This is a genomic window from Candidatus Omnitrophota bacterium (genome assembly GCA_030650275.1).
Lineage (GTDB): Bacteria > Omnitrophota > Gorgyraeia > Zapsychrales > Fredricksoniimonadaceae > JACPXN01.
This window is the reverse complement of sequence record JAUSEK010000005.1, coordinates 57,672-112,971: the sequence shown is the minus strand read 5'-3', so window position 1 is coordinate 112,971 and position 55,300 is coordinate 57,672. Positions and strand designations below refer to the sequence as shown.

The window sequence follows — 55,300 nt, the reverse complement described above, 5'->3', positions numbered from 1 at the left end:
CTGCTGGACAGGACACCGTTATTGGTGGAGATGGGGATATTTTTGGATATTTTTGTGGCCGTTCTGGTGATGGGGATCGTGATCAACCACATCAATGAAGAGTACGACGATACCAATACATTGCATTTGACAACCCTTAGGGATTAAAACAATGCTGCTTTTTTTAATTCTTTTACCGATCCTTGGAGCGGCCGTCGCTTTTCTTCTATCAAATGGCCGGCCAAGAAAGATCGTGCTCGCGGGGACATCTTTCATTCATCTGATCGGCGTGGTCAGTATTTGGAAATTTTCACCGGCGGCCTGGTTCCATGGATTCCTGGGGATGGACGTTTTAGGCCGGCTGATCTTAACGGTTGTCAGCATCCTGTTCGCGGCAGTGTCTTTTTATTTGTGGGGCTATCTCAAAGAGGAGGAAGAGCGTTCCAACAGGGTTTTTGTGACCAGTTTGCTGCTGTTCCTCTCGGCCATGACCCTGGTGACCATGGCCCGGCATATGGGCCTGTTGTGGATCGCCATTGAAGCCACAACGCTTTTCAGCGCCCCGCTCATCAATTTCACCCGCAGTCCCCAAAGTGTCGAGGCCATGTGGAAATATTTATTGATCTGCTCCGTGGGGATCGCCATGGCCCTTCTGGGAACATTGTTTTTGGCGGTTTCCGCCGCGGGTACCGGAACTGTTTTATTGGACGTGCTTTTGGACCATGCCACCTTGTTTTCGGTCCCCTGGTTAAAGTTGAGCGTTATTTTTCTTTTTGTGGGGTATGGCACCAAGATGGGGCTGGCACCGATGCACACATGGCTTCCTGACGCGCATAGCGAAGCGCCGTCTCCCGTTTCGGCGCTGTTATCGGGGGTCTTGTTGAATTGCGCTTTCCTGGGCATTTTGAGGGTCTTTCAAATTTGCGCGGCCGCCGGTCAAACCGCTTTTGCCCAGGATCTATTGCTGGTCATGGGTTTGTTGTCGCTGGCTGTCGCGTCCATTTTTGTCATCGGGCAGACGGATTACAAACGGATGTTCGCTTATTCGAGCGTTGAGAACATGGGCATTTTAGCCATCGGGATCGGGTTGGGGGGCGTTGGCTTATACGGCAGTTTGTTCCACGCGGTCAATAATGCTTTTGCCAAAGGCATGGTTTTTTTGGTGACCGGGAACCTTTACCGGATCTATCAAAGCAAAAAAGTCAATGATGTTAAAGGACTGCTGGCCGGTCATCCGGTCACAGGAATATTTTTGGCGATGGGATTTCTGGCCGTCACAGGGATCCCGCCATTCGGGACATTTTACAGTGAATTGATGATCCTCAACGCGGCCATCCGGTCCGGACATTTTTGGGTGGCTTTCTTCTATGTATTATTTCTGGCCCTGATCTTCATCGGGATCGCGGGCAGTGTCCTGAAAATGTTGCGCGGGGATACCGGAGAACAGGCAGGGGGTCCCCAAGCGAAAAAAGAAGATATCGGATCGATCATACCGATCCTGCTCTTAGGGTTGATCGTTTTGATGTTAGGTTTGTATATGCCTTCTTTTTTAGACAACGCTTTAAAAGGATCCAGCACGCTTTTGGGAGGCGGGTAAGGTGGAACAACAGGAATTTTACGTGCGCAACGGACAAAGCTGGGGATCGGATTCGGTCCCCGTGCTGGAGGAAGGCCCATTCCGCCAAAGAATTTTAGAGGGCTGTTCCCGCGGGGCCCGGCTCGTTGACCTGTTCGGCCGCCTGGAAAACGGGAATATCAGGGTCTTTGCGATGTTAGGCATGGACCAGGACGGAAAAATATCGGTCTTTTCCATGCGGGTCCCGTCCGCCAAGTCCTGTTTCAGGTCCCTGACCCCTGAACTTCCCCAGGCGCATTTGTTTGAGCGGGAAATGGCGGAGCAGTTTGCTTTAACGCCGCTGGGGCATCCCTGGCTTAAACCGGTGCGGTATCATGCCGATCATCGCGACGGGGACTATCCTTTTTATCAGGCACAGGGAGAAGAAGCCCACGAGGTCGCTGTCGGTCCTGTCCACGCGGGTATCATTGAGCCGGGGCATTTTCGTTTCCAATGTCATGGGGAAGAGATCTTGAATCTGGAGATCCGGCTGGGATATCAATACCGCGGCATCGAGACCTTGATGGAGGGGGCTTCGCCGGAAAAGGCAGTGCTTTTGGCGGAGTCCATCGCGGGGGACACGGTGATAGGGCACGCGACGGCTTATTGCAATGCCATTGAATCATTGATCGATCGCGAGATATCCCCCAGGGCCGGGGCCATCAGGGCCGTCGCCCTTGAATTGGAGCGGCTTTCCAACCATGTGGGGGACCTGGGCGCTTTAAGCACGGACATAGGATTTTTACCGGCCGCGGCGTATTTCGGCCGGCTGCGGGGGGAATTTTTGAATTTATTGATGGAATTGAGCGGCAACCGTTACGGGAGAAGTTTATGCCGGCCCGGCGGGGTTTTGTTTGACCTGGACCGCAAAATGGCGGCCGGTTTTCGCAGGCGCCTGCTCGTCGCCCGTAGAGATCTCAAAGAGATCAGCGATCTCTTTTTTACCCGTTCGTCCGTTCTCTCGCGTTTGGAAGGGACAGGGGTGATCTCAAACCGGACGGCCAAAGAACTGGGCCTTGTCGGCCCGACGGTCCGCGCCTGCGGATGCGGTTTGGATGTGCGCACGGATTATGCGTTCGGCATGTACCGGTTCCTGAACATCCCGATCTCCACCGTATTGTCCGGAGATGTTTATGCCAGGGCGTTCATCCGCTGGCTTGAATCACAAAGGTCCATTGATTTTCTTTTAGAGGTGCTAAACCAGGTCCCCGAGGGAGAGTTATACCTGAAAGCACCGTCCTTGAAACCGGACCAGATGGCCTTGTCCATGGTTGAGGGCTGGCGGGGAGAGATCGTGCATGTGGCGATGACGGACTCCCATTCCCGGATCGCGCGTTATAAGATCAAAGACCCTTCTTTTAATAATTGGGCCGGTCTTGAGATGGCTGTGCGCGGGGCCCAGATCTCTGATTTCCCGCTTTGCAATAAAAGTTTTAACCTGTCTTATGCCGGCCATGATCTTTAAGAGGAAATTAAAATTATGTGGGGAGTGATCATCAATCGATTCAAGCAGGGTTTCAGGACATTGTCTTATCCTAAGGAAACCCCTGTTTTTCCTCCACGATTTAGAGGAAGGCCGGTGACCAAGGCCGCGGTGGATATGGGAAAACTGTTGTTCAATGAGGATGTTAAGGCGGATTTTTCGCCAGGGGCCTTTACGTATTCCTGTGATCACCGCATGGCTGTTTCAAGGAAGGAAGACCTCATTTTGCAAGGGGACGCCATTCAATTGGCCGCCGCGCTCAATGAAAAAATGAAACGGGTTTTCGGCCGTTCGTTAAAATTAAGGGCAGTGTGCGCGGGCAGCTGCGGCGGTTGTGACGCGGAAATTCAGGCGATGAACAATGTGGTGTTTGACCTGTCCCGTTTCGGCATCCAATTTGTCGCTTCCCCACGGCACGCGGACGGCCTGATGATCACGGGACCGGTGACCAAGAACATGGAATGGGCCCTAAAACAAACTTACGAAGCCGTGCCTCATCCGAAAATTGTCATCGCTGTCGGGGCATGCGCCTTGAGCGGCGGCCCCTTTCAAGGGGGAAGGGAAGTTCACAATGGCGTTGACGGCTTGGTTCCCGTGGATCTGTATATTCCCGGATGTCCGCCGCACCCGTTGACGATCCTGGACGGGTTGCTCCGATTGCTGGGCAGGTTGGAAGAAAGAAAAAATACGTAATTAAAGTGATCTTAGAAACGGTGATCATCATGAAGGGTAGAGAAAGCGGCATGCCGCCAAAAGAGATGTGGGAAGGGTTTTTCAATCTTACGGAAACACTCGCCGTTATGGGGCTGGACGATAAGGTTGTTGATGCGGTAGAGTTTGGATGCGGTTATGGTACGTTTACTATTCCTGCGGCGAAGATTATACAGGGAACAATTTATGCCCTTGATATTGAGGAGGGGATGATTTCTGCCACGAAAAAAGAAGCAGAAAAGGAAGGATTGAAGAACGTTAATACCGTTCTTTGCGATTTTGTTGCAGAAGGTATTGGGCTGGAGACCGAAAGCGTTGATTATGTCATGTTGTTTAATATCCTTCACATTGATGATCCTGAAATCATGCTCCGGGAGGCGTGGAGAATTCTCAAGCCTGCCGGAAAACTCGGCATCATCCACTGGAACTGTGATCCCTCTACACCCAGAGGGCCCTCAATGGACATAAGGCCAAAGCCCCAACAATGCATTCAGTGGGCGGAAAAGACTGGGTTTAACCGTCCGCAGCAGCACGATTTGAAACCATACCATTACGGAATTGTTATGAGAAAGGAACTTTTGAAATGAAAATAGGAGTGATCATTTCAAGTAACGACGCTGAAACGTGCTGGAATGCGCTTCGGTATGCGAATTTTTGTCTAGGGCAGAAAGACGTAGTGAAGGTGTTCTTCATGGGAAAAGGCGTCGAATATCAAAGGGTCAGCACGGATAAATTTAATACTGTTGAACAGGCGGATCAATTTCTCAAGGCAGGCGGCAAAGTTTATGCCTGCGGTACATGTATTAAATCCAGGGCACAGGAAGGGTCAGAGATGTGCCCTATATCGACGATGAAGGATATGTATGAGATCGTCAAGGAGAGCGATAAAGTTGTGACGTTTTAAAACACTCGCACAGGGAGGGGTTATATATGAATGATTTGGATAGATTGCGGACAATTTTGGCGAATGAACGAACATTACTCGCGTACATTCGTACAGCGCTGGCATTGCTGATTTTTGGCATGGCCGCAATCAAATTCTTTCCTGACACCCCGATCATTGCTTTTTTGGGCTGGATTTTTATGGCGTGGGGTCTCATTATTTTGATATGGGGAGTATTTCATTTTCGTAAAGTATCTAAGTTGATCCAAAAATAATAAAGGTACCGGCTTTTATCCCCAAATAAACGCCGGGCTTTAACAGAATTTGACAAGTAGTTAAAAAACAAACAGAAAGGGGTAGTATATGAAGAAAAGTATCGCGGTCATCACAACAGTTGTCATTTTAACAGTCACAGGGATGGCCTTTGCTCAAATGAATGACAAAGGTGAAGAAAAGACGGGGGACAAGGCCGCAATGATGGAGGGCAAGGACGGTATGAAGGGCAAAGGAATGATGAAGATGATGGGGATGATGCGTGAGATGCACAATAAAGTATCGGTAACGGCAACTTCCGATGGAGGCGCCCTTGTTGTGTCCGGCGGAAAACTGATCAAATACGACAATCAATTGAATGTGGTCAAAGAAGTTGATCTGCCCAAGTCTGAAATGGGCAGGATGGGGCAGGATACAAGCAAAGCTGAGACTGCCCCGGCCGCTGAAGTCGATCATGCGAGCCATCATTGATTTACACCTGCCCCATGCATCCGGAGATCAGACAGGACAAGCCCGGCGATTGTCCCAAGTGCGGCATGCATCTGGAACCGCTGGGTCCCGGCGAAAAAGAAAACGGGGAAGAAAAGCAGATCAGTTCCCTGTCCCGGAAATTCTGGATCGGCCTTGCCCTAACGATCCCGCTCGTGCTGTTGGTGTTAGGGGAGATGTTATTCACACCGCATCGTTTATCACCGTTCATACAATTGGCCTTAGCCACACCCGTGGTCTTATGGACGGGAGGGATGTTTTTTGTCAAAGGCTGGAAATCTCTGGTCAACAGAAGCCTCAACATGTTCACCCTCATCGCTCTGGGCGTCGGAGCGGCCTATGGCTATAGCATGGTGGCGACTTTATTTCCCCAGATCTTTCCTGGATCGTTAAAGAAGATGGGAAAGATCGATCTTTATTTTGAAGCCGCGGCGGTCATTACTGTTTTGATCATTTTAGGCCAATTGTTGGAAGCCAAAGCGCGCAGTCAAACCGGGTTGGCTATCAAGGCGCTCTTGGGGTTAGCCGCGAAGAATGCACATCGAATCCGAAATGGTATTGAAGAAGAGGTGGCTATTGATGCTGTTCAAAAAGGAGACATGTTGCGGGTCCGTCCCGGAGAAAAGATACCGTTGGACGGTGTTATTCTTGAAGGCAGAAGTTCTGTTGATGAATCCATGATCTCGGGTGAGCCGATGCCTGTTGAAAAGAATGCCGGCGATCGTGTCATCGGGGCAACCGTTAATCAAACAGGGACGTTTGTTATGAGAACGGAAAAAATAGGGGCAGAAACCCTACTTTCACAGATCGTCCATATGGTGGCCGAAGCCCAGCGAAGCCGGGCCCCCATTCAGAAATTGGCTGATACGATATCCGGTTACTTTGTTCCTGTTGTGGTGTTGATCTGTGTTGTGACGTTCATCATTTGGGCAAACTGGGGGCCGGAGCCGAAATTAGCGTACGCCATTGTGAATGCCATTGCAGTTTTAATTATTGCCTGCCCCTGCGCTTTGGGATTGGCCACACCCATGTCCATTATGGTGGGTGTCGGCCGCGGTGCCCAGGCAGGTGTTCTCATTAAAAACGCTGAAGCCATTGAAAAGGCCGAAAAGATCACGCATGTTCTGACGGATAAAACAGGGACGCTCACAGAAGGAAAACCAAAGGTCACGGCTTGTGTTCCAGGTCAGGGTTGGGATGAACAGCGGCTGATGGGTGTGGCCGCTTCTGTTGAACAGAGCAGTGAACACCCTCTGGCGAGGGCCATTATTGATCACGCGAAAGCAAAAAATGTCCGGATAGGATCTGTTGAGGATTTTGAATCGGTCACCGGAGGCGGGATCAAGGGCAAGCTCAATGGACAAGGGATTATTTTAGGAAAACAAAAATTCATTGAAGACCAAAAGATCGATATTCCCGAAGATCTAAAAAATAAGTCCGTAGAATTACAAGCCAAAGCACAGACCGTTGTTTGGGTGGCGGTGGAGCAAAAGGTCGCCGGTATCCTTGGAATATCCGATCCCATTAAGAAAACAACTCCCGAGGCCATTGAAGCCCTTCATAAGATGAGGATCAAGGTGGTCATGCTCACAGGGGACAATCAACAAACCGCTCAAGTGATCGCCAAAGAATTGAACATTGATGATGTCCGCTCCGAATTGGAACCAAAGAGCAAACAGGAAATCATCAAACAATTCAAAGCCCAGGGGGCTGTTGTCATGATGGCGGGGGACGGTATCAATGATGCGCCGGCTTTAGCGCAGGCGGATGTAGGAGTGGCCATGGGGACCGGAACGGATGTGGCTATTGAAAGCGCGGGGATCACCCTGGTCAAGGGGGACCTCACCGGCATTGTCAAAGCCCTGCGATTAAGCCGGGCGGTGATGAAAAATATCCGGCAGAACTTATTTTTCGCGTTCATTTATAATGTGCTGGGGATCCCGGTGGCCGCGGGGATCCTATACCCGGTGTTCGGGATCTTATTAAGCCCCATCATCGCCGGGGCGGCCATGAGTTTCAGTTCGGTCTCGGTCATAGGAAATGCTTTGAGATTGGGAAAAATCCGGTGTTGACCCAGCTCCCTTTATTGTCGTTCCTGGCCTTCGGTATCACATATCCCTTGTTCCTCTGGTTAAGCGTCCAGGATCCCATTAAGAATAATTTTCACCGTTTCCACCTCGGCTGTCCGACGGTCATCGCCGGATTTTCGGTCATCTGGCTTTTCTTTTTGCCTGTTGAACAGAGCTTGAAGAACATGGCCCTGCTTTGGCTGGCAGCGGCATTGGCCGTGAATGCTTTATTCTGGAACAAAGAAAAAGTGCATCTTTTGACCGTAACGCTTTTGTCTTTATGGGGGATGAAACTCTTCGCCGTTGTCTTTGCGGCGCTTGTCCGTCCGGACGCGGTGCAAACAGCGATCAGTATTTTTGCCGGGTCCATCGTGGCCGGCGCTTTTTATGCCATGAACCTCGGGCATTTTTATCTGAACGTCCACGGGTTAAAGACAGACCACCTTAAGAAAGCTGTCGCGGCCTTGGCAGTCCTTCTGGCATTGCGATTGGCAGGAAACGCGTATTATCTGGCCGTTGGAAAGGTGATGCACAGCGGGGAAATGAGGGCCGCGTGGACCTTTATCAATTCCATTGATGGTTTTTTATTATGGGTGGCGGTCTTTTTCGGGACGGTATTCCCGCTGGCGGGGTCTTATTTTGCTTTCGGCACGTTGAAATTAAAGAACACCCAGGCCACGACGGGGATCCTGTACGCGCTGTTAAGCGCCATTCTGCTGGGGGATTTGGCGTATAAATATTACCTGTTAAGATTCGGCATTCCTCTTTAGTTCTTATGCCCACCATTTCCAGATTCTGCGGCCATTGCAAAAAATACACCGTCAGCGAGGTCCATGTTGACAATACCCCTTTGACCTGCCTGCATTGCCAAAAAGAATGGGGGAGGGTGGAAAAAGTAGAGATAGTCTTTGAACGCTGTCCTGTGTGCGCCTGCCGGCAATTCTATACGGACAAGGATTTCAACCAGGTCATTGGTTTTATCATTATGGGTGTCGGCATCGTCCTGGTGCCCTGGACATACGGTTTGAGCCTGCCTGTTTTCGCCCTGGCGGACTGGCTGCTCTACCATAAAGTACCCCGATTGGCCGCTTGCTACCGCTGCGGGAGCGAATTCCGCGATTTTCCGATCCCCGATGGCCTTAAGCCGTTCATCCACGCCATCGGACTCAAATACGATAAATACCGGTAGTGGTTCAAATTTGCCACTCCCGTCTTGACAACCCAAAGCCGTTGATGTAATCTGAATCGTTTTTATCGTTTGCATTATAAATCTTATATAACAAAGGGGTTTCTATGGATCGTCAGTACAGGATTTTGTTGACCGTTTTAGGCCTGACCATCGGACTTTCGGGCTATGCCGCCGCCGGGTCTGTAACCGGGACCATCAAATATGACGGCGCTGTGCCTAATTTTAAAGAGATCAAAATGGACGCGGACCCCATGTGCATGGCCCTGCACAAGGAAGCGGTTTATCCGCAGACCCTGGTCTTAGGCGATGGCCAGACCATGGGCAATGTGTTTGTCTATGTTAAAAATGCTCCCGCGGGTAATTACACCGCCCCGGTCGATCCCGTGGTCATTGACCAGAAAGGGTGCAATTACGACCCCCATGTGGTGGGTGTCATGGTCAACCAGCCGGTCAAGATCCTCAATCCCGATGGTACGCTGCACAATGTCCATGCCATCACCAAGGTCAACCAGGAATTCAACATGGCCATGCCCAAATTCCGCACGGAAGTCATCAAAACATTTGACAAGCCGGAATTCATGTTCGTCATGAAATGCGACGTGCATCCCTGGATGATCGCGTGGGTTAGTGTCCTGCCAAACCCGTTTTTTGCCGTGACCAAGGCGGATGGCAAATTTGAGATCAAAGACCTGCCTGCCGGCACCTATGAGATCAATGCCTGGCACGAAAAATTGGGGACAAAAACAGCAACGGTCACTGTCACGGACGGGGCCACGGCCGCGTCTGATTTCACGTTCTCTTCGCCGACGAAAAGTTAAGGAGTATCATGCCGTTCTGGCGCAAATACATTTTTTCCACCGACCACAAGATCATCGGCCTGCAGTACGGCATCACCGGTTTCATATTCCTGCTCTTGGGATTCATGATGATACTCCTGATGCGCTGGCAGCTGGCCTATCCGGAACAGCCCCTGCCCGTCATTGGAACGTGGTTCGGGGAGGATTTCATGCCCGGCGGCATCATGACGCCCGATTTCTACAATCAGTTGGGCGCCATGCACGGGACCATTATGGTGTTTTTGGGTATTGTGCCGCTGGTCTTCGCCGCGTTCGGCAATTACCTCGTGCCCCTGCAGATAGGCGCACCGGACATGGCATTCCCGAAGTTGAACATGGTCAGTTATGATCTGTATTTCATCGGCGGGGTATTGATGCTCTGCGGTTTCTTTGTCCCCGGAGGCGCGGCCAGTTCCGGATGGACGTCGTATCCACCGCTGGCGGACATCGCGCCCATAGGCCAGACGGTGTGGCTGATCGGGATGGTTTTTCTTATCAACTCGTCTTTACTGGCTGCCATCAATTTTATCGCCACTATTTTTCAGTTACGCGCCCCGGGGATGACATGGATGCGCCTGCCGTTTTTTGTCTGGGCGCAATTGGTCACGGGCTTCCTGCTGTTGCTGGCGTTCCCACCGCTGGAAGGGGCCAGCATCCTGCAATTGCTTGACAGGGTGGCCGGTACCAGTTTCTTTTTGCCATCAGGCCTCTTCGTCAGCGGCCAGCCCATGAACGTGGCCGGAGGAGGCAGCGTGTTGTTGTGGCAGCATTTGTTTTGGTTCCTGGGCCATCCGGAAGTGTACGTGCTCATCCTGCCGGCCATGGGCATCGTCACCGAGATCATCGCCAACAATATCCGCAAGCCCATCTGGGGCTATAAGACCATGGTCTACTCGATCGTCGTGCTGGGCTTTTTGTCGTTCATCGTCTGGGCCCATCACATGTACTTGACCAACATGGGTCCAGCCATCAGCGTGTTCTTCCAGGCCACCACCATGATCATTTCCATCCCATCGGTGGTCATTTTGACGGCACTGTTCATCTCGCTGTGGGGTGCGTCCATACGGTTTAACACCGCCATGCTCTTCGCCCTGGCGTTTCTGCCGATGTTCGGCATCGGCGGCCTTACAGGTCTGCCGTTGGGCCTTTCCGCCGCGGACATCCACCTGCACGATACCTATTACGTCATAGGCCATTTCCATTACGTGGTAGCGCCGGGGACAATTTTTGCGTTGTTTGCCGGCATCTACTACTGGTTCCCAAAAATAACGGGCCGTAAAATGAATGAGGTCCTGGGTCATTTGCATTTTTGGCCTTCTTTTGTTTGTATGAATTTTATTTTTTTCCCCATGCTGATCCAGGGCCTGGCCGGCATGTCGCGGCGTTTATATGACGGGGGATCCAGTTATGCCATCAATCAACCGGTCCTGCACTGGAATGTCGTTATCTCCATCGCGGCCTTTATCATGGGCGCGGTCCAGCTGGTGTTCATTTTTAATGTCATCTGGAGCATGTTCAGGGGCAAACGCATCCATGACGACAATCCCTGGAAAGCCACCACTCTTGAATGGGCCTGCCCGTCGCCGCCGGGACACGGGAATTTTCTGACACCTGTGGCCGCTTACCGCGGGCCTTATGAATACAGCGTGCCGGGTGCCGGCGAGGACTTCACCCCGCAATACCAGAAACAGGAGAAATAACTCATGGACGCCATTCCCTATACAGTCCACGAACGGCCTGACACGGGGCTTTTTAACGCCAAACTGGGCATATGGCTGTTCTTGAGCGCTGAGGTCATGCTGTTCGGGTCTTTGTTCTCGTCCTATGTCCTGCTGCGCATAGGGTCGCCGAACTGGCCGCAGGGGGCATCTCTGCTCAACATCCCCCTGGCCACGCTCAACACGGTCGTCCTTATTGCCTCCAGCGTGACGGTCGTTCTTGCCTGGGCATCATTGCGTATGAAGAACCTTCAGCGTTGCAAGCTTTATCTGGGGCTGACCATGCTGTGCGCGTTCATTTTTCTTATTGTCAAATATTTCGAGTATTCCGCAAAGTTCGCGCACGGGCTTTTTCCGGCCACGAACAATTTTTTGGGTATTTATTTTACCTTGACCGGCCTGCACGCCCTGCACGTGGCGGGGGGGATCGTTGTCATGTCCTATCTGATAGGTCCTGGGTCAAAAATGTGGCGGACCGATCCCGAACGCTTTACTAACCGTATCGAGGTGGCCGGTCTGTACTGGCACTTTGTGGACCTGGTCTGGATATTTCTGTTCCCGGTCCTGTATTTACTGTAATAGGAGAGTAGACACATGTTCGGACATACGCATGACATTCATAAGGAAATACGCGCCTATCTGCTGGTCTTCGGCGCTCTACTGCTGTTGACGGGCATCACGGTCGCTATCAACCGCCTGCATTTGCCGACCCATCTGGCCGTGACCCTGGCCCTCATGGTCGCCTGTGTCAAAGGGTTCCTGGTGGTCGGGTTTTTTATGCATTTGCTTTCCGAACGCCAATTGATATACAGTATTCTGGCCTTCACCGTATTTTTCTTTTTCAGCATGATGTTCCTGACCACGGGTAACCATTATAATTATCTGCTGGGAACAAGGGACCTTTCCTATGAATTAATGGCGCAGCAGGCTACCGGCGTGCCGGTGGAGGCGGGACATGGGCATTAAATTCATCCACCTGTGTTTCATTGGTATTTGTTTCGCGCTGTGTCTTTTGCTGGTCGTGTTGACCATGGTATCCCAACAACCCCAAACGCAGTTTTTGGGGATCTTGGCGGCCATCGGCGCCGTTTTGCTGGGGTGGTATGGCCTTAAATTTTATCGCCGATACAAGTCTTTATGAACACGTTCGCGCTTTTGTCAACCATCCTGTTGTGCACTGTGTGGGCCCCGTCCGTGCGCGCCTGCGCCGTTTGTTTCGGGGATCCAACGTCCCCGATGGCCAAGGGATTGAATTTTGGCATGCTGACATTGCTGGTGATCGTGATGTTCGTCCTGGGAGGATTCGGTTATTTTTTTCTGTCCCTGCGGCGCAGGTCCATGCTTGATCATTAAGGAAAACAAATATGTTTGGTCTTCCTGTAAACGCTTCCGCCCACGGTTATGAGATAGACGCGCTCATCATATACATGCACGCGTTCATGATCGTCCTGTCCGTCGGTTGGGGGCTGTTTTTTGTTTTTGTGCTGCTGCGCTTTAACTGCCGGGTCAACCCAAAAGCCGATTACGCGGGGTTTAAAAGCCAGGCCAACAGTTATGTGGAATTGGCCGTGGTCGTCATCGAGGTGATTTTCCTTGTCGGGTTCTCCATCCCCTTCTGGGCCAAACAGGTCAATGCTTTTCCTGACCGTCCCGACGCCATTGAAGTAAGGATCGTTGCCGAGCAATTCGCTTGGAACGTTCATTATCCCGGCAAGGACGGCGTGTTCGGCAGGACAAATCCCAAATTGGTGGACCAGCAGACCAATCCCATCGGCCTGGATTTGAGCGACCCGAACGCCCAGGACGATATCACGGCCATCAACCAATTGCACATGCCGGTGGGCAGGCCGCTCATCATCCATTTGTCCTCCAAGGACGTCATCCATTGTTTTACCCTGCCGGAAATGCGCGTCAAACAGGATGTGATCCCTGGCATGAGCATCAAGACATGGTTTACACCCACCAAAACCGGGGCCTGGGAGATCACCTGCGCCCAATTGTGCGGCATCGGCCATTACCGTATGAAGGGATTCTATACGGTCCATTCCGAGGCGGAGTATGACCAATGGCTGGCCCAACAACCGACTGCCGGAGGTTCTTCAAATTCCGGCGGCGACTCTTTTTGGAATTGATCCCTATGCCTGATTTCTTAACCCTACGCCGTTATACAAAATTCGTCTGCGGTTCAACGCTTTTTTTGATCTTTGCCGGCGGCCTTGTTAAAAGCACCGAGTCAGGCCTGGCTGTGCCGGATTGGCCTTTGTCGTACGGCACATTATTCCCGCCCATGGTCGGAGGGGTGTTTTATGAACACGGCCACCGCATGATCGCCTTTTTCGTCGGACTGCTTGTCCTGGTCCTGACGATCTGGCTGTGCCGCACGCCTGTTGAGGGCTGGATCAAAAAACTAGGGGTAGCGGCGCTGTTGACCGTCGTAGCCCAGGGCGTTTTGGGCGGGCTGGCTGTCCTGTTCTTTTTACCGGTATTGCTCTCCTCGGGCCACGGGGTGCTGGCCCAAACATTTTTTTGCATGACGGTCCTGCTCGCGTACGCTTTTTGTGTTGAGCGCAAAAACCGTTTAAAGGCGAACGATGAAGGGACGGACACAAAATTCCTGAAATATACGTTCATCCTTTTCGGGATGGTGTATGTTCAACTGATGATCGCCAATGTCATGCGCCATACCGGATCAGGACTGGCTGTTCCGGATTTTCCGACCATGGGAGGGTCGCTCATTCCCACCTTTGACCAAGACATGCTCAACAGGATCAATGCCTGGCGTTTTGAACAAAACCTTGAGCCTGTCCGTATGGGCCAGGTGCATATACATATTTTACATCGTGTTTGGGCATTTTTAATTTTAGCAAAATTATTTTTTATCAATCATGTGGCCTATCGCGACCATTTGGCCAAGCCCCTGGTGATGAAAACGCTGTATTGGCTGAATCTGATGATGTTTGCGCAGATCATGCTGGGGATCGCCACGGTCATTTTCGAGAAAGAAGTATATACGACGACGGCCCACGTCACCATGGGAGCGGTTGTCCTGGGGTTATCGCTTTTGTTGGTGCTGCGCGCTTCGCCCATGACCTGGGTAAAATTTAAAGGGATGTTATCTGCCCGATGATCAATAAAGAAAAATGGAACGCCTACATTGAATTGTCCAAGCCGAGCATTTTAATGCTCGTGCTGGTGACAACGGCATTGGGGTATTATCTGGCTGGAAAAGGCGTGCGGGATTGGGGAATTCTGGCTTTGACGCTTTTGGGCGCGGCCTTGACCTGCGCGGGTGCCGGGGCGCTCAATCATTATCTGGAACGCGACAGTGATGCCCTGATGAAGCGCACAAAAAACAGGCCTTTGCCCAGGGGGACCATCACCCCAGCCAATGCCCTGGCCTACGGGATCCTGATGATCCTCATGGGGGTTTCTTTGTTGTGCTGGAGGGTCAATTTATTGACGGCATTCCTGTCGTTGCTAACGGCATTCTTGTATATTTTGGTGTATACGCCCATGAAAAAGATCAGTTGGTTGAATACGACGATCGGGGCCATTCCCGGGGCCATTCCGCCGATGGGAGGGTGGGCGGCCGCGACCGGTCATCTTGATCCCGGGGCATGGGTGCTGTTTCTTATTCTTTTTGCCTGGCAGCATCCGCATTTTTATGCCATTGCCTGGCTGTGCAAAGAGGATTATACAAAAGCGGGATTCAAAATGCTGCCGGTGGTTGAGCCCGATGGCATTTCAACATTTCGCCACGCTATTTTCTATTGTCTCATGCTTTTGGCCGTTTCCGTTCTGCCGTTTTTGATGGGCATGTCCGGAAAATTCTATCTGGCCGGCGCCGTGGTCCTCGGGTCCGGTTTTCTATATGCCGGTTGGCGCCTGCTTTGCTCCCACTCCATGCCGGATGCCCGCCGCTTGCTGGGAGCTTCCGTCCTGTATCTGCCGTTATTGCTTTTTGTGATCATATTAGATCTCTCCATTCTATGATGTTTTCCAAACGTTTCTTCTTTTCACAGATCCTGTTCTTTGCGGTCCTTTTTTGCGCGGCCTTGGTTTATTTTCTTAAACCAGTCCAACCTTTGCCTGTGATCGGACAGTTGACGGATTTCCGATTGCTCAATAGCGATGGGAAAACCGTTTCACTGCAAGATCTCAAAGGTAAGGTGTGGGTGGCGGACTTCATGTTCACCACCTGCGGCGGAATCTGTCCGGTCATGGGCGCCAACATGGCCAAACTGCACCGTTCCTATGTCCTGGTAGATGATGTGCGCCTGGTGTCTATTTCGGTCAATCCGGACACCGACACGCCTGAAACCCTCAAGACCTACGCAAAGAAATTCAAGGCGAACACGGACCGATGGTTTTTTTTGACAGGACCATTGGCGGATATACAAAAACTCTCCGCGCAATCATTCAAGTTGGGCAAGGTGGATGAACCGGTCTTTCACAGCAGTTATTTCACGCTGGTGGACAGACAGGGGCGTATCCGGGGCTATTATGACGGGATGGACAAGAAAAAACTCGCGCGGTTATTCAAGGACATTGCCGTTGTTTTAAGGGAGAAAAAAGGGATGAGCGTCCCGCTTTTACCGACGATCAACGCGTTGCTCAACGGCCTGGCAGGGGTCTTTCTGGTGCTGGGATTTTTGGCCATCAAACGTAAAGACCGGGTCACGCATAAAAAATTCATGCTTTGCGCTTTTGCGTCCTCGGCCCTGTTTTTATGCACGTATCTGTATTATCACCTGACGTCGGCGGGAATTACACACTACAAGGGGTCCGGGATGTGGCGGGCGATATACTTCTTTATTTTAGGGACACATACGCCATTAGCGGTGCTGATCGTGCCGTTTATCCTCATGGCCCTGCGGCACGCGTACCGGGGGGAATTCCAGAAACATACCCGCATCACCAAATGGCTTTACCCGACATGGATGTACGTTTCCGTGACCGGGGTTTTGATCTACTTGATGCTTTACGTTTTCAAGCCCGCCTGAAACGCTTCATTAAGAATTTCGCCAATCTCTTTTCTTTTTCCCAGAAGAACGGGAATTGTCCCAGGATAAACCCAAAGAACAACAGTCCCAGCTGATAGACCGGCGGAAAAAGGGGGATATAGACCAGGATCTTTACCCACAGAGGGGTGCCGGCCTCAATGCCCAGTAAAGGAAAAATGACATTACGTATGGACATGATGGAGGTGCCGGCCAGCGAGAAAGTGAGCATGATCATCCAGAAATCCCAATTGCTTTGGATATCCCATTTTGATTTTAGTTTTTCCATCCATCTCATGATATCGGCCTCATTTCGTTCATGACCATATTCAGAAAATAAACCCCGACGCCCAAGACCACAAGCGCCGCCACACCCAGGACGATCATCATTTTCTTAAAACCGTCCGCTCCGGTATCAAATTTCAGGATCGTCCTCATTTTTTCAACACGATCACCTGGATGACCCATCCAATGGCAAAAAAGACAATAGACAGCAACAGGATGTTCAGAGGCATTGTTTTCGGGAAATGCCCGATAAAACCCAGGATCATGATCGCCAAACCAGCTGCCTGAAATATTTTAGCTGCCCAGTACATGTTGTCCCCTATTAATGCCGGCCATCTTCAAGATCACATCCGTGTTTTCCCTGAAACACTGATGCTGTATCCTTTTGGCATAACAAAAATGGATGATGCCGGCCAGCAAAAGCCCCTGATAAACCCATACCGGCATTTTGCCCGTGTCCACGGCGCCGTAAAAGATGAACGCTGTCATCAGGATGAGGATATTGAGCAATTGCGGGGGATACAATTTGCGCTTAAGCGCGATCAAACGCTGGTGATAGTTGCCCGAGATCTTGTGTTCCAGCATGTATTCCTTGACGCTCACACCCGTGCCGACGAAGAAAAACATGACGAGCGTTTCCGTCAACAGGTAAACGATGCTCGTGAGGACCAAAAACGACATGGGGCTGGCGTTAAGGACCGCAAAGGGGACAAAACTTTGGCCGAACACGACCAGGATCATCCCCAAGGACAGGAGGGAGAGGATATAACAGGTGTGCATGAAAAACCACATTACTTCGGCGGTGCCAGAGGGGTTTTCTTCTCGGTGATGACGGGGAGTTCCTTGGACCTTTTGGCGTTCAGCTCTATGTAACTCTTGGATTTTTCAGGGATGTCGGCATCGGTATAAATGGCCTGCACCGGGCATTCAGGGATGCAGGCACCGCAGTCAATGCACACGTCAGGGTCAATGACCAGCATTTCCTTGTCTTCATGGAAACAATCCACCGGGCAGACAGTGACGCAGTCGGTATATTTGCACTTGATACAGGGTTCAGTGACGATGTGGGCCATTGAAAATCTCCTCCGGTTAGGGACAATATTGAACATTAAATTAACATATCAATTTGTGCGTGTCAAATGCCAATCCTTTATTGACGGCCATGGGGGGATTACCTATAATTGAATCACTATGTCCGTATTTGACAAACGATCCGTCCAGAAAATACTGTCCGTCCAATCATCAAAATACACGATCTTCGCCCTGCCCAAACTGGCGAAGGCGGGCTTAAAAGACCCCGCGCATCTGCCGTTCTCCATCCGCATCCTGCTGGAAAGCGCTCTGCGCAATGAAGACGGTTATGAGGTCACCTTCAAAGACATCAGGACCATCCTGAATTGGACGCCCAATACGCCTAAAAATGAGATCGCTTTCAAGCCCGGCCGCGTGCTTTTGCAGGATTTTACCGGTGTTCCGTGTATGGTGGACCTGGCCGCCATGCGCGATGCCATGAAACGCTTAGGGGGCGATTTCAAAAAGATCAACCCGCAGGTGCAATGCGACCTGGTCATTGACCATTCCGTGCAGGTGGACGCGTTCGGCACCCAAAAAGCGTTGGGCCAAAACGTGAAACTGGAATTTGAACGCAACAAAGAACGGTATGAATTCCTCAAATGGGGCCAAAGCGCCCTGCGGAATTTCCGCGTGGTCCCGCCGGCCACAGGCATTGTGCATCAGGTCAATCTGGAATATCTGGCCAAAGGGGTATTGAAAAAAAAGACCGGAAAGACCGTGACGGCTTATCCCGATAGTTTAGTCGGCACCGATTCCCATACGACGATGATCAACGGATTAGGCATTGTGGGGTGGGGTGTGGGCGGTATAGAAGCGGAAGCTGTGATGCTCGGCGAACCCATTTATATGCTTTTACCGGAAGTGACAGGTTTTAAATTGACCGGGCGTTTGAAAGAGGGGGTGACCGCGACCGACCTGGTGCTCACCGTCACGCAAATACTGCGTCAAAAAGGCGTCGTGGACAAATTCGTTGAATTCTTCGGTGATGGGTTAAAACATTTGACCTTGCCGGACCGTGCCACCATTGCCAACATGTCCCCTGAATACGGGGCCACCATCGGCCTGTTCCCGGTGGACGAGGAAACATTGAATTATTTGCGCCTTTCCGGCAGAACAGCCGCCGAGGTGGACCTGGTGGAGCATTATTACAAAGAGCAGGGGCTGTTTTACGATCCTAAGTCGGCCCAGCCGCAATACAGCGATCTTTTGGAATTAGACCTGTCCACGGTTGAACCGTGCCTGGCCGGCCCCAAGCGTCCGCAGGACCGCGTGCCGTTGACACAGGTCAAAACAAACTTCCGGGCCTCATTGACCGCTGACGTCAAACAACGCGGTTATGGTTTATCTCAAGACGACTTGAACCATACAGCTGTTGTCCAAAATGGTGTCGGCACAACCATCGGCCATGGCGCGGTCGTGATCGCGGCCATCACCAGCTGCACCAATACTTCAAACCCGTCGGTGCTCATCGGCGCAGGTCTTTTGGCCAAAAAAGCCGTTGAAAAAGGACTGACCAGCAAATCCTATGTCAAAACAAGTTTTGCCCCTGGCTCGCAGGTGGTTGAAGAATATTTAAAAGAAGCGGGATTGATGGCGCCTTTGGAAAAACTGGGGTTTAACATTGTCGGCTATGGCTGTACGACCTGCATCGGCAACAGCGGGCCTTTGCCCGAACCTGTGGCCAAGGCCATTCAGGAGGGGGATCTGGTCGCGGCCAGCGTCCTGTCCGGCAACCGTAATTTTGAAGGCCGGATCAATCCATACACCAAGGCCAATTATCTGGCCAGCCCGCCGCTGGTGGTGGCTTACGCTCTGGCCGGACGCGTGGACATTGACCTGTCCCGTGAACCCATCGGTCAGGATAAAAAGGGCAAGCCGGTTTATTTGAAAGACATTTGGCCCGCGCAGGAGGAAATTCACCGTCTGGAGTCCAAATTCGTCAAAGCCAAAATATTCCGCCAACGGTATAAAAGTGTAGACAAGGGCAATAAGGATTGGAACGCCATCAAGTTAAAAAGATCAGACCTTTTCCCATGGGACCCTCAAAGCACCTACATTCAGGAACCGCCGTATTTTATCAAAATGAAGGCAACGCCGGATGTGCTCCAGCCCATCCGGGGCGCGCGGTGTCTGGTCATGGTGGGGGATTCCATCACCACCGACCATATTTCACCGGCCGGGTCCATTGCCAAGGACAGTCCGGCGGGAAAATACCTGATGGCTGAGGGGATACAGCCGGCGGATTTCAACAGTTACGGGACCCGCCGCGGCAATGACCGCGTGATGACGCGGGGAACGTTCGGCAATATACGCCTGCGTAATCTCATCGCGCCCGGCAGTGAAGGCCCGTGGACGACCTATTGGCCGACGGGCGAAAAAATGTTCATTTACGAGGCCTCTTTGAAATATAAAAAAAGCTCCACACCGCTGGTCGTTTTGGCCGGCAAGGAATACGGCGCCGGTTCCAGCCGCGACTGGGCCGCCAAAGGCACAACGCTTTTAGGCGTCAAAGCGGTCATCGCCCAAAGTTATGAACGCATCCACCGTAGTAATCTGGTGGGCATGGGCGTTCTGCCTTTGCAATTCAAGGCAGGAGAGAACTCTGCGTTGATCGGGTTAAAAGGGGATGAGGTCTTTGAATTTGTCGGTTTGAACAACGATCTCAAACCCCGCCAGGACATCACGGTCATCGCCACCCATCCCGACGGCGGACGAAAAGAATTCAAAGCCGTCTGCCGCATTGACACCCTGGTGGAAGTGGACTATTACCGCAATGGCGGCATCTTACAAACTGTCTTGCGCAAATTAGCCAAATGAGGTTGTGATGGGACAATTGCGTTTTGCCGTCATTTTAGCCGGATGCGGCAACAAAGACGGGGCCGAGATCCACGAATCGGTGCTGACCCTTTTGGCCATTGACCATTCGGGCGGGCAATACCAGTGCTTTGCCCCGGACACAAATCAGCATCACGTCACCAATTTTCTCACCAATGAACCGATGAAAGAAACGCGCAATGTTCTTCTGGAATCAGCCCGCATCGCCCGCAGTGACATCAAACCCTTAAGCACATTCAAAGAAACCGATTTTGACATCCTGGTTCTGCCCGGCGGCAACGGAGTGGCGTATAATCTGTGCACCTTTGCCGTGGACGGGGAAAAAATGACGGTCAACCCGGACGTCCAACGCGCCGTCCAGGCCATGCACAAAGCGAACAAACCCATCGGCGCTCTGTGCATCGCTCCGGTCATTTTGGCCAAACTGCTCAAAGGCGTTTCCGTGACCTTCGGCAATGATGCCAAGGTCAATGCCGCGGCCCGGCAATGGGGCGCTGTACCGCAGGATACATCTGCCACAAACATTGTCATTGACCCTAAAAACAAGGTCGTGACAACCCCGTGCTACATGCTCAAAGCCCGCGTCTCCCAACTGGCCGAAGGCATTGAAAAACTCGTCCAAGCCCTCATCCAAATGACATAGGAGAAGGCAGGTGCTGCCTTCTTGGCTGGACAGAACAGCCGCCGTCCGATATAATGGTCGCTCTTATGGGAAAAACCATGTATGAAAAGATCTGGGACGACCATTTGGTCCGCGGGTCCCAGGGAGACACGTCGCTCATTTACGTGGACCTGCACCTGGTCCACGAAGTGACATCGCCCCAGGCCTTTACCGCTTTGCGTGAGACCAAACGTACCGTGCGCGTGCCGCAAAAAACCTTTGCGACCATGGACCACAATGTGTCCACGCGCACCAAGGACATCACCAAGGTGGAGGCCACCTCGCGCACTCAAATGGACACCTTATCTAAAAATTGCCAAGATTTCGGCATCAAATTATACGATTTTGCCAGTGAGGACCAGGGCATCGTGCACATCATCGGCCCTGAACAGGGGCTGACCTTGCCGGGCATGACCATCGTGTGCGGCGATTCGCATACTTCCACCCACGGCGCTTTCGGCACCCTGGCTTTTGGCATCGGCACGTCCGAAGTGGAGCATGTCCTGGCCACCCAGACGTTACAGCAAGATAAAGCCAAAACCATGCTCATTAATATTGACGGAAAATTGGCCCCTAAAGTAACGTCTAAGGACATTATTTTGTATATCATCGGCCGGATCGGCACGGCCGGCGCCACCGGGTATGTTATTGAATACGCGGGAAGCGTCCTCCGTTCCTTGTCCATGGAAGGCCGCATGACCATTTGCAATATGAGCATTGAGGCCGGAGCGCGCGCCGGGATGATGGCCCCCGATGACGTGACATTCAATTACATGAAAGGCCGCGATTTCGTCCCCAAAGGCGGGGATTGGGACAAGGCCGTGGCCTACTGGAAAACATTACCCAGCGACGCGGACGCAAAATTTGATAAGACCCTTAACATCAAAGCCAAAGACATCGCCCCGCAAGTGACATGGGGCACAAGCCCGGGGCAGGTGACCTCCATTGACGGCCAGGTGCCGGACCCTGAAGAATTCACCGACCCGGTGGACCGCGCCGCGGCCCGCAATGCTTTGGCTTATATGGACCTGAAACCCGGCACCAAAATCAAGGGTATCGCTATTGACAAGGTTTTTATCGGTTCCTGCACCAACGGACGCATGGAAGACCTGCGGGCCGCCGCCCAGATGGTCATCGGTAAACACGTGGCACCGGGTGTGCAGGCCATTGTTGTGCCCGGTTCCGGACGCGTGCGCCGTCAGGCGGAAAAAGAGGGCTTGGACAGGATATTCACCGGCGCCGGTTTTGAATGGCGTTTCGCGGGCTGTTCCATGTGTCTGGGGATGAACGACGACCAGTTGAAAAAAGGGGAACGCTGCGCTTCTTCCAGCAATCGCAATTTTGAGGGGCGCCAGGGTCCCGGCGGGCGCACGCATTTGATGAGCCCCCAAATGGCTGCCGTGGCCGCCATCACCGGAAAAATTACGGATATCCGCACATTCAAATAATATGCAGTCCTTCATGACACATACAGGGATCGCCGCACCATTGGACCGGGTCAACGTGGACACCGACGCGATCGTGCCCAAACAATTCTTAAGGAAGATAGAACGGACGGGTTTCGGCAAACATCTGTTCCACGAATGGCGCTATCTGGACTACGAGGGGACCAGGGAAAACCCCGATTTTGTCCTCAACCAGCCGCGTTACCGCAAAGCCACGGTTTTGGCAGCGAGGGACAACTTCGGATGCGGATCCAGCCGTGAACACGCGCCGTGGGCCCTGGGGGATTTCGGTTTTAAAGTCATCGTCGCGCCGAGTTTCGCCGACATTTTTTACAACAATTGCATCAAGAACGGCATTTTGCCGGCGGCCTTGAAGTCCAAAGAAGTGGATGAAATTTTTGTCTATATCAAGTCCACACCGGATGCGAAGATCACGGCAGACCTGCCGGCTCAAACCATCATCGCGGGAACAAAGAAATATTCTTTTTCCATCAATGCTTTTGCCAAGGAATGCCTGCTCAAGGGTCTGGACAGCATCGGCTGGACCATACAGTTTAGCGAGCGCATCAGCGCTTATGAGGAAAAGATAAAAAATCAGAGGCCGTGGTTAACCCGTAAATAGCGACAATGAGGCAATATGTCAAATATTCGTAAATTTTCCAGCATTGTCACCGACGGTGATGACCGCGCGCCCAGCCGCGCGATGCTGCGCGCCGTCGGATTTAAGGATGAGGATTTCAAGAAGCCCCAGATCGGCATCGCGTCCACGTGGTCCATGGTGACCCCGTGCAACATGCACATCAATGTGCTGGCGGACAAGGCCGCCCAGGGCGCCAACGCGGCCGGCGGCAAGGCGGTGATCTTTAACACCATTACGATCTCCGACGGGATCTCCATGGGCAGCGAAGGGATGAAGTATTCGCTGGTCTCGCGGGAAGTGATCGCCGATTCCGTGGAAACCGTGATGGGATGCGAGGGTTTTGACGGGCTGGTGGCCGTCGGCGGCTGTGACAAGAACATGCCCGGATGCGTCATGGCCATGGCGCGCCTCAACCGTCCGTCGGTGTTCGTCTACGGCGGCACGATCCTGCCCGGCTGTTACAAAGGAAAAAATGCTGATATCGTTTCGGTCTTTGAAGCCGTGGGCCAGCATGCCGCGCACAAAATTTCCGATGAAGAATTAAAAGGTGTAGAGTCCTGCGCCATTCCCGGGCCGGGTTCCTGCGGAGGGATGTATACGGCCAACACCATGGCTTCCGCCATTGAAGCGCTGGGCATGAGTTTGCCCAACAGTTCCGCGCAAGCGGCGATCTCCAAAGAAAAAGAGGATGACTGCCGCCGCGCGGGTGCGGCGGTGCTGGACCTGCTGGAAAAAAACATACGTCCCCGCGACATCATGACCAAAAAAGCATTTGAGAACGCCATCACCGTTGTGATCGCTTTGGGCGGCTCCACCAATTCCATCCTGCATTTGTTGGCCATGGCCGACACCGCCGGGGTCAAATTGACCATTGATGATTTCACCCGTGTGGGTAAAAAAGTGCCGGTGCTGGCGGACTTAAAACCCAGCGGCCGTTTTGTCATGGCGGAACTGGTCGCCATCGGCGGCATCGTGCCTTTGATGAAAATGCTTTTGGACAAGGGGCTTTTGCACGGCGAGTGCATGACCGTCAGCGGCAAGACCGTGGCGGAAAACCTTAAAAATGTCCAACCCTACCCGGCGGGGCAGGAGATCATCCGTCCATTTGACCATCCCATTAAAAAGGAAAGCCATCTGGTCATCCTTTACGGGAACCTGGCGCCGCAGGGTGCCGTGGCCAAGATCAGCGGCAAGGAAGGGACGTCCTTCACCGGCAAAGCGCGCGTGTTTGAATCCGAAGAGACCGCCCTCAAGAAAATATTGGACGGGACTGTTAAAAAAGGCGACGTCATTGTCATCCGTTATGAAGGACCCAAGGGCGGGCCCGGCATGCGCGAAATGCTTTCGCCCACATCCGCCATTTCAGGACGCGGTTTGGGTAAGGATGTCGCGCTCATCACCGACGGACGTTTTTCCGGGGGAAGCCACGGGTTCGTGGTGGGACATATCACACCGGAGGCCTATACCGGCGGGCCGTTGGCAATCGTGCGAAATGGTGATACAATAACTATAAGCGCCCAAAAGCAGGAGATCAACCTTGGCCTGACAGCGGCAGAGATCAAGAAACGTTTAAAGGCCTGGAAACAACCAAAACCGCGCTATACCCGCGGGGTCCTGGCCAAATACGCCAGAGACGTCAGTAGTGCATCATTAGGAGCAGTCACTGATTGAATTATAGGGACACAATACTTAATTCCTGCGTTAGTTATGGTTGAATTAAGTATTGTGTCCCTATAATTCCTAATAATATGGCTGGAAACACGTTTGGAAAATTATTTCGTGTAACGACATTCGGCGAAAGCCACGGGCCCGCCATCGGTGTGGTCATTGACGGCGTACCGCCGCAGCTGCCTTTGTCCGAATCCGACATTCAGCCCGACCTTGACCGCCGCAAACCCGGCCAGAGCAAGATCACGACCCAACGCAAAGAAAATGACATTGTTGAAATTCTCTCCGGTGTCTTTGAAGGCAAGACCACAGGCGCGCCTCTGGCCCTCCTCATCCGCAATGAGGACGCGCGTTCCAAGGATTATGCCAATATCAAGGACGCGTTCCGCCCGGGTCACGCAGATTTTACATACGAAGCCAAATTCGGTTTCCGTGATTACCGCGGGGGAGGGCGTTCCTCGGGACGGGAAACCGCCTGCCGTGTCGCGGCCGGCGCGGTCGCCAAAAAGATCCTGGCCCGTCACAAGGTCAGCATCACGGCCTACACGCTGGCGGTCGGCGACATTTACGCCAAAACCATTGACCTTGGCGTCATTGAAAAGAATTTGGTCCGCGCGCCGGACATGGCGCAGGCGGAAAAAATGATCGCCCGCATTGAAGAAGTGCGTAAAAACGGCGACTCCATCGGCGGGATCGTGGAAGTCCTGATCAAAGGATGCCCGCCGGGATTAGGCGACCCTTGTTTTGATAAACTCAACGCGCGTTTGGGCGCCGCTTTATTTTCCATCGCCACCGTCAAGGGCGTTGAATTCGGCGCCGGGTTCAAAACCGCTCAAATGTTGGGCTCACAGAATAACGATGTTTTTATCGCCAAAGGCGGGAAGATTGCGACAGCCACCAATCATGCCGGCGGCATCAACGGCGGTATTTCTTCAGGCCAGGACATTGTGCTTCGCATGGCGCTTAAACCGCCGTCGTCCATTGCCAAGGTCCAAAAGTCCGTGACCAAAAACCTTGAAGAAACGGAAATTCAGGTCAAAGGCCGCCACGATCCCTGCCTGTGCCCGCGCGTTGTTCCCGTGGCAGAAGCCATGGTCGCTTTGACCATCATCGACGCATTAATGCTCCAGAAAGCCACCCTAGGGGACACGAACCGTAACCCCAATTAACACACATATTCCGCCGTAATTAGGGTTACGGTGCATGTCCCCTATAATGTCTTCCAAAGTTATTCTCATCACTGGAACATCGAGCGGTTTCGGCCTTTTGACGTCCGCGCGTTTGGGCGGCGCGGGACACATCGTCTATGCCACCATGCGCGATCTCAACAAACGCCAGTCCTTGTCGGATGAAGTTGCCAAACGCGCCGGGCATGTGCAGATCCGCGCTTTGGACGTCACCAGGCCCCAGACCATCCAGCCGGTCATTGCCGAGATCCTTCAAAAACACGGACACATTGACGTTCTGATCAATAATGCCGGACAAGGCCTGGGCGGATTTTTTGAAGACACCTCCCAGGAAGAGATCCGCCAACAGATGGAAGTCAATTTTTTCGGCGCGCAAAATGTGACACGGGCAGTGCTGCCTTCCATGCGCGAACGCCGGCAGGGGATGATCATCAATATCTCCAGCGTGGCCGGACAGAGCGCCACCCCGTCGCTGGGGGCCTACAGCGCCAGCAAATGGGCCCTGGAGGCCTTTTCAGAAGGCCTGTATCATGAGATCAGGCCCTTCGGGGTCAAGGTCGTCATCGTGGAGCCGGGCTCTTATCCGACAAAGATCTTTGGCGACAACGCGCGCTATGCCAAAAATTTTGATGATCCCCAAAGCCCGTATTATCCTTTAAGCCAGGGCATTAAGAATTCCATCAACCGCCATATCAATCAAAGCATCCGCGACCCCGAGCAAGTAGCCCGGCTGATCGAGCGCATCATCGCCACGGCCGACCCGAAATTGCGTTATGTTTCTGATCCCTTGTCCTGGTTTGAGATGATGGTCCGCAAAAATTTACCGCCGCCGGTTTATAACTATTTTTACAGGAGAATGATCTATGGAAACACAAAGTACCCCGTATAAAAAACAGATCTTTGTCTGCATCAACAATGCCAACGGTGAAAAAGCCAGCTGTGGGGACCATAATGGGCAGGAGGTATTCCGCCGGTTGCGTGAGATCGCCAAACAACGCAAACTGCATCCCATGGTCCGCGTGGCCCAGGCCAAATGCCTCGGCCAATGCGCCAAAGGCGTCAATATCATGATCTATCCGGACAATATCTGGCACAGCGGCGTGCGCCTGGAAGACGTTCCGGCCCTGGCCGACAAATATATCTGCTAGAATTCCCACCAAATCATTGCTTTTTGCCTGCCCGATATCTATACTAAAGCAATGGGCATGTTTGATAAAAATATCAGCCAGGAAAAACTCAAATCCCTTGAATTTGCCGAGGCCGCCCGCGAACAGGAATGGAAAAGTCCCAGTTTCGCGCTCAAGATCTTCCACGGCTCCGTCGATTTCCCGCTCATCCACCCGTTCCCGGAACAGTCCGCTGAAGATAAAAAGACAGGGGACGAGTATGTGGCCAAACTTGAAAAATTCCTGCGCGAAAACCTTGATCCTGATGAAGTGGACCGCACCTATACCATTCCCGACAAGGTCATGCAGGGACTGGCAAACCTGAAGGCCTTCGCCATCAAAATTCCCAAAGAATACGATGGGCTCGGCTTCACCCAATACAATTACAACCGCGCCATGCATCTGGTTTCCAGTTATTGCGGTTCAACGGCCGTGCTTTTGTCCGCCCATCAAAGCATCGGCGTGCCCCAGCCGCTCAAATTTTTCGGTACCCCCGAACAAAAGAAAAAATACCTGCCCACCTTCGCCAAAGGCGCTGTGTCGGCTTTTGCTTTGACCGAACCATCCGTCGGTTCCGACCCGCGCCAGATGACCACCACCGCGACACCGACGGAAGACGGGAAACATTTCCTTCTCAACGGCGAAAAATTATGGTGCACCAACGGCACCATTGCCGACGTTCTCATCGTCATGGCTGTCACGCCGCCCAAGGTCATCAAAGGCAAAGAGGTCAAGCAGATCACGGCGTTCATTGTGGAGACCAACACGTCCGGCTTTGAAGTTCTCCACCGCTGTCATTTCATGGGCCTGCACGGCATACAAAACGGGCTTTTGCGTTTCACCAATGTCAAGGTCCCCCGCGAGAACATCGTCCTGGGCGAAGGGGAGGGGCTGAAATTGGCCCTCATGACCCTGAACATCGGCCGCCTGACCCTGCCGGCCGCCTCAACAGGGATCGGCAAATGGTGTTTGAACGTGGCCCGCGAATGGTCCTTCAAGCGTCATCAATGGGGCAGCGCCATCGGCGAGCACGAATCCATCGCGCTGAAATTGAGTTATATCGCCAGCCACACCTTTGCCATGGACGCCGTGACATGGCTGACCTCGGCCATGGCCGACGACCCCAAACGCGAAATACGCCTGGAAGCGGCCCTTGCTAAATACTTTTGCACCGAGGTGTCCTGGAAAATTGTGGATGAGACCCTGCAGATCCGCGGCGGATCCGGCTATGAAACATCTTCATCCCTGGCTAAACGCGGCGCGGATTTCTGGCCTGTTGAACGGGTGCTGCGCGACGCGCGCATCAACCGCATCATTGAAGGGACCAGCGAGATCATGCATCTGTTCATCGCCCGCGAAGCCCTGGACCCGCATTTGTCCAAAATAAAACCGCTCTTAAGCGGCAAAACGCCTCTGCCCGCCAAATTGGCGGCCGCGGCAAAGATGTTCGTGTTTTACGCGTGGTGGTATCCCAAAATGTGGCTGCCGCCGCTCAAAAGTGTCGGCCCCTTGCCCGGACCTTTGAGCGGTCACATGGCCTATGTCCAAAGCGCGTCCAAACGCCTGGCCCGCCAAACATTCCACCAGATCATGAAATACCAGCAAAAACTGGAAAGCAAGCAAAGCATTCTCAATCGCATCGTGGAGATCGGCACGGAACTCTTCGCCATCGCCGCCGTGTGTTCCTACGCGGCGATGCTCAAGAAAAAAGGACAGGACAATGCCGTTGACCTGGCGGACGATTTCTGCAATGACGCGCGCCGGCGTGTCCAGATATTATTTCAGGACACCGTCTCCAACAGCGACAAAGGCCAATTGAAAACCGCCAAAAAGATCCTGGCCAAAGAATTCGCGTGGCTGGAGAACGGGATCATTAAGTAATGACCGCGCTTCCGTCATTTTTTAATAAACGCGCTATTCTCAAACAGATCCCCCTTTTTGAAGGGCTCAACTGGTTTGAGTTGAATCGCATTTCCCGCCAGGCCGGCCTTGTTGAGTTTTGCAAAGGGGACATCCTCTGCAAACAAGGTGACCCGGCGGACGCTTTTTACGTCATTATTTCCGGCCGCGTGTATTCCTACGCCTTAAACCCCGCGGGCCAAAAAGAAGAAGTGGATTTCCTTTTGCGCGGCATGCATTTCGGCGTCATCTCAACGCTGACAGGGGAGAACCATTCGCACACTTATGAGGCCATCAATGACTCGGTGGTCCTTAAGATAGAAAAAACGGATTTCGCCGAGCTTCTCAAAGTCACTCCGCGGCTGGCCATGGCCTTAAGCCAAAGTTTGTCCCGGCGTATCCGCAGACACGTTACCCACACCAAGGATTCGCAGGAAAGCACCATCATCGCGGTGTATTCGCCTTTAAAGGGATCCGGCTCTTCCACCTATGCCGCTAATATCGCCTTTTCCCTGAAATCACAAACTCATAAGAAAGTCCTTCTCTTAAGCTTGTCCTCGGACCCCCGCGAACCTTTGATCAACCTGTCTGACATCATTAATGATCATGATAAGATCATGAACGCCATTGTGAAAGACAAAGCGCCGGTGGACCTTCTTTACGTCAAATTTGATTCGGGCACCCCGGCCTTGGTCAACCGCATCAGCCAATTCGTCAGCGCGCCGGCCAATGACTATAATTATGTCGTCGTGGACTTGCCTAATGAAATGGACGATGTGGTCATGAAAACATTGACCCAGTCAGATGTGGTGCATTTGGTGGCCATGAGCCGCGAAAAAGACCTGGAAATGACCCGCGAGGTCATTGACCATTTGAGTGAGTCCCTCAAAGATAAATTCCAGCCCGATAAGGTCCAGATCATTATCAGCGGAGTGCAGGAAAAATTTGAACTGCCTCCGGAAGAGATCAAAAAACTCCTCAATTACGACATTTTCCTTTTTCTGCCGCATTTAAAACCCGAAGAATTCAACACCTTGCAAGTCAATGAAGGCATTTCCATGATCGCCGCGGACCCTTCCAGCGAATACGGGTTTAAAATACGGCGTTTGGCCCGTCAGATCAGCGGGTCTTTGGTGGGGCTTGTTTTGGGCGGCGGGGCGGCTTTGGGTCTGGCCCATATCGGCGTCATCAAAATTTTGGAACAGGAAAACATCACCGTTGACGTGGTGGTCGGCAGTAGTATGGGAGCGTTGTTGGCCAGCCTTTGGGCCGCCGGTTATGACGGCCAGGGCATAGAGAAATGCGGACGTGAATTTGAAAAAATATCTGCCATCATGATCAAATTGTACCGTCCCCTAATGCCCATGGCGGGCCTGATGAGCGGATACGGGATCGTCCAGTGGCTTAAAGGCAAACTCCGTGATCAAACTTTTCATCATACCAGGATCCCCTTAAAGGTCGTGGCGTATGACCTGTTCCACCGCCAGGAGATCATCATTGACCAGGGGGAGTTGATCGAGGCCGTGCGCCGGAGCATCACCATCCCGGGCGTGATCCCGCCTGTCATGGAAGAGGACAGGATGATCATTGACGGCGGCGTCCTCAACCCTTTGCCGACCAATGTGCTGGTGGACATGGGCGTCAAAAAGATCATCGCGGTCAATGTTCTGCAGTCCCCGCAGGAGGTTTCCTGGGGCTACGACCAGAAAAAAGAGGAATTCAAAAGACGCGCGCGGGTGCCGTTTCTCAAACATCCCTGGCACTATTTGAGTTTCCGTCTGGGGAATTTGCTGGTCAAACCATTCACGCCCAACATTCCCGACATCATCGTGCGCACCCTGCAGGCCAGCGAATACGTCATCGCCGAAGAATGCGCCAAACAGGCCGACGTGGTCATCCATCCGGATTTGCGCGGCATCCAGTGGTTTGAGCTCTACAAAGTTGACCAGCTCATCAAAGCCGGCGAACAGGCCGCCCTCAAACACCTTCCCGCCATCAAAGAATTGATGAAAAAGTAGTCCGCTTCCCCTATAATAGTCCCCATGAAATCGTCTCTTAAGATCGGGTCGCGCTCCAGCCGTTTGGCTCTGGCCCAGGTTAAGGAAATCGTCCGTCTCGTAGAGGCGCAGAATTCTGCGTCTCTACAATACCAATTGATCACATACACAACCGCTGGTGACCGTGACAAGAAAACATCCTTGACGCGCCAGCCCGGGGATGATTTTTTTACAGACACCCTGGACCAGGCGCTTTTAAAAGGCGACATTGACATCGCCGTGCACAGCGCCAAAGACCTGCCGCAGCATATTCCTGCCGGACTGGAAATTTTTGCTTTAACTGAAACGCTGGATGACCGTGATGCCTGGGTGGGCTTGCGCGCGTTCGCGGACCTGCCGAAAGGTACAAAGGTCGGCACCAGCAGTATCCTGCGTCAAAAACAGATCAAAGAGTTACGTCCCGACGTTCATATCGTTGACATCCGCGGCACCATTGAAGAACGCATAGAGTTGGTCAAGCAGGGTAAGGTAGACGGCATCGTCGTTGCCGCCTGCGCCCTGAAACGCCTTGGCCTTGAAAAAAAGATCAAAGACATATTCCCGTGGGAAGGCATGGCTTTACAGGGACAATTGGCTGTGGTGGGAAGGGCCAAGGACACGGCCCTGCGCAACCTTTTCAAGGCCATTGACGTGCGGACCAGATACGGCAAGGTTATTCTCGCTGGTGCAGGCCCCGGGGACCCGGACCTGATCACGGTCAAAGCCATCAAGGCCTTGAAAAAAGCGGATTGCGTTTTCTATGATTATCTGGCGGACACGCGATTATTGAATTACGCCCCCCAAGCTGAACACATTTATGCCGGAAAACGCAAAGGCAAGCACACATTCTCCCAGGAAGAATTGTCCCGCATGCTCAAGGAAAAAGCCATGGCCGGCAAAAATGTTGTGCGGCTCAAAGGCGGGGACCCGCTGGTTTTCGGCAGGGGGGCGGATGAAATAACGTATCTGCGTTCTTATCATGTCCCTGTCTCGGTTATCCCCGGTATCAGTTCCGCCACCGGCATCCCGGCGGACCTCATGGTGCCCTTGACCGCCCGCGGCATTGCCTCGTCCGTGGCGTTCATCAGCGGCCATGAGGAAGGTGAGGGCGCCACCCATACAAAACCCATCCCCATCCCCAAGGTGGACACCATTATCTTTTTAATGGGGCTGACCAAACTGGATATGATCGTCACATCCCTTAAAAAAGCAAAATGGCCGGACACAACACCCATCATGATCATCAGCAAAGGCACCCGTCCCGACGAGCGTATTGTCAAAGGGACATTGGCAAACATTGAAACCGCGGCTAAAAAGTCCGGCCTGAAGCCGCCGGCTTTGATCATCGCCGGGGCAACGGTAAATTTTTATCAGGATGTTCCGGGCAAAAATATCCTATATCTGGGCACAAACCCGTCGTATTACCGCAAATTCGGCACCATCATCCATTGGCCGGTCATTGACATCAAACCTGTCATTTTTGATGAAAAGCAGAGGAATAAACTTGAAAAAGATCTCGCCCGTGCCGATCTTGTGGTTGTGACCAGCCGTTTTGGTGTTGAATGTTTTATGAAAACCATTAAAGGAGACGCGTTTGCCGGCAAAAAATTTGCCGCCATCGGGTCCCACACCTCGGATTGCCTTTTGGAATACGGCATCATCCCGTTTATTGTGGCCCAAGAGGAAACCGCCCAAGGGCTGTTAGAGGCCTTGCTGGACGTCATGGACGTCAAAGGCAAACACATTCTTTTTCCGCGTTCATCTTTGCCCAATCCTTTCTTGAAAGACGCTTTGACCGAAAACGGGGCCGAGGTCATGGAATGGGCTGTTTATGAAAATGTAAAACCACCCAAACGGGACCTGCCGGCCGTCCCCATTGACCAGGTGATCTTCACCAGCCCTTCAACAGTGAAGAATTTCCTCGCCGATTATGGTACAATACCGGCTCATTGGGACATTTTGGCCAAAGGCCCGGTCACAGCCAAGGCCCTCAAAGAGGCCGGCTATGAACCAACAACCTTGCTGACCTGATTATGAATAATCGCTTCCGGCGTCTGCGCGCGTTCAAAACATTAAGAAAAATGACGGCAGAGACGGCTTTGACCAGCCATGATCTTGTTCAGCCGTTCTTTGTCATTGAAGGCAAAGGCAAGAAACAGGCCATTGATGCCATGCCCGGCATTCACCGCTTTTCCAAGGACCTTTTGCTCAAAGAACTTGACGCGTATGTCAAGGCAGGGGGCAAGGCAGGCCTTTTCTTCGGTATTCCTTCCCAAAAAGATTTAAAAGCCGCCTCGGCCGTGGACCCCAAAGGCATTGTGCCCCAGGCCGTCAAAGCCATTAAAAAACATTTCCCTGACTTTTTGGTCATCACTGATGTGTGTTTGTGCAGTTATATGAGCCATGGCCATTGCGGCATTGTGCAGAATGGAAAAATAGACAACGACAAAACCCTGCCCATTCTGGCCCAGTCCGCCTTGGTGCATGCCCAGGCCGGCGCGGACATTGTGGCACCGTCTGATATGATGGACTTTCGCATTGCCGCGATCCGCAACAAATTGGAAAAAGCCGGGCTGGTGGACACCTGCATTTTGTCTTACGCCGCCAAATACGCTTCAGCGTTTTATGGGCCTTTCCGGGACGCGGCCCACTCGGCCCCGGAATTCGGCGACCGCAAAACCTATCAAATGGACCCGACCAACAGCCGCGAAGCGCTCAAGGAAGCCCGCCAGGACATCAAGGAAGGCGCGGACATGGTCATGGTCAAACCCGCCTTGGCCTATCTGGACATCGTGTCCTTGCTCCGTCGGGAATTGACCGTGCCAATCGTGGCCTACAATGTCAGCGGGGAATACAGCATGGTCAAAGCCGCGGCTTCCGCCAAAGGCGGATCCGCCTCCGGCGGAAAAAACAGTTGGGTGGATGAAAAAGCACTAGTCCTTGAAATCCTAACCGGCATGAAACGCGCCGGCGCGGATATCATCATCAGTTATCATGCCAAAGATGTCCTTCAAAAATTCCTCTAAAATATTTGCTCAAGCAAGCCGGGTCATGGTCGGTGGGGTGAACAGCCCTGTGCGTGCGTTCAAAGCCGTGGGCGGCAATCCTTTTGTGACCGACCATGGCAGTGGAGCACGTATTTTTGATGTAGACAAAAATGCCTATACGGATTACTGCCTGTCCTGGGGTGCTCTTATTTTAGGTCACAATCATCCACAGGCCTTCAAGGCCACCAAAACCGGTATTGGCTACGGCAGTAGTTTCGGCACCACCACCAAGCCCGAAGTTGAGATCGCCCAATTCATCACCAAACACGTGCCGTCGGTTGACATGGTGCGTTTTGTCAATTCCGGCACCGAAGCCGCCATGAGCGCCATTCGTCTGGCGCGCGGGTTCACCGGCCGCGACAAGGTGGTCAAATTTGACGGCTGTTATCACGGCCATTGCGATGACCTTTTGACCACGGCCGGTTCAGGGGTTGCCGGTTTACCGGCATCGTCCAGCCGCGGCATACCAGCCAGCCACGTGCAAAATACTTTTAGTTTGCCTTACAACGACATTAATGGATTGAGCATCGTCATCGAACGCCATTGGAAAAACATTGCCTGCGTCATTGTTGAGCCGGTGGCCGGCAATATGGGTGTCATCGTGCCGGACAAGGCCTTCTTAAGAACATTGCGGACCCTGACCAAAAAATACGGCATTGTGCTCATCTTTGATGAAGTGATGACGGGTTTTCGTACGAATTCAGGGGGAGTGCAGGCGGATCTCGGCATTGTCCCGGACATGACCTGCTTGGGCAAGATCATCGGCGGGGGATTCCCGGTCGGAGCTTATGGCGGCCGCAAGGACATCATGCGCCATTTGGCGCCTTTGGGGCCGGTCTATCAGGCCGGCACGTTTTCCGGAAACCCCGTGGTCATGCGCACCGGTCTTGCAGTATTAAAAAACCTGACACCAGCCGTCTATAAAGACCTCAACAGCAAATGCGAACGTTTTGCGGATGACCTCAATCAAATGCTCGCGGACAACGAGATCGACGCGCACTTGAGCCATTACAAAAGCATGATGAGCATGCGTTTCCGTTGGGGATCTGTCAAGAATTACGCGGATGCCAAAACCGCGTCATCGGACAAGACCTACGCCAGATTATTCCATCATTTGCTTAAAAACGGCATTTACTGGCCGCCGGCTGACCTGGAAGCATTTTTTGTGTCCACCCAACACACAGCCAAAAATTTGGACCATTTATCTGGCCAAATCCTTAAATTTTTCTTACAATCAAAGCCATGACCAGCGAAATATCCAAAAGGCCTTGGGGCCAATACCACAAATTCCACCAGGAACCCGGAGTTTGGGTCAAAAGGGTGGAGGTCAACCCCAAGTCCCGGCTTAGTTTGCAAAAACACCAGCACAGGTCCGAAAAATGGATCATTGTGGCCGGGCAGGGGCTGGCCATTGTTGACCAAAAAGAGATCCCTGTGAAGCCGGGAGTGGTGGTTGATATTCCCCTTGGTGCTGTTCATCGCATCGGCAATACAGGAGATGAAAAACTCGTGTTCATTGAAGTGGCCTGCGGCGAGCAATTGACCGAAGACGACATCATCCGCATCCAGGACGACTACGCACGTAAATGCAGCGATTCTTAGCCGGCATCCCCATTGACCCTCAACCGCGGATCCGCCTGGAAGACGGCAGCAAAGAATTCACCATGCGGGCCATGGACCTGATCTGTCCGATCGGGATGGGCCAGCGGGGGTTGATCGTAGCGCCTCCGGGTTCAGGCAAGACAACGTTCTTGAAACATATTTGCCAGTCCATTGCCAAAGGCCATCCGGACATCAAATTGTATTGTTTGCTGATCGATGAGCGCCCGGAGGAAGTGACGGAATTCAAGCGGAATGCGGCCGGTGAAGTCCACTGGTCATCATCGGACCAAAGTTATGAAAATCACATTGAGATCGCGGATGCCCTGATGAGCAAGGCCTATCAAGAAGCCGGGGCAGGCGCTAACGTGATGATCGTCATTGATTCCCTGACACGATTGGCCAGGGTGCACAATGCCCAAAAAGCATCAAGTGGCAGGACCCTGTCCGGCGGCATGGACGCGCGGTCGCTTCAAAAGCCGCGCAGTATTTTCGGCTCTGCCCGTAAGATAGAGAACGGGGGCTCGCTCACCATATTGGCGACGATATTGATCGAAACAGGCAGCCGCATGGATGAAGTGATCTTTGAGGAATTCAAGGGCACGGGAAATATGGAAATCGTGCTTTCAAGGGAGATCGCCAATCACCGTATTTTTCCCGCCATTGATATTAAAAAAAGCGCCACCCGCAAACAAGAGATCTTATTGGAAGCCGGCGAGTATAAACAGGTGGAGGCCCTAAGGCGCGCTTTGGCGCAATTAGGCCTGGTGGAATCCGCCCAGTTCTTGTTTAATAAATTACAGCAGTATCCTACGAATAAAGAATTGCTTGCTAATCAACGATAAGGATGGCCCGCCTGATGATTGGAAATAGGAGGATGTGCCTGATCATTGGGTTTCTTTTTATTTTCTCCAGCGGTCTTTATGCCGGCGAAAACCCCTGGAAATTGAGGATCAATGATCAGGGAGTTTCAGTTTATACCCGTAAGGTTGACGGTTCTCCTATCCTTGAATTTAAGGGGGATATGATCGTGGACGCGCCTTTAGCCAAGATCGTTGCCTTGTTTGAAGACGAAAAGGGCTTGCCTGTCTGGTATTATCAGTGCACGCAAGCCCGACTGCTTAAGGACGAAGGCCCGCAGGACAAAGTCCTTTATATCGTACTTGATCTGCCCTGGCCTGTAGCGCACAGGGACTCTATATTCAGGCGCAGCAAATCATCGGACACAAACGGTGCGGTCAGCTATTCCATCAAAGCCCTTCCTGATGAGCTTCCTTTGAAGAAGGGGATGGTCCGCGTGCAGGCGATCAATTCCGTCTGGCGTTTTACGCCTTTGGCAGACGGTCAAACAGAAATTTATTTCCAGCAACACAGCGACCCCGGCGGGTCTATCCCAGCACTTCTTGTTAATCGATTGGTGAAGGATATTCCTTTTAACAGTTTCAAGAATTTCCGTCAATTCATCAAGGACTCAGAAAAATAGGGCAAAAGATTTATCGCTTGACCCCAAACCCCCAGAAGTAGTAATCTTAAGCCATTGGTTTTCCCCGAACTGATGCATGTTTGTAAATCGGCTTTCCCCGGGCCGGTAGTATTCATACTAATCCGCGTATCCCCAACGCAGAAGTACCAGCCCAAGCAGGAGCCAGCCCATGGGGGAGTTATTCAACAATTACGCTTTCATTGACAGCCAAAACCTGAACCTATCCATCAAAGACCAAGGCTGGCGACTGGATTACAAACGCTTTTGCAGGTATCTCAAAGATAAATACAAAGTTAGCAAAGCGTTCCTGTTCATCGGCTACATACCCGCACAACAAGCGTTATACACAGCGCTTCAACAGCAAGGATATGCTCTGGTCTTCAAACCCACGCTTGATCTTAAAGGCGGTCGGGTAAAGGGAAACGTTGACGCGGAGTTGGTGCTTCATGCCATGATCGAATGGAACAATTATGATAAAGCAGTGGTTGTGACAGGGGATGGAGATTTCCATTGCCTCATTGAACACCTAAAGAATAACGGCAAATTGGAAAGGTTATTGGTCCCAAACCAATATAAATATTCGGCTCTTTTGAAGAAATTTGGATCTGATATAACTTTTGTAACGGATTTGAAAGAAAGGCTGGGGTATTTAAAACAATAAAAAAGAGGGACATGAGCCGCGGGACGGAACCCTTTGGTTGATCCCTCATCGTGATACAAAAGAAGTATAGAACATTAGCCTACCTGTGTCAAGCCCCAAAACCCTTGAAATAACCTCCCAAAAGCAGTAATCTAACCCTCACATGCAAGACCAGGAAGCTAAAATCAAGGAATTCTTTGAACGCGCCCGCAAAGGCGTTTTGAAGCATTTGGACACATCGGGCGGCTCGCTGTCCCTGGGAGATCTGCACGACTATTGTCTAAAGACCTATCTGATCCAGCACCAAAGATTCTCCCTGATGATGGAATCCTTTGTCAATGAAGGCCTGGTCACCTATGACAACTCAAGCGATGAGGTGGTCATTACGGATAAGGGGAAAGAATTTATAATCAAATAGTGCCTATCACCAATATTAAATATTTATGGCCTACGATGAGCAGTTAGCCAAACGTTTAAGGACCTTGATCGCCAAGCGGACGGACTTTTATGAACAAAACATGTTCGGCGGAATGGGATTTCTTTTGCGCGGCAACATGTGTTTCGGCATTTGGAAGAAAGACCTGATCCTGCGCCTTGGGCAGGAGCAGGCTGTCAAAACGCTCAAACAAAAGAATGTCGTACCTTTTGACATCACCGGCCGCCCCATGAAAGGGTGGGTAGGCCAAGCCATCGCCTTTGTCAGCCAATTACCTGGTAAATAGGGCGCTGTCCCTAATTTTCCTAATTTTCTACTAATATTTCCTCAACAAATGAAACAATTTTACAAATAGGGGGGATACTGATGAGAGTGCGTGCTATTCTTTTCATTACAACATATTTTATTTGTCTAAGTATTTGTTACAGTGCAAATAAAGAAGCTACCCAGGCTGGCCAAGAACAACTTGTAGATAAGCGTTTAACTATATTAGAAGAAAAGATTACCCAGAATGATCAATTCTATAAAGAACTACTGGAATCTCAAAGACAAAGTTACTCAACAAATATAACTATTTTTATTTCTTTAACAACTATTATACTCGGCTTAACCGGTTTAATTAATTTTGGTCTTATTAAAAAAGAACTAAAAACAGATGTTAACAAAGCAAGGAATGAAATTAAAAAAGAATTCGTTGACCATATTGAACAGATGACCAGCAATCTTGAGAAGAAGGTTAATGAAAAATTCTATGAGTTTAAAGGTAATGTTAGTAATAAGATTATTGAGTTAACTGGGGATAATTACAATGCATTAGGTCGTATTTATAAAGAAAATAACGAACATTCTTCTGCTGCTGTTTGGTTTGCTAGAGCAATTAGGGAATATGTCAATTGTCCGCACATTGACGATTCATGGATAAAGCTTCACATAGATTTTCTTAAGGGATCTTTACGTGCAATTGGCCCAATAGGGGATTCAGAGAGAATTGCTGAGTATTATGAAATAATTTCATCATTAGATGATAAGAAGTTTAAATCAGAAAAAGAAGAATTGCAGAAGATACTAGATTCAAAAATTAAGCCGGTACCTTTAATTCCTCAACAAAGTTAATAGCCTTATCATGATTGTTACTTTGTGTAGGGTAAATTAAAAAATAAAGGGTGACAGTGACAGGCGCTAATTAAATGAGGGTGCTTGTTTGGGCGTGAGGATAAAATCTCTCAACGGTAACTGCAATCAAAGAAAGGATGATCCATGGGTGAAGGGCCTGATTAACCGCAAGAACTGATAAAAATAGCTGTGTTCCAGCCCCTTTCCCGTCATCTATTTTACTTCCCATAATACATGTTATGTTAACTATTTATACAGGGAATATGGATTATAGGGCAAAAAGAAACCCCTTGGGCTTCCAAGGGGTTTTCTACAACAAACAACTTCTCTTTGCTTATATTAAACGGTAACTTGTACTGCGCCCGCCAGCTATTTCCTTAGTCAGGACCCCTTTTTTAATAAGATCCAGGATATCCCTCAATGCCGTATCAGTCGAACATTTGGTGATCTTGGCCCATTTGGATGACGTCAACTTCCCCTCAAAACCGTCAAATAACCGGTTGATCATCGTCCGTTGACGCTCGTTAATGGCTGCAACTGGTTGTTCCGCCCAAAACCGGGCTTTCCTAAGGACCTTGGCTAATGTATTCTCGGTTGCCGTAATCGCCCGGTCTAGGCAGTTTAAGAACCATTCCAGCCATGATGTAATGTCCAAGTCATCGCTTTCCTGTGTTTTTTCCAGGATGGTATAATAGGTATTTCTTTCCTGCCCGATCTGCACAGACATGCTATAAAAACGCTGGCTACTGCCATCAGCACGGGCCAGCTGCATGTCTGTTATCGCCCTGGCCAAACGTCCATTCCCATCCTCAAAAGGATGAATGATCACAAACCATAAATGGGCGATGGCTGCTTTAAGGACCGGGTCGATCTCTGCTACGGCATTGAACCACTGAAGGAAGGTCTTCATTTCCGCTTCAAGACGGGCGGCATCCGGTGCCTCAAAATGGACACGTTCCCTGCCAACCGGGCCAGAAACAACCTGCATAGGACCGTGCCGGTCATCGCGCCAGCCGCCGGTGACGATCTTGTGCATTCCACTATAACCCCCTGGAAAAAGACCGGATTGCCAACCGAACAGACGAGCCTTCGTCAGAGGTTTATTAAAATACTGGGTCGCATCAAGCATCATGGCCACCATACCGTCCACATTCCTGTCGGAAGGCACAAGTCCTCCGATGTCCATCCCCAATTTACGGGCAATAGACGAACGCACCTGGTCAGGGTTAAGATGTTCCCCTTCGATCTCACTACTTTTGAGGACATCCAGCGTGAGCGTCTGCAGCAGGGCTTCCGAACGCAGCAAAAATCCCATCGCCCCCATTCGCCCGGTCAACTGCCCCTGGCGATTGCGTATGGGGCCAAGCAGGCCTGAGATCTTTTTATGGTTCCAGGCGAATTTTGGCCAATTATTAAGTTGATATATATACCGCATATTCACCGCACCTTATGCGGTAAATATACCACATATTCACCGCATACGCAAGGCCTGGATTCCCTGGCTTATTTCTTACAGCATTTCCCTAAGGCGCAGGCATCATACCGGCTGGCATACAGCCCCAGGCATGCGACCAGCACAAAAACAAAGTTATCTGCCGCGCTCTGTTTGATCACCATTATGCCAAATGCCAAACTGACCAGCAAAAAAGCCGTAAATACCCAGGCCTCCCTAAGCTTGACCCCAACCAAGAGCCAAATAGCTGCCAGGGCCTCCGCATACGGCAAAAGATTGACATACGGCGATAAAAGCCAGGCGGGCAAAAACGTGTCTTTGAACATGCCCATGATCATGGCCGTATAATTCTCCAAACCGGTGAATTTGCCGTAAGCCGCCACTGCGAACAAAGACGCCATGGCGACCCTTAAGACCATCGATATCCAGCTTAATTCCGCGTTTTCTTTGTCAATGTGCATAAATCCTCCTTTTATAAGTTGATCTGTTCCGGCGTGCGGCCGTGGGGCGTCATGGCTTCAATGCTTTTGATCGTGATGACCGCCAAATGGAAGCCCTGGTCCTGCGGGCCGGCAAAATACTGGCGCAGCATAGGGATGCCTTCCCAAACCAGATTTTTCTTAGCCGCGTCATCGCTCAAAACAGCCGTTCCCGTCACGCGGCAATACCACATTTTGCGGTCCACGAAACACACTTCAACCTTGGGGTTGGATTTGATATCAGAAATGGTGCGCGAACGGCCCAAAAGGGCCAGCAATAATTCCCCTTCTTCGGTCAAATAAGGCATCATGGGCCGCACGTGCGGCTGGTCCCCTCCCACCGTGGCCAAAAACCCAAACCCGGCGTCGCGGACAATATCAATGGCTTCTTCTTTGTTCATCCCGTCCCCCCTATTTAAATTTAACCGTTCCGATACTGTCCTTGTTATTCAAAGCAACCATCTGGCTGCATATGGAAACCGCGATCTCCTCGGGCGTCTGGGCGCCGAGGTCAATGCCCATGGGGATATGCACGCGCTTGAGATATTTTTCCTCAACGCCTTCTTCCCGCAAACGTTTGAAGAATTTGACTTTTTTGGGCTTGCTGGAAATAATACCGATATAGGCGGCATCCGACCTGATCACCGCCTTCATGCATTCATAGTCAAATTCATTGCCCTGGGTCACGACGGCGATAAACGTATCGGGGTCAACGGACACCCTGGCCAACTCTTTGGCATGATCACCAACAATGATCTGGTCCGCGTGCGGGAACCGTTTTTTATTGGCAAAGGCCTTGCGGTTATCAATGATGGTCACCCTAAATCCGAGCATTTTTCCGATCGCTGATAAAGGAAGCGCTATATGGCCGGCCCCGCAAATGACCAGATACTTTTGCGGCGCGAACGGTTCAATAAAAACCTTCATCTGGCCGCCGCACACCGACTCCCCTTTCCTTCCGAAATAATTATAGGTGACGTTGACGGGTTTCCGGCCGGCAATGGCTTTGAGGCATTCGGCAATGGCGGCTTTCTCATTGCGGCCGCCGCCGATGGTCCCCCACGACGTCCCGTCGTCAAAAACGATCATTTTGGAGCCGGTTTTGCGGGGAGTGCCTTTGGGTGTAGCTTCTGTGATGGTGGCAAACGCGTAACTCTGCCCCTTTTGGACCGCCTGCAGGGCTTTGTAGAGGATATCTTCCATAGATGTACGGGCGGGGTTACCCCGCCCCTACGATTATTTTATGTAGGCCTTGATGATCTTTTGGTCGGTGACGGGACGGTCGCCCGGACCGGCGGGTGTGTTCTCGATCTTCTGCACAACGTCATAACCGGCGGAGACCTCTCCGAAGATGGTGTGGTGATTGTTGAGCCACGGGGTCGAGGCCGTGGTGATGAAGAATTGACTGCCGTTGGTGCCGGGGCCGGCATTGGCCATGGCCAGAATACCGGGCTTAGCAAAACTGTACAAAGAGCTGAATTCATCCTCGAACTTTCCGCCCCACAAGCTCTCCCCACCGCTGCCTGTGCCGGTCGGGTCACCTCCCTGGAGCATGAAATTCTTGATCACACGATGAAAAATAATACCGTTGTAATATCCTTTTTTGACCAGCCCGACCATATTTTCGCAGGCCTTGGGGGCAATGTCGGGGAATAATTTCAATTCGATCACCCCCTGGGTGGTTTCAAACACAACAACGGGATTCTTGGGCACGGAATTCTCCTCTTGCGCGTTGGTTAATGATACGAACAGAAAACATAAAACAGATAAAATCAGGATACGACGCATATTCAGGACTCCTTGGAAATTTTTAGGCCGCGGTTCTGCTCTTTTAATCTTAAGATCTCTTCGTCCAACAGCTCCTTGACCTTTTCAAATTCCAGCCGGTGCGAACGTTCCGCTTCCACCTGCTTTTCCAGGCGATCGATGAGTTGGTTCTTTTCCGAGAGCAGGCGTTCAAATTTTTCGGGCAGATCAATGGCCGCGGGCAATTCAGCCGGCGCAGGTGCGCCAGCCCCCCTGGATAAAAGACGGAAGGTGATCAAAATGGCCAAAGCGGAAATAACAAGAAGTAAAAAAACGATCATTTTGACAAAAGACCCATGGGTTCTATAATGCCGTTATGATTTCCTGTGTCCTTTTATCCGCCGGGGAAAGCGAGAGATTCGGCTCCCCCAAGGCGCTGGCCAGAACATCCCGACGGACAGCCATTGAAGACCTGCAAAACACGCTGTTGGGTTCCATCGCGGATGAGATCATCGTGGTCCTGGGCGCGTATTTTGACGCCGTCAATCCGCATGTATTTAACCACAAAAAAGTCCGTATTGTCTATAATAAAGATTATAAATTAGGGCAGACATCCTCCTTCCAGGCGGGTCTTTCTATCGTCGGGAAGGAGACCCGTGCCGTGCTTCTGGCCCCTGTGGACTGTCCTTTCATCCTGACGTCCACCGTGGATGCGCTCATCCGTCATTTTAAACAAAACAATCCGGCTATCCTTATTCCGGCTTACCAAAGCAAACGCGGCCACCCGCCGGTGTTCAACGCTTCCCTTAAATCAGAGATCCTCGCCCTTTCCCCCTCCAAAGGCCTGAACAGTTTATTCGCCGTCCATGCCCCGCAGACCCTTGAGATCAATGATCCCGGCATTGTCCAGACCTTCAACACCCCCGAAGAATTAGAACAAATAAAAAAGGACGCTGTTTAAGCGTCCCTTCTGATTTGTCATTCCCGAATGCTTTTATCGGGAATCCAGAAACTAATGCACTAGATGCCCGACAGAAACATTCGGGCATGACACTAAAATAATTATTTCAGAACAACAACCTTGGCCGTGTACTTGGCGCGCGTATAGGCATTGCCGAAAAGTTTGCGCGGCCTGACCTTTTTCCACAGATCATCGGCATCGGTCTGGATATCGGTGATGGCATCGCCCCCCAGGATCGCGGCCTCATTTTTCAGCTTGGGCAAAACATCTTCCAGGGTCTGACGGCGTTCGGTGATCACGGTCACAACACCGATCTCCTCGTAGGGCTGGTCGATCTTTTCCAGATAAGCCACGTCATTGATGCTCTTTTTCGGCTCATAAAAATCCGGCGTGGTGCCTTTGGAATCAACCTGATAAAAGGAACATCCGGACAAAGAACCAACGGCCAGCAGGAGCAACAGGACGAAATATTTCATAAATTCAATTATATCCTCAAATCGGGTTAAGACAATATTTTTTCTGTCTCTTTTAACGCTTTAATAATTTTGTCCGGTGTGATGGGCAGGTCCTTGATGCGCACGCCGATGGCGTCTTCAATGGCATTGGCAATCGCGGCGGACGTGGGCAGAAGCGACGCCTCCCCCATGCCCTTGGCGCCAAACGGCCCTTCAGGGTCATTGGTTTCCACCAGGATCGTATGCATGGGGGGCGTGCCGATGGAGCGCGGCAAACGGTAATTGGCAAAATTGCCGTTGGCGACCCTGCCGTTCTTGAACCGCAGGTCCTCATAAAACGTATAACCGATGCCCATGGCCAGGGAACCCTCGATCTGCGCTTCCACGGACTGGGGATTGATGGCCTTGCCGATGTCATGCGCGTCCCACATGGCCAGAATTTTCACCTGGCCGGTCTCTTTGTTGACTTCCACTTCCGCGATCTGCGCCTCAAATCCATAACTGCCAGAAACATTTCCCTCACCGGTGCGAAAATCAATGGGAGTTGTCTTGGGATTATAACTGCCCCTGCCGATGATCTGCTTGCCGTAATTGAATGAAGAGCATAATTCCAGCGCTTTGTCAAAATTCATAAGGACGCTGTTGTCTTTCTTAACAACGACCTTTTCCGACTTGATATCCAGATCATCCGGGTCAAGGCCATGCTCTTTGGCCACGATGTCTAAAATTTGTTTTTTAGCGTCGCGCGCGGCCAACACGGTCGCGTTGCCGGAAATGAACGTGACACGGCTGGCAAAACTGCCCGTGTCAAATGGGGTGATCTCCGTGTCCCCGGATTTGCATTTGATGCGGCTGTAGCTGACCCCCAATTCCTGGGCCGCGATCTGCGAAAGCGCGGTATTGGACCCCTGTCCCGTGTCCGCGGCACCGGTAAATAAATACACCGACCCGTCCTCTTCCACCTTGACGATGGACCCGGCGCTCTCGTGCGACTTGTACATTTTAGAACCCATGACATCAGCGGCAATGCCGATGCCGATGCCCCGGCACAATTTTTTCTGTTTGCCCCGTTTTTTGGTCCACTGGGCCGCGGCGCAGGCCTTTTCAATGCATTCGCGTAGACCATTGGTGGTCAGGACCATCTTGTTGATCGTGACCATGTTGGGCGTTGTGATGTTCTTCAGACGGAATTCCACCGCGTCCATGCCTAAGTCCCTGGCGATCATGTCCATGTGGGATTCAATGGCAAACCCGCTTTGCACGCCGCCGAAGCCGCGCATGGCCCCGCTGACAGGTGTATTGGTATAAACACGATAACCGCTCATGCGGAAATGCTGGATCTTATACACCATGAAAATGCGCATGATGGCCGCGGCCAATACCGTCGGGCCATAACTGCAATACGCCCCGCCGTCCGCCAAAACCTCACCGGTGATGGCCATGATGGTGCCGTCTTTCTTGACCCCTGTCTTTATTTTATAGATCATGCCGTGCTTGCGGCGGGTGCTGATAAATTCTTCCTCGCGGCTCAAAGAAATTTTGACCGGCAAGCCGCCGGCTTTTTTTGACAAAAGGCAGGCCGCGAAATCCATGGGCAGCATTTCCAGTTTCCCGCCAAAACCGCCGCCGACCGCCATCTTGATGACGCGCACGTCGTTGAGGTCCATCTTCAATGTCTTGGCCAAGGCCTCGCGGCATTTGAACGGCGCCTGGCTGGACGACCACAGCGTGATCTTATTGGAAAATGTCTCCCATTGCCCCACGCAGACATGCGGCTCCAGGGCGGCGTGATGGGCGGCCGGACACCAAAACCTGTCTTCGCGCACATAGTCAGATTCTTTCATGGCCCGTTCCGGGTTGCCGAAATTGACCGGCAAAATGACCGCGATATTGTTCATGGATTCATGGATCTGCGGGGCGCCGGGCTTGATGGCTTCTTCAATGTCAAAGACAGCCGGCAAGATTTCATATTTTACGTCGATGAGTTTGAGCGCCTCATCCGCGGTCTCTTCATCCACGGCAGCCACAGCGCCGATCTCATCGCCGATATAGCGCACCTTGTCCGCCTCAAGCGCCATCTGGTCCACGGTGTGCGGAAAGAAATATTCATTGGAACCGAACTTGATCAAGCCGGTGTCCCTGGCCGTGATGATGGCCTTGACCCCGGGCAATGCTTCGGCTTTAGAGGTATCAATGCTAATGATGCGCGCGTGGGCATGCGGGGAACGCAGCATTTTTCCGACGAGCATGTTGGGAAAAGCCACGTCAAACGCGTATTTGGTCTGGCCGGTGACAATGCCCCTGCCGTCAATGCGGGGCACGCTTTTTCCGACCGGGTCAATGTATTCTTTATTGATCTTTGTTTTCATGGCTTTTGCCCATCACCCTGCCTGCTTCGCGCACAGCGTCAAAGATCTTCGGATACCCGGCACAGCGGCAAATGTTGCCGTCCAGGGCATATTCGATCTCTTCCTGCGAGGGCTTAGGGTTCTTTTCTAATAAAGCGGTGGTTGACATGATGAGGCCGGGGATGCAAAACCCGCATTGCACGGCCCCGCAATCCAAATAGGCCTGCTGGACCGGATGCAACACATCTCCTTTGGCCAGACCCTCAATGGTCGTGATCCGGTTGCCCTGACAATTGACCGCCAGAGTGATGCACGACAAAATAGCCCTGCCGTTGATCATGACGGTGCAGGTGCCGCATTCGCTTTCCTGACACGCGGTCTTGGTGCCTGTCATTGACAGCCGGTCGCGCAGGACCTCCAAAAGAGTTTCATTGCCCTTCAGGTCCAGGTCGTGCTTTTGGCCGTTAATGTTTAGCGAAACGATCATCGGCCGATCTCCTCAACAGCTGTTTTGATGCAGACACGGAACATATGCTGTTTGTATTCACTGCTGCGGGTGTCATAAATGGAAGCGGTCAAATGTTTGAGCGCCTCCTCCCCCAACTTTGGATGCGACTGGGAGCTATTCAAAAATTCTTCCAGTTGGATGTCCCGCTGGGCAAAAACCGTTGTGCTGTTGATGGAGACGCGCGTATTGGACCATTGTTTGCCTTTCAAATTCGTTTTGACGCACAAAGACAATAAAGGCACGTCCACGTCGGACATTTTTTTGACCCGGCGGTAAGCAATGGACGCGCCTGTATCACGGGGAATATACGCGTGAGTGAATATTTTATCCGTGCGGGCCGCGTTCTTGAAAAAATCTTCCGCGCCCGTTTCATGGGACATTCCGTCCGGACCTATGAAATGCATCCGGGCATCCAGGGCGATCATGACTGCCGGCATTTCCGTCCAGGTATAGCGGCAGGTCAAATTACCGCCGAAGGTCGCCATATTGCGGATGGGCGTCGTTGAAATATTGTGGCACACCGTGCGCAAAACCTGAAAATTGTCCTTCAGATGAGGGCTTTCAAAGATCTCGGTGATGGTGGTCATGGAGCGGATGGTCAGGCCCTTGGGGTCAACGCTGATCCCTTTAAGGTCTTCAATTGCGGCCAAACTCAAGACATGGGCCGCTGTTTTTATTCCCTTGGTCTTTAAAAGTTTCAAACTGTTCAAAAGGAAGGTCCCTCCGGCCAGGATCTTGACGTCTTTAAGGTCCGCGAGCAGTTTGGCCGCTTCAGGAACGGTTTTAGGGGCATGGAATGTTAATTGGTTGAGCAGCATATTCTTAGAGTATAGCAAATGTACGGGTTTTTGTGTAGGCGATTTATAAAAGCCGTATCACCCCCGACGGCAGGCGTTTCAATTCCTGCGTGCCCAAAACCTTGATGGACCAGCGCAGCAGGGACAATTTTGCCTTCAGCCGGTCACCCGGTTCATTGACATTTTCCAGACGTTTGCGCGACAAAAACAGGGTCTTGCGGATGATATTGAATACGATCCTGGCCTCCCTGGCGCGCGTACTGCCTTTAGTGATGAAATCCAAGGCCTCATAGGCATTGGCGCTGACGACGTTGTTATAATGGTCCATTTTCTGGATGAGCGCCGATGTCATTGGTTCAAAATACTGGTAACGGTCCACAACCACCAGCGTGTGCATGATCTCCACCTGCACGAACGCTGAATCCGTACGGTTGAGACGGCGCAACAATGTTCTTAAGACCACCGGTTTTTCAGCGGACAACACCTGGTCCGCGTATTTCAGGCGGAAAACGCGGATCGCGGCAGCACTTTTGTAGGCGCCCACGGAATGATCAGCGACCATGGCCAAAAGGATGTCCTTGGGCTCATCCGCGTATTTTTGCGCGTAGCCGTCCAGCAAGGCCTCATCATCAAAAATGGCGTTACCCATCTCCGTTGCGTCAGCAGGGACAGGGCCTTTCGCCTGCTGGGCTACGCCTGCGGGCATCCAGCAGCACAGCGCATACAGGGCCAACACGAACACTCTCATGACATAAACTCCATGGAAACATCAACGGCTTTGGAAGAATGGGTCAAAGCGCCGACGGAAATGCGCTCCACTCCGGCGGCCGCGTAAGCGCGGACATTGGCCAGGGTGATGCCGCCGGATGACTCCAGGTGAACATTGGGTCTCATGCGATCGCGCAATAAGACGGTTTTGCGCGTTTGACCCGGGCTCATATTATCCAGCAAAATGATGTCCGCCGACGAGGTCAGGGCCGCGCGCACCTGTTTCATATTGTCTGCTTCCACCTCGATCCGGCCGCTCTTTTTCCGGACGCGGGAAACCATCGCCGGAATGCTCATGGCCGGGGAACAAAAAGCGCGGTGATTGTCCTTGATCAGGACCGCAACACCCAGGTCAAAACGGTGATTGGTCCCTCCCCCGCAACGGACCGCGTAACGTTCAAGCGTGCGCAGCAACGGGATCGTTTTACGGGTATCTAAAATAATGGCCTTATACGGTCTGATCTTTTGAACGAACCTTCGCGTGAGCGTGGCAATGCCTGAAAGCCGTCCCAGAAAATTCAAGGCCACGCGTTCCCCGGTCAAAATGGCCCTGGCCGGACCTTCGATACGGGCAATAGGTCCCGGCTTGGACAAAAAAACACCGTCACGGACCAGGGGTTTAAAACGGACCTTGGGGTCCAGCAACTTAAAGGCCATGGCTGCTAGCCCAAGCCCGCAAACAACGCCGGGAGACCTAAAAACAACACGGACCACGGCTTTGCGGCCCCGCGGGACCAAAGCATCGGTGGTCACGTCCCCCCGGCCTATGTCCTCGGACAGGGCTAAAGACACGATCTTACGGATATCAGCGGTTTTCATGAAGGGGTCATTATAACACAAAATCGGCTTAGGGCTGGGTGACTTTTTTCTCAAGCAGTTTGCTCAAGGACCTCAACTGGTAGAGGACCTGCAGGCGTTTTTTTGTCTCGGGGTCAAAAGGGCCCTCCCCTGCCATTTTTTCAAATTTGGCGATGTCCGCGTCAACCTTGTCCATAGTTTGACGGTATTGTTCTTGCGGCATTTTTGTTTCCGCCAACATTTTTTGGGCTTCAGGGGTTTCCAAAATTTTCTGCTCCACGATGGCCTTTTGCATGAAGCGATCCCATTCCTCCTGGTTTTCGGGTTCGGCACCGGGCGCTATGACGACCATACCGTATTTGGCCGGGTCTTCGGGAACTAATTTTCTTTTAGGCGTAACGGGAACAGGAGTTGTTTCCGCTTGTATCTGCACACCGGCATTAACAGGCTCCTTGTGTAAGGGGGCCTTTGGGCCCCAAAAACGCATCACAATAAGCCCCGCCAACATGGCCAAAATGATCCATTGCCAGCGTTTTGTCATTTCAGATCTCCTGCCATAAGGATGGTTCTGTCTGAAAACCGGACGCGGATTGAGAGATCAACCCTTCAAAACCGGGCGGCACCTGGCTATCGCTGACCGGATTATTGTAATAAAAACGTTTGTCCGATAAGACCTCCAGCGCGGCGATATTGTCATTGGCGATCACGTTACCGGTCGTCGTGGACAAACTGAATATGGAAAAATAATTGGCATCATCGTGGGCATAGGTCACGCCCGCATGCGTGCTTGACAGGATGGAGGCCTCATTATAATCCTCCCAGGCCACCATATTCATCTTGGAATTGGCCGTATCTTGCAGGGGTTGAAGATAGGTGATATCTCCGGTTGAAACCACGGTCACATTTTCATTGTCCTGCCAGGAGGCGTCAAAAAGGATGTTGACGTCCCCGCTGCCGGCCGTGGCCCCTTCCACATAGATCAATTTCTTTCCGGCAAGATATGAATTGGGCACAATATTGACCGTACCGCTGCTTTGAATGTACGCCACTTCACTGGGCGCGTATGTTGAGGCCAGGTTCTGATAAAAGGCCTTAAAATCATTGAATTCATCGGGCGTGCCGTTAACGTTGGAGTCCGGGAATTTCAAAGTCGTTTGAGCACTGGCAACTCCTTCGGTCTTACTTTCAAACCAGCCCGAGGCCAAGAAACCGCTTTGGGAATAAGCCCCGGAAATTTTCGTCGTCCCATAAACCTTCATGGTCGCCAAAAGACCGCTTAAAACGATATTGTGCCCCGATGCCATTGTATTATTAAAAACATCCGGAGGAAAAGGCTGGAAGGTCGCTTTGATGCTCCGGGTGCTCCCGTTAACCGTCCCTAAAAAAGTCACTTCCCGCGAACCGCTGGAATCATCCTTGCTGATATACACCGAGCCCGATGAAAATGTCTGCGTTTGCGGCGCGGAGTCCAGCATCGTCGGGTTCTTCATATAATAAGCCAGCCCGGCCTCGCTTAACCAGAGCGCCTTGGTGCTGTCCTGATAGCGTTTGGCCGTGCTGAATTCCGTCATGAGGGAGATCATATACCCCGCGGACAACAGGATCAGGACCGTGACCACCATTAAGGAAGTCACGAACGTAATGCCTTTGGAATTATGTAAGATAGGCGTTTTCATCGGTAAGCCACCTCCTGCGACAAAGTCAAGCTGGCGGACGGGCCCACGGTCGGAGAACGGGTCACCGTCGTGCTGATCAAAATGGACGTTGTCTGGTCTGTGAACGTCAGCGCGGAAATGTTATTGGCCAAAATACGCGAAGAAGCGGTCATTTGACGGATCAATTTTTTGGCATTGGCCCCGCTGTCGGACCACGTGTACGTGACGCTGCCATCCGTCGGGTGTGTGAATATCAGCGTGGTTGACCCTACGGACTGGGTAATGGCGGCGCCTGAACCCTTGCGCAAGTCCTTGGCCATGACCCACAAAGCGTTGCGGGCGTCCCTCTGGATGGCGACCCCGTTCTCGCTGGCCTGCCACGAGACATTGCCGGCGGCCAAAGCAGTGTAAAGCCCGGCCATCATCATCGTAAAGATGCCGACGACCACGAGCATTTCCACCATTGAAAAACCGCTGTTCGTCCTCATTTTGTCATCCTCGTCAGTAAACTGTACAAATAAGTGCGCGCGTTACGCACCCACCCGACATTGACCGTGATCTCCAAAGGGTCGGCCGAAGAATTGGTGTAGACCGTGTTGATGGTCTCCGTGGGAAGGGTGTTCAATCCCTTCGTCACGGTCCAGGCCGGCCAGTCCGTAGCGATGATATTGGCCAGTGTGGTGCGCGCCCTCATTTCCTCCATCAGGTATTCCCCGTGGGACGTCGCCACCGTGGAGTCGCGGGCGTATTGCTCGGCCACACGCGCGTTGGTAAAGAACATCAGGATGCTTGATAAAGTCACACCCAGAACAAAGATCGTGACGATCAGTTCCGCCATCGTCAACCCCTGATCATTGGATATTTTAACCATACATTTATTATAAACCTCCCAAAAATAAAATCCAGACAGCGTTGCTAAAATCGAACGCACGTCTGGATATCGTTAAACTCAAACATTTCAGAGGCGCGCTCGACTGCCATGCCCCCTAAAGGGTTTAGGCCCGATCCTTTGCGTCCCCGCCTTTCGACGGGTTTGCTCTTTTCTCTCACTTAAAGGATAACACCTGCGCCTGTGAATGCAAACCAGGCAAACGCTTTCCTAATAACTACTTTAAATTGGCCAAAACCTGATTTAATTGGGCAGTTTCTTTGGTAAGGGTTTCCAGGCGCTCGCGCTCCTTGGCGATGACGTCCGTAGGGGCCTTGGAGGTAAAGGCCTCATTGTTCAAGCGCCCTTCTAAGGCCTGGATGGCCTTGGTTTTTTGGGCAATATCATCCGCCATTTTCTTCTTTTCTTTAGCCAGGTCCACAATACCGGCCAAAGGCACAAACACCTTCGTCTGCCCCACCAGGGCCGTGGCGCAGTCCCTCAAGGACGGGGCTTTGGTATCTATGGTCAGGTCTTTCAAACGGGCCATGCGCCGGACATCCGCGGCATAAGCCGTGACCAGCTCCTCCTCTTTACGGTCAACAGGAACGACAAACGCGTCCATTGTTTCCTTGGGGTCCATATTCCACTGGGTGCGGATATTGCGCAAAGCCCCGATCAGATCAATGACGGTCTGCATGTCTTGCGCGGCCTTATGGTCCATGTCCCCTTTTTGACGGACAGGCCAGGACGCGGCAGACAAACATTCTTCTTTGGGACCCATGTGTCTGTAGATCTCTTCGGTCACGAACGGGATGAACGGGTGCATCATTTTAAGAGAATTCTTAAGAATGAATACGGCCGTTTTCTGCACCTGCTTGTCATCAAATTTCGGTTTGGCCAGTTCCAGATACCAGTCGCAAAAATCTCCCCAAAAGAATTCATAAATGAGATTTTCGGCCTCGGAGTAACGGAACGTCTCAATGGCGCTGCTGACGCCTTCCAACGTCTGATAAAAACGCGATACGATCCACCTCGACGGCAGATCTAATTCATTTGCATGCAGGGGCGTATCGCTATACGCCCCTACGTCAGAACATTTGGCCAACACGAGACGTGCCGCATTCCAAATTTTATTGGCAAAATTGCGGCCGATCTCAAATTTTTCCTTGGAAATAAAAATGTCCTGGCCGGAATTGATGATCAAACTGAAACGCAGAGCATCCGCCCCGTATTCCTCAATGATCTCCAGCGGGTCAATGGCGTTGCCTAAGGACTTGGACATTTTGCGGCCACGAGCATCGCGCACCGTGCCGTGGATGAACACTTCCGTGAACGGCGCTTTGCCCATGAATTCATAGCCGGCCATGATCATGCGCGCCACCCAAAAGAAAATGATTTCCGAGGCGGTGAATAGCGTGTTGGTCGGGTAAAAATATTTCAGGTCAGCATTGTCCCTGGGCCAGCCCAAGGTCGCGAACGGCCACAGCCACGAGGAAAACCAGGTGTCCAGCACATCTTCATCTTGTTTAAGGTTGGTTGAACCGCAGTGGGGACAGCGTTGGGGAGTAGTCCTGCTGACAATGGGCTCTTTGCATTTTAAAAGGCATTTGTCATCCCCCACACAATACCACACCGGAATGCGATGCCCCCACCAGATCTGACGGGAAATGCACCAGTCGCGGATCTCCGTCAGCCAATTGACATACACCTTTTCCCAATATTCAGGACGGATGCGGATGGTCCCTTTCTTCACCGCTTGCAAAGCCGGCCCGGCCAACGGCGCCATCTTGACGAACCATTGCTTGGACAAATACGGTTCAACAACGGTGTCGCAGCGGTAGCAATGACCGACCGCGTGCTTGTGGTCTTCGGTCTTGACCAGCAGCCCTTCTTCTTCCAATTGAGCCACGATCTTTTTACGCGCTTCAAAACGATCCAAACCGCTGAATTTACCGCCCTTTTCATTGATGCGGCCGTCAGGGTGCATGACATTGATGAATTCCAAATTGTGCCGCTGGCCCATGGCAAAATCGTTGGGGTCATGGGCCGGGGTCACCTTGACAGCACCGGTGCCGAATTCCATGGCCACAAGATCATCCGTGATGACCTTGATCACCCGCCCGGTCAAAGGCAGGGCCAGTTCCTGACCAACGGCATTACGGTAACGTTTGTCTTTGGGATGAACGGCAACAGCCGTATCACCGAGCATGGTCTCCGGACGCGTCGTGGCAACGGTGATACCTTCTGCGGGATTTGCCTTCAATGGGTAACGGATGTGATACAGTTTGCCGTTTTTCTCTTTATGCTCTGCTTCTTCGTCGGACAACGCGGTCTGGCAGCGGGGGCACCAGTTGATAATACGTTCCCCCCGGTAAATCAAACCCTTGTCATACAAGTGAATGAACGCCTCTTTGACCGCCTCGCTGTAAGCATCGTCCATGGTGAAACGCGCGCGCGGCCAGTCGCAGGACGATCCCAATTTTTCCAATTGATGGACAATGGTGTCCCCGTATTCTTTTTTCCACGCCCACAGCCGTTGAATGAAGGCCTCCCGCCCCACGTCCCGGCGGTGTTTGCCCTCCTTGGCCAGTTCTTTCTCAACAACGTTCTGGGTGGCAATGCCGGCATGGTCGGTGCCCGGCATCCACAGGGCGCAAAAACCGTTCATGCGTTTATACCGGACCAAGATGTCCTGAAGGGTATTGTTCAACGCGTGACCCATGTGCAGGATCCCGGTCACATTGGGCGGAGGAATAACGACGGTAAATGGCTTTTTCTTGGGATCAGGGACGGCATGAAACACATTGCCGTCCTTCCACACCTTAAGCCACTTAGATTCAGTTTCCTGGAAATTATAACGAGAGGGGAGTTCCATGGTGTGGTACGGGTGGCTTCGGTAGGGGGCCCCCCGGCGCGCGCAGGAACGAGCACGCTGGGGGAAAACCGAAGACAGGACCCGTCCTAAACTTTCTTATCTTTCAAGAGTTTGTACTCAATGCTGT

The 55,300-nt window shown here is 51.9% G+C and carries 65 protein-coding genes and 1 riboswitch (2 of these 66 only partly in view); of the genes, 42 read left to right on the top strand and 23 right to left on the bottom strand.

The window, feature by feature from the left end:
• From Q7K71_01770 to Q7K71_01670, 21 genes are all read left to right on the top strand, one after another.
• On the top strand, positions 1–147 hold the 3' portion of the coding sequence (locus Q7K71_01770; GenBank protein ID MDO8674829.1) for a hydrogenase. Its footprint begins 483 nt before the window's first position; the window shows 147 of its 630 coding nt (coding positions 484–630); the start codon falls outside the window, past its left edge; it ends in the stop codon at positions 145–147.
• A gap of 4 nt (positions 148–151) precedes the next feature.
• Positions 152–1,576: a proton-conducting transporter membrane subunit gene (locus Q7K71_01765; protein MDO8674828.1), complete on the top strand. Its 1,425-nt coding sequence runs from the start codon at positions 152–154 to the stop codon at positions 1,574–1,576.
• A 1-nt stretch (position 1,577) separates the two neighbouring features.
• On the top strand, positions 1,578–3,059 hold the full coding sequence (locus tag Q7K71_01760; protein MDO8674827.1) for a hydrogenase: 1,482 nt from the start codon (positions 1,578–1,580) through the stop codon (positions 3,057–3,059).
• 15 nt (positions 3,060–3,074) lie between these two features.
• The gene (gene nuoB, locus Q7K71_01755; protein MDO8674826.1) at positions 3,075–3,770 is read left to right on the top strand and encodes an NADH-quinone oxidoreductase subunit NuoB; all 696 of its coding nucleotides are present in this window, start codon (positions 3,075–3,077) and stop codon (positions 3,768–3,770) included.
• A gap of 29 nt (positions 3,771–3,799) precedes the next feature.
• The gene (locus Q7K71_01750) at positions 3,800–4,375 is read left to right on the top strand and encodes a class I SAM-dependent methyltransferase (protein MDO8674825.1); all 576 of its coding nucleotides are present in this window, start codon (positions 3,800–3,802) and stop codon (positions 4,373–4,375) included.
• On the top strand, positions 4,372–4,692 hold the full coding sequence (locus tag Q7K71_01745; GenBank protein MDO8674824.1) for a DsrE family protein: 321 nt from the start codon (positions 4,372–4,374) through the stop codon (positions 4,690–4,692). The genes Q7K71_01750 and Q7K71_01745 overlap by 4 nt, the downstream gene beginning before the upstream one ends.
• A gap of 26 nt (positions 4,693–4,718) precedes the next feature.
• Entirely contained in the window at positions 4,719–4,946 is a 228-nt protein-coding gene (locus Q7K71_01740; GenBank protein MDO8674823.1) for a DUF202 domain-containing protein, read from the top strand.
• 88 nt (positions 4,947–5,034) lie between these two features.
• Positions 5,035–5,415: a hypothetical protein gene (locus Q7K71_01735; protein ID MDO8674822.1), complete on the top strand. Its 381-nt coding sequence runs from the start codon at positions 5,035–5,037 to the stop codon at positions 5,413–5,415.
• Positions 5,412–7,505: a copper-translocating P-type ATPase gene (locus Q7K71_01730; protein ID MDO8674821.1), complete on the top strand. Its 2,094-nt coding sequence runs from the start codon at positions 5,412–5,414 to the stop codon at positions 7,503–7,505. Before Q7K71_01735 ends, Q7K71_01730 begins: the two co-directional genes overlap by 4 nt.
• Positions 7,499–8,272: a hypothetical protein gene (locus Q7K71_01725; protein ID MDO8674820.1), complete on the top strand. Its 774-nt coding sequence runs from the start codon at positions 7,499–7,501 to the stop codon at positions 8,270–8,272. Before Q7K71_01730 ends, Q7K71_01725 begins: the two co-directional genes overlap by 7 nt.
• Before the next feature lie 5 nt (positions 8,273–8,277).
• Entirely contained in the window at positions 8,278–8,691 is a 414-nt protein-coding gene (locus Q7K71_01720) for a hypothetical protein (protein MDO8674819.1), read from the top strand.
• Positions 8,692–8,795: 104 nt separating this feature from the next.
• Positions 8,796–9,509, top strand: a complete 714-nt coding sequence (locus tag Q7K71_01715; protein ID MDO8674818.1) for a carboxypeptidase regulatory-like domain-containing protein — start codon at positions 8,796–8,798, stop codon at positions 9,507–9,509.
• Between the two features lie 8 nt (positions 9,510–9,517).
• The gene (locus Q7K71_01710; protein MDO8674817.1) at positions 9,518–11,227 is read left to right on the top strand and encodes a cbb3-type cytochrome c oxidase subunit I; all 1,710 of its coding nucleotides are present in this window, start codon (positions 9,518–9,520) and stop codon (positions 11,225–11,227) included.
• A gap of 3 nt (positions 11,228–11,230) precedes the next feature.
• On the top strand, positions 11,231–11,824 hold the full coding sequence (locus Q7K71_01705) for a cytochrome c oxidase subunit 3 (protein ID MDO8674816.1): 594 nt from the start codon (positions 11,231–11,233) through the stop codon (positions 11,822–11,824).
• A gap of 15 nt (positions 11,825–11,839) precedes the next feature.
• Positions 11,840–12,211: a cytochrome C oxidase subunit IV family protein gene (locus Q7K71_01700; GenBank protein MDO8674815.1), complete on the top strand. Its 372-nt coding sequence runs from the start codon at positions 11,840–11,842 to the stop codon at positions 12,209–12,211.
• A complete protein-coding gene (locus tag Q7K71_01695) occupies positions 12,201–12,386 on the top strand; it encodes a hypothetical protein (GenBank protein MDO8674814.1) in 186 nt (61 codons plus the stop codon). Before Q7K71_01700 ends, Q7K71_01695 begins: the two co-directional genes overlap by 11 nt.
• Positions 12,383–12,598: a hypothetical protein gene (locus Q7K71_01690; protein ID MDO8674813.1), complete on the top strand. Its 216-nt coding sequence runs from the start codon at positions 12,383–12,385 to the stop codon at positions 12,596–12,598. Before Q7K71_01695 ends, Q7K71_01690 begins: the two co-directional genes overlap by 4 nt.
• Before the next feature lie 11 nt (positions 12,599–12,609).
• Positions 12,610–13,377: a hypothetical protein gene (locus Q7K71_01685; GenBank protein MDO8674812.1), complete on the top strand. Its 768-nt coding sequence runs from the start codon at positions 12,610–12,612 to the stop codon at positions 13,375–13,377.
• A gap of 5 nt (positions 13,378–13,382) precedes the next feature.
• Positions 13,383–14,372, top strand: a complete 990-nt coding sequence (locus Q7K71_01680) for a COX15/CtaA family protein (protein ID MDO8674811.1) — start codon at positions 13,383–13,385, stop codon at positions 14,370–14,372.
• A complete protein-coding gene (cyoE, locus tag Q7K71_01675) occupies positions 14,369–15,238 on the top strand; it encodes a heme o synthase (protein ID MDO8674810.1) in 870 nt (289 codons plus the stop codon). The genes Q7K71_01680 and cyoE overlap by 4 nt, the downstream gene beginning before the upstream one ends.
• A complete protein-coding gene (locus tag Q7K71_01670; protein ID MDO8674809.1) occupies positions 15,235–16,248 on the top strand; it encodes a DUF420 domain-containing protein in 1,014 nt (337 codons plus the stop codon). Before cyoE ends, Q7K71_01670 begins: the two co-directional genes overlap by 4 nt.
• Here the strand turns inward: Q7K71_01670 and Q7K71_01665 are convergent.
• From Q7K71_01665 to Q7K71_01645, 5 genes are read right to left on the bottom strand one after another with little or no spacing between them, the layout of a single operon-like run.
• A complete protein-coding gene (locus Q7K71_01665) occupies positions 16,235–16,534 on the bottom strand; it encodes a hypothetical protein (GenBank protein MDO8674808.1) in 300 nt (99 codons plus the stop codon). The genes Q7K71_01670 and Q7K71_01665 overlap by 14 nt on opposite strands.
• Before the next feature lie 5 nt (positions 16,535–16,539).
• A complete protein-coding gene (locus Q7K71_01660; protein ID MDO8674807.1) occupies positions 16,540–16,683 on the bottom strand; it encodes a hypothetical protein in 144 nt (47 codons plus the stop codon).
• Complete coding sequence (locus tag Q7K71_01655) at positions 16,680–16,841, bottom strand: hypothetical protein (protein ID MDO8674806.1); 162 nt, start codon at positions 16,839–16,841, stop codon at positions 16,680–16,682. The genes Q7K71_01660 and Q7K71_01655 overlap by 4 nt, the downstream gene beginning before the upstream one ends.
• Positions 16,825–17,310: a hypothetical protein gene (locus tag Q7K71_01650; GenBank protein MDO8674805.1), complete on the bottom strand. Its 486-nt coding sequence runs from the start codon at positions 17,308–17,310 to the stop codon at positions 16,825–16,827. Before Q7K71_01650 ends, Q7K71_01655 begins: the two co-directional genes overlap by 17 nt.
• 11 nt (positions 17,311–17,321) lie before the next feature.
• Positions 17,322–17,603, bottom strand: a complete 282-nt coding sequence (locus Q7K71_01645; protein ID MDO8674804.1) for a ferredoxin family protein — start codon at positions 17,601–17,603, stop codon at positions 17,322–17,324.
• Positions 17,604–17,721: 118 nt separating this feature from the next.
• Between Q7K71_01645 and acnA the strand changes: the two genes are divergently transcribed.
• The 20 genes from acnA (at position 17,722) to Q7K71_01545 (ending at position 39,459) form a co-directional block, all read left to right on the top strand.
• Positions 17,722–20,421 (top strand): aconitate hydratase AcnA, encoded by a 2,700-nt coding sequence (gene acnA / locus Q7K71_01640; protein MDO8674803.1) that lies wholly within the window; start codon positions 17,722–17,724, stop codon positions 20,419–20,421.
• A 7-nt stretch (positions 20,422–20,428) separates the two neighbouring features.
• On the top strand, positions 20,429–21,082 hold the full coding sequence (elbB, locus tag Q7K71_01635; GenBank protein MDO8674802.1) for an isoprenoid biosynthesis glyoxalase ElbB: 654 nt from the start codon (positions 20,429–20,431) through the stop codon (positions 21,080–21,082).
• A gap of 65 nt (positions 21,083–21,147) precedes the next feature.
• Positions 21,148–22,548, top strand: a complete 1,401-nt coding sequence (gene leuC, locus Q7K71_01630; GenBank protein MDO8674801.1) for a 3-isopropylmalate dehydratase large subunit — start codon at positions 21,148–21,150, stop codon at positions 22,546–22,548.
• A 1-nt stretch (position 22,549) separates the two neighbouring features.
• A complete protein-coding gene (leuD, locus tag Q7K71_01625) occupies positions 22,550–23,167 on the top strand; it encodes a 3-isopropylmalate dehydratase small subunit (GenBank protein MDO8674800.1) in 618 nt (205 codons plus the stop codon).
• A gap of 15 nt (positions 23,168–23,182) precedes the next feature.
• Positions 23,183–24,856, top strand: a complete 1,674-nt coding sequence (gene ilvD, locus Q7K71_01620) for a dihydroxy-acid dehydratase (GenBank protein ID MDO8674799.1) — start codon at positions 23,183–23,185, stop codon at positions 24,854–24,856.
• Positions 24,857–24,933: 77 nt separating this feature from the next.
• Positions 24,934–26,022 carry a chorismate synthase gene (aroC, locus tag Q7K71_01615; protein ID MDO8674798.1) on the top strand — a complete coding sequence of 363 codons (1,089 nt, stop codon included), beginning with the start codon at positions 24,934–24,936 and terminating at the stop codon, positions 26,020–26,022.
• Between the two features lie 46 nt (positions 26,023–26,068).
• Positions 26,069–26,929 carry an SDR family oxidoreductase gene (locus Q7K71_01610; GenBank protein ID MDO8674797.1) on the top strand — a complete coding sequence of 287 codons (861 nt, stop codon included), beginning with the start codon at positions 26,069–26,071 and terminating at the stop codon, positions 26,927–26,929.
• Entirely contained in the window at positions 26,904–27,188 is a 285-nt protein-coding gene (locus Q7K71_01605; GenBank protein MDO8674796.1) for a (2Fe-2S) ferredoxin domain-containing protein, read from the top strand. The genes Q7K71_01610 and Q7K71_01605 overlap by 26 nt, the downstream gene beginning before the upstream one ends.
• A 57-nt stretch (positions 27,189–27,245) precedes the next feature.
• Entirely contained in the window at positions 27,246–29,087 is a 1,842-nt protein-coding gene (locus tag Q7K71_01600) for an acyl-CoA dehydrogenase family protein (GenBank protein ID MDO8674795.1), read from the top strand.
• Positions 29,087–31,123 carry a patatin-like phospholipase family protein gene (locus tag Q7K71_01595; protein MDO8674794.1) on the top strand — a complete coding sequence of 679 codons (2,037 nt, stop codon included), beginning with the start codon at positions 29,087–29,089 and terminating at the stop codon, positions 31,121–31,123. Before Q7K71_01600 ends, Q7K71_01595 begins: the two co-directional genes overlap by 1 nt.
• Positions 31,124–31,147: 24 nt before the next feature.
• Entirely contained in the window at positions 31,148–33,172 is a 2,025-nt protein-coding gene (cobA, locus tag Q7K71_01590) for a uroporphyrinogen-III C-methyltransferase (protein ID MDO8674793.1), read from the top strand.
• Positions 33,173–33,174: 2 nt separating this feature from the next.
• Entirely contained in the window at positions 33,175–34,167 is a 993-nt protein-coding gene (hemB, locus tag Q7K71_01585) for a porphobilinogen synthase (protein ID MDO8674792.1), read from the top strand.
• Entirely contained in the window at positions 34,145–35,434 is a 1,290-nt protein-coding gene (gene hemL / locus Q7K71_01580; protein ID MDO8674791.1) for a glutamate-1-semialdehyde 2,1-aminomutase, read from the top strand. The genes hemB and hemL overlap by 23 nt, the downstream gene beginning before the upstream one ends.
• Positions 35,431–35,790, top strand: a complete 360-nt coding sequence (locus Q7K71_01575; protein MDO8674790.1) for a phosphomannose isomerase type II C-terminal cupin domain — start codon at positions 35,431–35,433, stop codon at positions 35,788–35,790. The genes hemL and Q7K71_01575 overlap by 4 nt, the downstream gene beginning before the upstream one ends.
• On the top strand, positions 35,775–36,632 hold the full coding sequence (gene rho / locus Q7K71_01570) for a transcription termination factor Rho (GenBank protein MDO8674789.1): 858 nt from the start codon (positions 35,775–35,777) through the stop codon (positions 36,630–36,632). The genes Q7K71_01575 and rho overlap by 16 nt, the downstream gene beginning before the upstream one ends.
• Before the next feature lie 32 nt (positions 36,633–36,664).
• Complete coding sequence (locus tag Q7K71_01565; protein MDO8674788.1) at positions 36,665–37,270, top strand: START domain-containing protein; 606 nt, start codon at positions 36,665–36,667, stop codon at positions 37,268–37,270.
• 169 nt (positions 37,271–37,439) lie between these two features.
• Positions 37,440–37,931, top strand: a complete 492-nt coding sequence (locus Q7K71_01560; protein MDO8674787.1) for an NYN domain-containing protein — start codon at positions 37,440–37,442, stop codon at positions 37,929–37,931.
• A gap of 142 nt (positions 37,932–38,073) precedes the next feature.
• The gene (locus tag Q7K71_01555) at positions 38,074–38,328 is read left to right on the top strand and encodes a hypothetical protein (GenBank protein ID MDO8674786.1); all 255 of its coding nucleotides are present in this window, start codon (positions 38,074–38,076) and stop codon (positions 38,326–38,328) included.
• Between the two features lie 25 nt (positions 38,329–38,353).
• Positions 38,354–38,632 carry a TfoX/Sxy family protein gene (locus Q7K71_01550; GenBank protein ID MDO8674785.1) on the top strand — a complete coding sequence of 93 codons (279 nt, stop codon included), beginning with the start codon at positions 38,354–38,356 and terminating at the stop codon, positions 38,630–38,632.
• An 80-nt stretch (positions 38,633–38,712) separates the two neighbouring features.
• The gene (locus tag Q7K71_01545) at positions 38,713–39,459 is read left to right on the top strand and encodes a hypothetical protein (GenBank protein MDO8674784.1); all 747 of its coding nucleotides are present in this window, start codon (positions 38,713–38,715) and stop codon (positions 39,457–39,459) included.
• 334 nt (positions 39,460–39,793) lie between these two features.
• On the opposite strand, the gene Q7K71_01540 is transcribed toward Q7K71_01545, so the two are convergent.
• The 6 genes from Q7K71_01540 to Q7K71_01515 form a co-directional block, all read right to left on the bottom strand.
• Entirely contained in the window at positions 39,794–40,894 is a 1,101-nt protein-coding gene (locus Q7K71_01540) for a Fic family protein (GenBank protein MDO8674783.1), read from the bottom strand.
• Between the two features lie 68 nt (positions 40,895–40,962).
• Positions 40,963–41,373: a hypothetical protein gene (locus Q7K71_01535; protein MDO8674782.1), complete on the bottom strand. Its 411-nt coding sequence runs from the start codon at positions 41,371–41,373 to the stop codon at positions 40,963–40,965.
• Between the two features lie 11 nt (positions 41,374–41,384).
• Positions 41,385–41,792: a pyridoxamine 5'-phosphate oxidase family protein gene (locus Q7K71_01530; GenBank protein ID MDO8674781.1), complete on the bottom strand. Its 408-nt coding sequence runs from the start codon at positions 41,790–41,792 to the stop codon at positions 41,385–41,387.
• A 10-nt stretch (positions 41,793–41,802) separates the two neighbouring features.
• Entirely contained in the window at positions 41,803–42,594 is a 792-nt protein-coding gene (locus Q7K71_01525; protein MDO8674780.1) for an XdhC/CoxI family protein, read from the bottom strand.
• A gap of 33 nt (positions 42,595–42,627) precedes the next feature.
• Entirely contained in the window at positions 42,628–43,179 is a 552-nt protein-coding gene (locus Q7K71_01520) for a peptidylprolyl isomerase (protein ID MDO8674779.1), read from the bottom strand.
• Between the two features lie 2 nt (positions 43,180–43,181).
• Positions 43,182–43,478, bottom strand: a complete 297-nt coding sequence (locus tag Q7K71_01515) for a hypothetical protein (GenBank protein MDO8674778.1) — start codon at positions 43,476–43,478, stop codon at positions 43,182–43,184.
• Between the two features lie 35 nt (positions 43,479–43,513).
• On the opposite strand from Q7K71_01515, the gene Q7K71_01510 reads away from it, so the two are divergent.
• Positions 43,514–44,098, top strand: coding sequence for a nucleotidyltransferase family protein (locus tag Q7K71_01510; protein ID MDO8674777.1), 585 nt, complete (start codon positions 43,514–43,516; stop codon positions 44,096–44,098).
• 101 nt (positions 44,099–44,199) lie between these two features.
• Here the strand turns inward: Q7K71_01510 and Q7K71_01505 are convergent, their stop codons facing one another.
• The 12 genes from Q7K71_01505 to cimA form a co-directional block, all read right to left on the bottom strand.
• Positions 44,200–44,574 carry a hypothetical protein gene (locus Q7K71_01505; protein ID MDO8674776.1) on the bottom strand — a complete coding sequence of 125 codons (375 nt, stop codon included), beginning with the start codon at positions 44,572–44,574 and terminating at the stop codon, positions 44,200–44,202.
• A gap of 26 nt (positions 44,575–44,600) precedes the next feature.
• Complete coding sequence (locus Q7K71_01500; GenBank protein MDO8674775.1) at positions 44,601–46,922, bottom strand: molybdopterin-dependent oxidoreductase; 2,322 nt, start codon at positions 46,920–46,922, stop codon at positions 44,601–44,603.
• The gene (locus Q7K71_01495) at positions 46,903–47,388 is read right to left on the bottom strand and encodes a (2Fe-2S)-binding protein (GenBank protein MDO8674774.1); all 486 of its coding nucleotides are present in this window, start codon (positions 47,386–47,388) and stop codon (positions 46,903–46,905) included. Before Q7K71_01495 ends, Q7K71_01500 begins: the two co-directional genes overlap by 20 nt.
• The gene (locus Q7K71_01490; protein MDO8674773.1) at positions 47,385–48,227 is read right to left on the bottom strand and encodes an FAD binding domain-containing protein; all 843 of its coding nucleotides are present in this window, start codon (positions 48,225–48,227) and stop codon (positions 47,385–47,387) included. Before Q7K71_01490 ends, Q7K71_01495 begins: the two co-directional genes overlap by 4 nt.
• Before the next feature lie 43 nt (positions 48,228–48,270).
• Entirely contained in the window at positions 48,271–48,954 is a 684-nt protein-coding gene (locus Q7K71_01485) for a hypothetical protein (protein MDO8674772.1), read from the bottom strand.
• The gene (gene nadC, locus Q7K71_01480; GenBank protein ID MDO8674771.1) at positions 48,951–49,793 is read right to left on the bottom strand and encodes a carboxylating nicotinate-nucleotide diphosphorylase; all 843 of its coding nucleotides are present in this window, start codon (positions 49,791–49,793) and stop codon (positions 48,951–48,953) included. The genes Q7K71_01485 and nadC overlap by 4 nt, the downstream gene beginning before the upstream one ends.
• 28 nt (positions 49,794–49,821) lie before the next feature.
• Entirely contained in the window at positions 49,822–50,313 is a 492-nt protein-coding gene (locus Q7K71_01475; protein MDO8674770.1) for a hypothetical protein, read from the bottom strand.
• 1 nt (position 50,314) lies between these two features.
• Entirely contained in the window at positions 50,315–51,448 is a 1,134-nt protein-coding gene (locus Q7K71_01470) for a hypothetical protein (protein ID MDO8674769.1), read from the bottom strand.
• Positions 51,445–51,915 (bottom strand): prepilin-type N-terminal cleavage/methylation domain-containing protein, encoded by a 471-nt coding sequence (locus Q7K71_01465; GenBank protein MDO8674768.1) that lies wholly within the window; start codon positions 51,913–51,915, stop codon positions 51,445–51,447. Before Q7K71_01465 ends, Q7K71_01470 begins: the two co-directional genes overlap by 4 nt.
• On the bottom strand, positions 51,912–52,298 hold the full coding sequence (locus tag Q7K71_01460; GenBank protein MDO8674767.1) for a hypothetical protein: 387 nt from the start codon (positions 52,296–52,298) through the stop codon (positions 51,912–51,914). Before Q7K71_01460 ends, Q7K71_01465 begins: the two co-directional genes overlap by 4 nt.
• Before the next feature lie 89 nt (positions 52,299–52,387).
• Positions 52,388–52,475, bottom strand: a riboswitch (cyclic di-GMP riboswitch).
• 58 nt (positions 52,476–52,533) lie between these two features.
• Entirely contained in the window at positions 52,534–55,173 is a 2,640-nt protein-coding gene (locus Q7K71_01455; GenBank protein ID MDO8674766.1) for a valine--tRNA ligase, read from the bottom strand.
• Positions 55,174–55,259: 86 nt separating this feature from the next.
• Positions 55,260–55,300, bottom strand: partial view of a citramalate synthase gene (gene cimA / locus Q7K71_01450; GenBank protein ID MDO8674765.1) — the 3' end only. 1,528 nt of this gene lie beyond the right edge of the window; the window shows 41 of its 1,569 coding nt (coding positions 1,529–1,569); its start codon lies off the right edge, out of view — the gene reads right to left on this strand; its stop codon occupies positions 55,260–55,262.

What these genes read in the sequence shown, in the direction of transcription:
- Q7K71_01540 (MDO8674783.1), bottom strand. Translation starts at nt 40,894, where the DNA reads ATGCGGTATATATATCAACTTAATAATTGGCCAAAATTCGCCTGGAAC.
- Q7K71_01680 (MDO8674811.1), top strand. Translation starts at nt 13,383, where the DNA reads ATGCCTGATTTCTTAACCCTACGCCGTTATACAAAATTCGTCTGCGGT.
- Q7K71_01655 (MDO8674806.1), bottom strand. Translation starts at nt 16,841, where the DNA reads ATGTACTGGGCAGCTAAAATATTTCAGGCAGCTGGTTTGGCGATCATG.
- Q7K71_01555 (MDO8674786.1), top strand. Translation starts at nt 38,074, where the DNA reads ATGCAAGACCAGGAAGCTAAAATCAAGGAATTCTTTGAACGCGCCCGC.
- Q7K71_01690 (MDO8674813.1), top strand. Translation starts at nt 12,383, where the DNA reads ATGAACACGTTCGCGCTTTTGTCAACCATCCTGTTGTGCACTGTGTGG.
- Q7K71_01595 (MDO8674794.1), top strand. Translation starts at nt 29,087, where the DNA reads ATGACCGCGCTTCCGTCATTTTTTAATAAACGCGCTATTCTCAAACAG.
- Q7K71_01700 (MDO8674815.1), top strand. Translation starts at nt 11,840, where the DNA reads ATGTTCGGACATACGCATGACATTCATAAGGAAATACGCGCCTATCTG.
- hemL (MDO8674791.1), top strand. Translation starts at nt 34,145, where the DNA reads ATGTCCTTCAAAAATTCCTCTAAAATATTTGCTCAAGCAAGCCGGGTC.
- Q7K71_01670 (MDO8674809.1), top strand. Translation starts at nt 15,235, where the DNA reads ATGATGTTTTCCAAACGTTTCTTCTTTTCACAGATCCTGTTCTTTGCG.
- Q7K71_01525 (MDO8674780.1), bottom strand. Translation starts at nt 42,594, where the DNA reads ATGGAAGATATCCTCTACAAAGCCCTGCAGGCGGTCCAAAAGGGGCAG.
- Q7K71_01560 (MDO8674787.1), top strand. Translation starts at nt 37,440, where the DNA reads ATGGGGGAGTTATTCAACAATTACGCTTTCATTGACAGCCAAAACCTG.
- elbB (MDO8674802.1), top strand. Translation starts at nt 20,429, where the DNA reads ATGGGACAATTGCGTTTTGCCGTCATTTTAGCCGGATGCGGCAACAAA.
- Q7K71_01490 (MDO8674773.1), bottom strand. Translation starts at nt 48,227, where the DNA reads ATGCTGCTCAACCAATTAACATTCCATGCCCCTAAAACCGTTCCTGAA.
- Q7K71_01500 (MDO8674775.1), bottom strand. Translation starts at nt 46,922, where the DNA reads ATGAAAACAAAGATCAATAAAGAATACATTGACCCGGTCGGAAAAAGC.
- Q7K71_01520 (MDO8674779.1), bottom strand. Translation starts at nt 43,179, where the DNA reads ATGCGTCGTATCCTGATTTTATCTGTTTTATGTTTTCTGTTCGTATCA.
- Q7K71_01455 (MDO8674766.1), bottom strand. Translation starts at nt 55,173, where the DNA reads ATGGAACTCCCCTCTCGTTATAATTTCCAGGAAACTGAATCTAAGTGG.
- rho (MDO8674789.1), top strand. Translation starts at nt 35,775, where the DNA reads ATGCAGCGATTCTTAGCCGGCATCCCCATTGACCCTCAACCGCGGATC.
- hemB (MDO8674792.1), top strand. Translation starts at nt 33,175, where the DNA reads ATGAATAATCGCTTCCGGCGTCTGCGCGCGTTCAAAACATTAAGAAAA.
- Q7K71_01505 (MDO8674776.1), bottom strand. Translation starts at nt 44,574, where the DNA reads ATGAAATATTTCGTCCTGTTGCTCCTGCTGGCCGTTGGTTCTTTGTCC.
- Q7K71_01710 (MDO8674817.1), top strand. Translation starts at nt 9,518, where the DNA reads ATGCCGTTCTGGCGCAAATACATTTTTTCCACCGACCACAAGATCATC.
- Q7K71_01685 (MDO8674812.1), top strand. Translation starts at nt 12,610, where the DNA reads ATGTTTGGTCTTCCTGTAAACGCTTCCGCCCACGGTTATGAGATAGAC.
- Q7K71_01530 (MDO8674781.1), bottom strand. Translation starts at nt 41,792, where the DNA reads ATGAACAAAGAAGAAGCCATTGATATTGTCCGCGACGCCGGGTTTGGG.
- Q7K71_01600 (MDO8674795.1), top strand. Translation starts at nt 27,246, where the DNA reads ATGTTTGATAAAAATATCAGCCAGGAAAAACTCAAATCCCTTGAATTT.
- leuC (MDO8674801.1), top strand. Translation starts at nt 21,148, where the DNA reads ATGGGAAAAACCATGTATGAAAAGATCTGGGACGACCATTTGGTCCGC.
- Q7K71_01650 (MDO8674805.1), bottom strand. Translation starts at nt 17,310, where the DNA reads ATGCACACCTGTTATATCCTCTCCCTCCTGTCCTTGGGGATGATCCTG.
- Q7K71_01720 (MDO8674819.1), top strand. Translation starts at nt 8,278, where the DNA reads ATGCCCACCATTTCCAGATTCTGCGGCCATTGCAAAAAATACACCGTC.
- Q7K71_01605 (MDO8674796.1), top strand. Translation starts at nt 26,904, where the DNA reads ATGGAAACACAAAGTACCCCGTATAAAAAACAGATCTTTGTCTGCATC.
- Q7K71_01705 (MDO8674816.1), top strand. Translation starts at nt 11,231, where the DNA reads ATGGACGCCATTCCCTATACAGTCCACGAACGGCCTGACACGGGGCTT.
- aroC (MDO8674798.1), top strand. Translation starts at nt 24,934, where the DNA reads ATGGCTGGAAACACGTTTGGAAAATTATTTCGTGTAACGACATTCGGC.
- Q7K71_01565 (MDO8674788.1), top strand. Translation starts at nt 36,665, where the DNA reads ATGTGCCTGATCATTGGGTTTCTTTTTATTTTCTCCAGCGGTCTTTAT.
- Q7K71_01470 (MDO8674769.1), bottom strand. Translation starts at nt 51,448, where the DNA reads ATGAAAACGCCTATCTTACATAATTCCAAAGGCATTACGTTCGTGACT.
- Q7K71_01740 (MDO8674823.1), top strand. Translation starts at nt 4,719, where the DNA reads ATGAATGATTTGGATAGATTGCGGACAATTTTGGCGAATGAACGAACA.
- Q7K71_01460 (MDO8674767.1), bottom strand. Translation starts at nt 52,298, where the DNA reads ATGGTTAAAATATCCAATGATCAGGGGTTGACGATGGCGGAACTGATC.
- Q7K71_01575 (MDO8674790.1), top strand. Translation starts at nt 35,431, where the DNA reads ATGACCAGCGAAATATCCAAAAGGCCTTGGGGCCAATACCACAAATTC.
- Q7K71_01665 (MDO8674808.1), bottom strand. Translation starts at nt 16,534, where the DNA reads ATGGAAAAACTAAAATCAAAATGGGATATCCAAAGCAATTGGGATTTC.
- Q7K71_01495 (MDO8674774.1), bottom strand. Translation starts at nt 47,388, where the DNA reads ATGATCGTTTCGCTAAACATTAACGGCCAAAAGCACGACCTGGACCTG.
- nuoB (MDO8674826.1), top strand. Translation starts at nt 3,075, where the DNA reads ATGTGGGGAGTGATCATCAATCGATTCAAGCAGGGTTTCAGGACATTG.
- leuD (MDO8674800.1), top strand. Translation starts at nt 22,550, where the DNA reads ATGCAGTCCTTCATGACACATACAGGGATCGCCGCACCATTGGACCGG.
- Q7K71_01535 (MDO8674782.1), bottom strand. Translation starts at nt 41,373, where the DNA reads ATGCACATTGACAAAGAAAACGCGGAATTAAGCTGGATATCGATGGTC.
- Q7K71_01745 (MDO8674824.1), top strand. Translation starts at nt 4,372, where the DNA reads ATGAAAATAGGAGTGATCATTTCAAGTAACGACGCTGAAACGTGCTGG.
- Q7K71_01750 (MDO8674825.1), top strand. Translation starts at nt 3,800, where the DNA reads ATGAAGGGTAGAGAAAGCGGCATGCCGCCAAAAGAGATGTGGGAAGGG.
- Q7K71_01735 (MDO8674822.1), top strand. Translation starts at nt 5,035, where the DNA reads ATGAAGAAAAGTATCGCGGTCATCACAACAGTTGTCATTTTAACAGTC.
- Q7K71_01485 (MDO8674772.1), bottom strand. Translation starts at nt 48,954, where the DNA reads ATGAGAGTGTTCGTGTTGGCCCTGTATGCGCTGTGCTGCTGGATGCCC.
- cyoE (MDO8674810.1), top strand. Translation starts at nt 14,369, where the DNA reads ATGATCAATAAAGAAAAATGGAACGCCTACATTGAATTGTCCAAGCCG.
- Q7K71_01515 (MDO8674778.1), bottom strand. Translation starts at nt 43,478, where the DNA reads ATGATCGTTTTTTTACTTCTTGTTATTTCCGCTTTGGCCATTTTGATC.
- Q7K71_01550 (MDO8674785.1), top strand. Translation starts at nt 38,354, where the DNA reads ATGGCCTACGATGAGCAGTTAGCCAAACGTTTAAGGACCTTGATCGCC.
- cobA (MDO8674793.1), top strand. Translation starts at nt 31,148, where the DNA reads ATGAAATCGTCTCTTAAGATCGGGTCGCGCTCCAGCCGTTTGGCTCTG.
- Q7K71_01765 (MDO8674828.1), top strand. Translation starts at nt 152, where the DNA reads ATGCTGCTTTTTTTAATTCTTTTACCGATCCTTGGAGCGGCCGTCGCT.
- Q7K71_01510 (MDO8674777.1), top strand. Translation starts at nt 43,514, where the DNA reads ATGATTTCCTGTGTCCTTTTATCCGCCGGGGAAAGCGAGAGATTCGGC.
- nadC (MDO8674771.1), bottom strand. Translation starts at nt 49,793, where the DNA reads ATGAAAACCGCTGATATCCGTAAGATCGTGTCTTTAGCCCTGTCCGAG.
- Q7K71_01610 (MDO8674797.1), top strand. Translation starts at nt 26,069, where the DNA reads ATGTCTTCCAAAGTTATTCTCATCACTGGAACATCGAGCGGTTTCGGC.
- Q7K71_01545 (MDO8674784.1), top strand. Translation starts at nt 38,713, where the DNA reads ATGAGAGTGCGTGCTATTCTTTTCATTACAACATATTTTATTTGTCTA.
- Q7K71_01660 (MDO8674807.1), bottom strand. Translation starts at nt 16,683, where the DNA reads ATGAGGACGATCCTGAAATTTGATACCGGAGCGGACGGTTTTAAGAAA.
- Q7K71_01475 (MDO8674770.1), bottom strand. Translation starts at nt 50,313, where the DNA reads ATGACAAAACGCTGGCAATGGATCATTTTGGCCATGTTGGCGGGGCTT.
- ilvD (MDO8674799.1), top strand. Translation starts at nt 23,183, where the DNA reads ATGTCAAATATTCGTAAATTTTCCAGCATTGTCACCGACGGTGATGAC.
- Q7K71_01645 (MDO8674804.1), bottom strand. Translation starts at nt 17,603, where the DNA reads ATGGCCCACATCGTCACTGAACCCTGTATCAAGTGCAAATATACCGAC.
- Q7K71_01465 (MDO8674768.1), bottom strand. Translation starts at nt 51,915, where the DNA reads ATGAGGACGAACAGCGGTTTTTCAATGGTGGAAATGCTCGTGGTCGTC.
- Q7K71_01695 (MDO8674814.1), top strand. Translation starts at nt 12,201, where the DNA reads ATGGGCATTAAATTCATCCACCTGTGTTTCATTGGTATTTGTTTCGCG.
- Q7K71_01715 (MDO8674818.1), top strand. Translation starts at nt 8,796, where the DNA reads ATGGATCGTCAGTACAGGATTTTGTTGACCGTTTTAGGCCTGACCATC.
- acnA (MDO8674803.1), top strand. Translation starts at nt 17,722, where the DNA reads ATGTCCGTATTTGACAAACGATCCGTCCAGAAAATACTGTCCGTCCAA.